This window comes from Falsihalocynthiibacter sp. CO-5D18 (assembly GCF_041205445.1).
Taxonomy (GTDB): Bacteria; Pseudomonadota; Alphaproteobacteria; order Rhodobacterales; family Rhodobacteraceae; genus Falsihalocynthiibacter; species Falsihalocynthiibacter arcticus.
Genome location: NZ_JBGFCF010000009.1, coordinates 115,343 through 173,013 on the forward strand (window position 1 = coordinate 115,343; position 57,671 = coordinate 173,013).

Consider the following 57,671-nt stretch of genomic DNA (forward strand, 5'->3'; position numbering starts at 1 on the left):
TCGGCAAGCCGAGTTGATCAAGGCGCTCGCCCGTCAACGCAAGGCAAATCAATCCGCGCCCATGGGTCGCCATGAAATTGATCACATCCGGCGTCGCCATCTGGGCTGGAACAACCAAATCCCCTTCGTTTTCGCGATCCTCGTGATCCACAAGAATAAACATCCGTCCATTACGAGCGTCTTCGAGAATCTCTTCAATTGTGGAAACGGCGTCAGAGTAGTGGTTTGAAGAATCTGTCATTTACAGTCCTGTGATTTGGGGAGCTACGGAGGTGCACCTGATAAAATAATTCGGCGGGAAGGTCACGCATCGGCACACGTTCATGTCGAAAATTCCTGAAGTCTGGCCACATAACGGGCCATGGTATCGATCTCAAGATTGACCATATCGCCAACTTTCGCGGCACCCCAAGTCGTTACGTCCTTGGTATGTGGAATGATGTTCACGCCAAAAAAACAGCCATCAACATCATTCACAGTCAGGGAAGTGCCGTTCAACGTGACCGACCCTTTTTGGGCAATAAACTTGGCAAAGGCTTCGGGAGCGAGGAAGGTAAACCGCGTGCTGTCCCCCTCGTCTTTCATCGTGATGATTTCAGCCACGCTATCCACGTGTCCCGACACAATGTGCCCCCCGAGTTCATCGCCAATCTTAAGGGCGCGTTCAAGGTTTATACGGCGGCCAACATGCCAATCGTTCCCCTGCGTACCAATGTTGGTTTTGGCAATAGATTCCGCCGAGATTTCAACATCGAACCAATTTTCTGGGCTTTGGCCAAGGGCGATCACCGTCAAGCAAACACCATTGCAGGCAATCGACGCGCCAATATCAATTCCCGACACATCGTAAGATGTTCCAATACGGGCCCGCAGGTCGCCACGCTGTTCGGCTTCCAAAACCGTGCCAACATCCGTAATTATACCTGTAAACATCACGCATCCCTTCAAGAATTCTTATGTTTGGAGTAGCCGCTCAGGCCGGTCGGTGCAAGACCGACGCTGCGATGGTTTCAAGGAGATTTTCGCCACTTTAACGGTTTGGCATTGAATTTGCCATATTCCTGCCCCACGAACTTGGTATAAAAACTATGAAATCGGAATTTTTCGTCCTTTGAGCGGAGATTTCGCCGCCTCAAGACCAAAAGCGAGACAGAGAACTCAATGAGCCAACTCCCCCCAGAAAAGCGGCGTTTTTTGTTTCTGCAAGGACCACACGGGCCGTTTTTTCATCGTTTAGGCAAAATGATGCGCCTCGCGGGGGCCGAGGTCTGGCGCGTGGGTTTCAACCAAGGGGATCGGGCATTTTGGCGCAACGCCGAGAGTTATATCCCTTTTCAAGAACCCCAATCCGCGTGGCCCAGTTTTTTCCAAGACCTGCTCACCAGCAAAGGCATAACCGACATCGCCCTCTATGGCGACACACGCCCAATACATGCGCAGGCTATTGAAATAGCAAATAAAAATGGCATCACAATACATATTTTCGAGGAGGGTTACCTTCGCCCCTACTGGGTAACCTATGAGCGCGGTGGTGCGAATGGGCACTCCGCTTTGATGGGAATGCAGGTAGCCGATATGCAGGAAATATTAGCCCATTCCGTTTTAGACATTCCTGAAGCGCCCGCCCACTGGGGTGATATGCGGCAACATGTGCTGTATGGAGCGCTGTACCACTGGTTTGTGATGTTCAGAAACGGACCCTACATTAATTTTCGTGCCCATCGGGCCCTTCCTGTTTCTCGAGAGTTTCAGTTATACATCAAACGTCTGCTTCTCATGCCGCTTCACTGGGGAGAACGGGTTCTGGCGACGACGCGGATCAAATGGTCGGGCTTCCCCTACCATGTGGCGCTTCTTCAACTCGAACATGACAGCAGTTTTCAAATGCACAGTCCGTTCGAAAGCATGAGTGATTTTCTAAAAGTCGCCATCGAAGGCTTCGCCAAGGGCGCTCCCCAACACCACCATCTTGTTTTCAAAGCCCACCCGTTGGAAAACGGCCAGCTCCCTCTTCGTAATAGTATTCACGCGTTAGCCAAAGAGAACGGGGTCGAGAACCGCGTCCACTATGTCAGGGGCGGCAAACTCGCCCAGCTTCTCGACAACGCGCGGTCGGCTGTGACCGTGAACTCGACTTCAGCACAACAAGTTCTGTGGCGTGGCTTGCCCCTAAAAACCTTTGGTGTCGCCGTTTTTGACAAACCAGAGTTTGTCTCGACTCAACCGCTTGCAGAATTTTTCTCCGCACCAACACGTCCCGACAACGGCGCATACAGGGACTATCGTCACTTTCTTCTAGAGACCTCACAGGTTGCTGGGGGTTTCTATTCCGCTCGGGGGCGCCGTCAATTATTACGCCAAGTCGTTGACATGATGTTATCCCCCCTAGATCCCTACGAGGCCTTAAAAACGGGGAAAGCGGCTCCAAGGCAACAGTTGCGGCTCGTTAAATAAGTCCGTCTAGCTTTTTCCTCAGATTTCCGTAACTTGGCTTAAAAAAGACTGAGGCAGTTATAATAATCGAGGAGCTCCAGCAGTGAGCATTCTGGCTTCCAAAGGTGTCCGTTCGGTCGCCCTACTTGCGTTTGTTACAGCGCTTGCATCCTGTACGCTTCCGCGTTCCGGCCCTAATACAAACGAAATCTATTCAGGATCGGTTCTAAAGCAAGGGGACGCATTCGTTGTTACCGTTAATGATCGTGTGACGCGGGCGACATCTGTTACGCCTGCCCTCGGGTTTTCGGCAGCGTTTAAAAACGCCGGCCTTTTAGGGTCCGATACCATTCGTTCTGGAGACGTTTTAGGCGTGTCAGTTTGGGAGAACACTGATGTCCCCATTTTAGGCGCGCCACAGGTCGCAACTATTTTGGAAGAAATCCAAGTTGACGGACAAGGATTTATTTTTGTTCCTTACGCGGGGCGTATAAAAGCTGATGGCAATACGCCCGAGCAATTGCGCAATATTATCACGCGCAAGCTTGATCAGCAAACTCCCGACCCTCAAGTTTCCGTGCGTCGTCTTGCCGGCGACGGGTCTACGGTTTCGATTGTTGGCGGGGTTGGTGCACAAGGGGTTTACCCCATTGAGCGCCCCACACGCACACTTTCCGCCATGCTCGCGCGCGCATCCGGAGTGACGATTGAACCAGAGATCGCCCAAATAACAGTAACGCGTAACGGTTTGAAAGACAAAATCTGGCTCCAAGACCTCTATGAAAACCCCGAAATGGATATTGCGCTCCGCGGAGGAGATAAGATCCTCGTTGAAAAGGACAATCGTGCGTTTACTGCCCTTGGTGCTATGGGAACGCAAAGCCGCGTCACCTTTGAATCCCAAACGGTTTCGGCAATCGAAGCCCTCGCACTTGTCGGCGGCCTCAATTCCAACCTTGCCGATCCAAAAGGCATTTTCATATTCCGCAACGAACCCCAAGAAATTTCGAATGTGGTGCTTGGGCGGAATGATCTCCAAGGCGATCAACGGTTTATCTATGTCATTGATTTAACGGCACCCAACGGAATGTTCCAAGCGCGTGATTTCGCAATCCGCGAAAACGATACCGTCTATGTCACCGAAGCGCCTTATGTACGCCTGCAGAAAACACTTGGTGCCATTATCGGCCCGGTTGCTGACCTCGCGGTCCTTAATGGCGCGTTCTAATAAGGGTCGACATGTACGATGAAGAAACCAGCAAAGTTGCCGCGCCCCCCCCGCGGCAACTTTTTGTTTTTAACGGCGGATTTCTTACCCAACCAAGATTGCGACGCATCCTTGCGCTGTCTGGCTATGACGTAAAAATCGGAAAACCCACAGCTGAAGACCTCGTAGGCGTCTGGGGACAAAGCCCGACGTCGGGGCGCGGCGAAATCGTTTCTGCACACACCGACGCCAAAATAGTAAGAGTTGAAGACGCGTTTTTGCGCTCTGTTCTTCCTGGACGTTTAGCAGGTGATCCACCCCTTGGCCTCTGCATCGACCGATCCGGCGTGCATTTTGATCCTTCCACCCCGTCCGACTTGGAAAAAATCCTTGCCCATTCGCCCTTAGACGACACATCCATTCTAAACCGTGCTCGCAACGCGATTGATCGCATAAACGCGCTGAAACTCTCGAAATATAATGGCTTCGCGCTTGATACCTCGCCCCCCGCTCCTGGATATGTCTTGGTCATTGACCAAACCCGCGATGACGCCGCTGTCACCGCCAGCGGGGCCGATTGGACTCGCTTCAAAGAAATGTTGGTTTTTGCACAAACGGAGCACCCGTCCGCAAAAGTCCTGATAAAAACCCATCCAGAAACGACTGGCGGGGCACGGCTGGGCTACTTTTCCGACAAAGACGAGAGCGCACGCGTGTCCCTTTATACAAACGATATCGCACCGCAAACCCTCTTTGAAGGGGCCATCGCTGTCTACACGGTTTCATCTCAAATGGGGTTTGAAGCCATTTTTGCAGGGCACAAACCACGCGTTTTTGGCCAACCCTTTTACGCTGGCTGGGGCCTAACAGACGACGAATATCCAGTGCCACGTCGCGAACGAAAGCTAAGTCGCCCACAGCTTTTTGCGGCGGCCATGATCCTCTACCCAAAATGGTATGATCCCTATAACGACCGCCTCTGCCAACTCGAAGACGTCATAGAAACCCTTGCGATTCAGGCCTGCGCATGGCGTGAGGACAAGGCGGGATATGTTGCTGTAGGCATGCGCCTTTGGAAACGTCCCGCACTTCAACGCGCCTTTGGGAGAGGCAAACCCCTTGAGTTTGTGAGCCCGGAGGCCAAGGCAATTCAACGCGCCTCCGCCCTCAACGCACCCCTGCTTGTTTGGGCAACCCGCGCGAACCCTGCACTTTTAACGGCTGCAAACACCCAACAGGTTCCCGTGGTCCGCGCGGAGGACGGGTTCCTTCGATCACGCGGTTTAGGCGCGGCTTTGGTGCCCGCAATGTCGCTTATTCTTGATGATTTGGGCGTCTACTATGATCCTCGATCTGAATCCAGATTGGAGCAGTATATCACCGCGTCATCGCACCTTTCGGGCGCAAGCCTTGAGCGGGCCCAAAACCTTTTAACAGGAATCCTTCAAGCGGGGTTGAGCAAATACAACCTCTCGGGCGCGCCCCTTCCCGACCTTCCAAAAGGGCACCGGATTCTCGTTGTCGGGCAGGTTGAGGACGACGCCTCAATTCAGTTCGGCTGTCAAAGCACCGCAACGAATCTCGACCTGCTTAAAGAAACCCGCGATCGAAATCCCACGGCCGTACTTCTCTACAAACCCCACCCCGACGTTGAAGCGGGGCTGCGTAAGGGCGCGCTTTTGCCAGAAAAGGCGCTGGAATTTTGCGATGTGATCCTCGCAAAAACGGACCCAACGTCGCTTTTCCCCCATATTCAAGAGGTCTGGACCATGACGTCCCTCCTTGGCTTTGAGGCCTTGTTGCGCAACGTCCCTGTAACCTGTCTTGGCACCCCATTCTATGCAGGCTGGGGTCTCACAAACGATTTGGGCGAGGTCCCTTCACGCCGTTCGGCGCGCCCAACACTTTTAGGCCTCACCCATGCGTGCCTCATCGACGCACCACGATATTTTGATCCCGTCACCGCCCTACCCTGCCCACCAGAAATCATCCTGCAACGCCTCAAAAGCGTGGGTTCTGCTGCTTCTAGACGAGGTGCAAGCCTGAGATTTGTGTCAAAGGTACAAGGAATATTTGCAAGCTTCGCCCCGTTGTGGCGTCGCTAGAGCACGCGCCAATGATGCAGAACATCATCGCCAATTGCGCGGGCTTCAATGAGTTTAAACCGTTGAGCTTTTGACAGCTTGTTAAGTTGCATCGGGGCAATCCCCGCGAGTCCGTCACCGCCGATCACCACACCCGCAGTATAGGTCATCAGATCATCAACGAGCCCCGCATTCAACATTGACGCCGCCAAATGCCCGCCGCCTTCGCAATACACCCGTGTCAAACCTTCGTTGGCCAAAGTCGACATCATCGCGCGCGCCGAGAGTTTTCGATCTACGCCCAACTCCACTTCAACAAGCTTCGCACCAATGCCGATCCAAGCGTCCTTCAGGAAGTTCGACGCACCGGATTGATGGCAAATCCAAAGCGGAATCTCTCCTGCTGTCGCGGCCAGCTTCCTGCCCAGCGGAATATCGAGCAGCGCCGATGCCACCACTCGAATGGGTTGGCGCACGACTCCCAAATCACGCACGTTGAGCATGGGATCGTCCGAACGCGCCGTGCCGCCCCCCACAAGCACCGCATCATGACAGGCACGCATCGCATGCACATGGTGCCGCGCAGCAGCCCCCGTAATCCACTTACTCTCGCCCGTTTGAGTCGCAATGCATCCATCAATACTTGTGGCTAATTTCAGGGTCACAAACGGCAGACCCTGCTCCTTGGCCTTGAAAAAACCGGAGTGAGTTTCGCGCGCCTGGGTTTCCAAAACACCCGTGGTAACCGAAATTCCAGCGGCCTCAAGAAGCGCCTTCGCGCGCCCCGCAACCCGCGGATCCACGTCTTCAATCGCATAGACCACACGCGCAATACCCGCCGTGATGAGAGCGTGTGTGCATGGCCCCGACTTTCCTGTATGCGTGCAGGGCTCTAAGGTCACATAAGCCGTTGCACCTCGCGCATGTACCCCCGCTTGCTCCAAAGCGACCACTTCGGCGTGCGGACGGCCCCCATTGGCCGTAACGCCTTCGGCAATTATTTGATCGGAATGAACAACAACACAGCCCACAGACGGGTTTGGCCATACCTGCCCCAAACCCTGCGCGCCCAGAATAAGGGCGCGACGCATAAACCGTTCGTCTTGAAGCCTAGATTGCACGGGCGCCCCTAAGCTCAGCCGTCATGGTCAGTCTTCCGAGGGGGCTGGAGGACGCAACTCGCTCACAAACTTATCGAAATCATCAGCGGCTTGGAAGTTTTTGTACACACTGGCAAACCTCACATAGGCAACCGTATCAATGCGCGCCAAGGCTTCCATAACGATCTCGCCAATCGTTCCCGACTGAATATCCGTTTCGCCCATGCTTTCAAGACGCCGCACTATCCCCGAGATCATTTGATCCATCCGTTCACGCTCAATCGGGCGCTTCTGTAGAGAAATTCGCACCGAGCGCTCAAGCTTGTCACGGTCAAATTCCTCGCGTCGACCGTTGGACTTAATAACAACCAGATCGCGCAACTGCACCCGTTCATAGGTGGTAAATCGACCACCACAGGCAGGGCAAAAGCGACGTCGCCTAATGGCTACGTGGTCCTCAGCGGGCCGAGAATCTTTGACTTGTGTATCAACGTTTCCGCAAAATGGGCAGCGCATCGCCACTCCCTTGGGTTTAATGAGAAGTTATACACAGGCACTATAGGACAGCCGCGAGCCCTTGGGTAGAGAAGAATTTCAGACACAAGATAGACACACAAACTGTTGCGATTTGGATTCACGCATCCACAAAAAAAGGCGCGCTCCAAACCTGGAACGCGCCTAAAAACCTTGAAGTTAGGCGCCTTAGCGGAGACGACGGTTAAAGTTGGCGGCGCACTGTAGGCGGCCATGCGCTGCAGACCAGTTTTCTCCGACCCGCGTGACAGTCATGGTTAAGCCATTTGATTGCGCCGCAGCAATTTGTTGAAGCTCTGCATCAGGAGAGACTGTGAAGGCGGCCGTTTTCGAATTTTTAGACAGATGCCCATCACCGATAGGGGCGGCAAGGTAAATACGTGCCCCGGTCGCAACACCAAGACTTTGAACCGCATATTCGCCTGCGGCACACCAGTAGTCAGAGCCACCGCGGCTCGCGCGTTGCTGAACTTCAAAACGGCCAGCAACCGCAGGGTCACCATAAACAACCATATTGTTGCTTGCCGTAAAGATATGTGCGCCCGCACGGGTTGGTGTTGAAGCGGACACACCAACTCCACTTGAGCTACCGGAAACACTTGTGTTACAGGCGCTAAGCGCAACAAGAGAAAAAACGGTGGCGGCTTTTAAAAAGGTCATGAGCCAAAATCCTACTACTGGTGATTTGAAATATCACAGTGATAATAAATAATTCGGCCGGAAAGGTCTACACTTTCTATTTCACATTTACGCGTCGAACACGCGCTCTACATTCATACAAATGCAGCCACTCTTCCCCCACGCCCCTACGACAGATGCGCAACTATGTTGCGTACCTGTGGAGCGGTCCGATGTTCGAAAAGGTAAATTCCTTGCCAAGTTCCAAGCCGCAATTGGCCGTTCATGACAGGAATAGACAAGTTCACCGGTAGCATTGCCGCCTTAATATGCGCTGGCATATCGTCTGGTCCCTCGTATGTATGTGTCAAATAGGCCATCCTTGGGTCCGTCGTCGGCGGCACAAGGCGGTGAAAAAAGTTCTGAAATCAGTCTGGACTTCGGGATCTGCGTTCTCCTGTATCAGGAGCGAACAAGACGTATGTTGGATAAAAAGCGTGAGCAATCCATCTCCGGACACCCAATCCGCAACGTCGCGGGTGAACTCGTAAAGACCTTGGCCTGTGGTGGCTTTTGAAAAGGTTGTCTGCATGGCGACTTATTGCATCCCATTGAAGAAGGCCAAAGCAATCGAAGTTACCGCCACCTTCCCTTGTGGACTAAGCGCGATTGCATACAAGGCGAAGTTCCAGAAAAATATCCGTTGTAAAGAAGTTCGGAACGGCTCTTTCGTTGTTTTATGTCGGAAGGCCTTTTGGCCGATTTTCGCGCCAAGCGCACCCCCAAGAATGGCTGTAAGCAAGAGAGTGCTTTCCGAAATCCGCCATCGTTGCCTGATCGCGCAGTATTTATCCCAACCGAACTGCAGGTACGAAAGGATACAAAGCCCACCAAAAAAACACAAAATCCAGAAGTTAATATTATGGGCTGAGATAATTTGATCTAGGAAAGTGGGGTCTGAAAGAGACTGCTGACTTTCTGGAACGGAAATAAACTTCATCGTGATTGGCATGTAGTTAGGGATGATAGAAAAAAGGCGCCCCGAAGGGCGCCCAATTTATTGATCCAAAAAGCTGCGTAATTTGCGGCTGCGGCTTGGATGTTTGAGCTTGCGAAGAGCCTTCGCTTCGATTTGACGAATGCGCTCCCGTGTTACCGAGAACTGCTGCCCGACTTCTTCGAGTGTGTGGTCGGTGTTCATACCGATGCCAAAACGCATTCGCAAAACGCGCTCTTCCCGCGGGGTAAGTGACGCCAAAACACGTGTGGTGGTTTCTTTGAGGTTCTCTTGGATCGCAGAATCCAACGGAAGGACTGCGTTTTTATCCTCAATGAAATCGCCGAGTTGACTGTCTTCTTCGTCCCCAATGGGCGTTTCCAGCGAAATCGGCTCTTTCGCGATCTTCATCACTTTGCGCACTTTCTCAAGCGGCATTTGAAGCTTCGCGGCCAATTCCTCAGGCGTTGGTTCTCGGCCAATTTCGTGCAACATCTGGCGACCCGTGCGAACCAGCTTGTTGATGGTCTCAATCATGTGAACTGGGATACGGATCGTGCGGGCTTGGTCGGCAATCGAGCGTGTGATCGCCTGACGAATCCACCACGTGGCATAGGTCGAGAATTTATACCCCCGACGATACTCAAATTTGTCCACGGCCTTCATCAGGCCGATATTGCCTTCCTGAATGAGGTCAAGGAACTGAAGGCCGCGATTAGTGTATTTTTTGGCGATAGAAATAACGAGCCGAAGGTTGGCCTCGACCATTTCCTTCTTGGCCTGACGCGCTTCTTTTTCGCCCTTTTGAACTTGCTGAACAATGCGGCGGAATTCGGAAATATCAAGGCCCACATATTGGCCAACTTGTGCCATCTCGGAACGAAGTTCAGCGACTTTATCACTGGAGCGTTCGACAAAGCTCTGCCAACCGCGACCGGCTTTTTCGGCCATTTCGTCCAACCAAGATGGATCAAGTTCGCGCCCACGATAGGCGTCAACGAATTCACGGCGGTTAATGCGAGCTTGGTCCGCGAGCTTAACAAGCGAACTGTCGATCGACATAATGCGACGGTTGATTCCATAAAGCTGATCGATCAATGCGTCGATACGGTTGTTATGAAGGTGAAGTTCGTTCACCAACACTACAATTTCGGACCGTAGCTTTTGATAGGCGCCTTCAGATTTAGATGAGAAACTCTCGTCTTCATTCAACGTCGCCGAAATCCGAATATCCTGCATTGCGGAAAGTTTTTCATAGTCGCGCGCGATCAAGTCCAGTGTTTCTAGAACGCGGGGCTTAAGCGCGGCTTCCATCGCAGCAAGCGACATGTTGACTTGTTCGTCCTCATCGTCGTCATCATCCGAAGCAATAGGGTTTCCGTCTGCGTCCAGCTCTTCGGCCTCGTCCTTTTTCTCAGGTCCCGCAGCAGGCGCAGCCCCCGATCCTGGAACAACGGGCACAACTTCGCCGCCGTCCTCTTCCAGCGTATTGCCGAACGTCGTCTCAAGGTCGATGACGTCACGCAGCAGAATGTCTTCGCTCAAAAGCTCGTCGCGCCAGATCGTAATAGCTTGGAAGGTCAACGGACTCTCACAGAGCCCCGCAATCATCGTGTTGCGACCCGCTTCAATACGCTTAGCAATCGCGATCTCGCCTTCGCGGGACAGAAGCTCAACAGAGCCCATTTCGCGCAGGTACATCCGAACGGGATCATCGGTGCGATCCAAGACTTCGGTTGTTGTCGTGGAAAGAGTAACTTCCCGATTGCCCGTCGCCTCGACAACGGCCGTCGCGCCTTTTTCTTCTTCTTCCGACTCTTCGTCTTCGATAATGTTGATGCCCATTTCTGAGAGCATCGACATCACGTCTTCGATTTGGTCAGTAGAAACTTGATCTGGCGGCATGACTTGATTGAGTTGATCGTATGTAATGTAGCCGCGCTCCCGCGCGTCAGCGATCATCTTCTTCACAGCAGCTTGGCTGGTATCCAGGCCCGAATCTGCATCTTGATCGTCTCTTTTACGGTCGTCTAAATCTTTGGCGGCCATTCATAGCTCCTACAAAATCGGCGGGTAGCGAATCGGTTCTTCGCCCCGAATCAACAACGCGAATCATTGATTCGCAACCCGTTTAACCTGTTTTCTTTACTTGTTCCTCACCAAACGCGTTTTAGGTCGTGTCTTTTTGACCAAAATGCCCAGTTGCGGCTAAAATATCGTCTAAAGCGGACCGTTCACTGCGTACCATTTGGGCACCGTTCTCTCCGACATCATATTCAGCGGAATCCTCCCCCTCGCACCTTTCAGCGCGGTTTCTGTTTTCTGCCGCTTGCCCTAAACGCCAAGTGACCCCCTCATCCACAAGGCCATCCATATCCCGCATTGCGTCAGAGACTTCCCTCTTGGCGCCGCGCCGCGCTGTCAATTTGGCCAATTCCTCTGCAACGCAGAGACTCGCAAGGTCAGTTTTTTCCGGCGTACGAATACCCGGTGCAAGCTGCACATGGCGTGGACGCAACAGGTTTTCAAGTGCTTCTGGCCCCACCGATTGAAAAACAGCCTCCTCTGCGTCGCTCTGAGGCGAAATTCGTAGTAAAACATCTCGAATAAGGTTCATTTCCGGGGTCGCAAACTCATAGCGCTCCAACTGACTTTCAAAACGCTCAATCAACGTAGGATTACGCATCAGGGTCGCAAGAATTACACATTCGCGCAAAACATCCGCAACGCTATCTGTCCCCATCGCGAGCAGCGACGTCTTGGTCACCGGTTGAAACATGGGGCCCTGTGGCTTCCATTTCCCAAAGCCGCCTTTTTTGCGTTCAAACGTTTGTTTTTGAAAATTACCTCCGCGATTTTCCTGCGGCGTTGTTCCAAAAAGCTCCCAGCGCATCCGCTTGAGATCTTCGCCATAATGGCCACGCACAGAGGGATCACGGATTTTTTTGATCGCCTCCCTCAGGCTTTTATCCAAACTTGCCTTGCGCTCGGGACTGTCAAACTTTTTACCCTCAGTTTCGCGCCGCCACAGGAGCTGTACCATCGGAATGGCACCGTCCAAAAGCCCTTGCATCGCTCCGTTCCCTTTGGATTTCAGAACGTCATCTGGATCTAACCCGTCGGGCATAATCGCAAATCGCAGGCTTTGCCCAGCTTCCAACAATGGGAGCGCCAAATCGATAACACGCATGGCTGCGTTCAGCCCCGCCTTATCTCCATCCAGCGCGATAATTGGCTCGGGGGCAATTCGCCACATCAAGCGCAACTGGTCCTCAGTAACGGCCGTACCCAGTGGCGCAACACAGGCGTCAAAATCAGCCTCAGCCAAGGCGATTACGTCCATATACCCTTCAGCCACGATCAATGGTTTGCCTTTTCCGGCAGCTTCCCGCGCAGGGCCATGGTTGAAGAGACAGCGTCCCTTATCAAACAGTAATGTTTCTGGCGAATTCAGATACTTGGCGCGCGCATTTGGATCGAGAGACCGTCCGCCCAGCGCAATTGCGCGGCCACGTGCGTCCCGTATTGGAAAAATAATCCGCCCACGAAAACGATCATAGGGCGCGCCGCCATCGTCTGGAACAGCGCAAAGCCCTGCGTCGACAATCAAGTTCTGCGCGACACCTTTGCCGGTAAGATAGCTAAACAAAGCCTGCCGTGAATCGGGTGAAAAACCAATTTCCCACCGATCAAGTGCGGCTTCACGCAACCCACGTTTCTCAAGGTATGACCGTGCGTTTTGGCCCGCGTTTGTTTTGAGCTGGAGGCGAAAAAACTGAACGGCCTGCTCCATCACTTCGATCAGTTCGGCACGATAATCCTGTTTTTCCTGCGCTTTGGGGTCACGCGCGGGCATGGGCATACCGCTTTCACGCGCCAGTATTTCCACTGCCTCCATGAAATCAACATTCTCGGTTTCGCGTATGAAACTTATGGCGTCGCCTTTGGCCTGACACCCGAAACAATAATAGAACCCTTTTCGGTCATCGACATGAAAGGACGCTGATTTTTCTTGGTGAAAGGGGCACGGTGCCCACATGTCGCCTTTGCCTTGGTTGGATTTACGACTGTCCCACATCACTTTTCTGCCCACCACTTGTGAAAGCGATGTGCGTGTGCGCAACTCGTCAAGGAATCCAGTGGGTAAACTCATAGCAGCCAGTATCCCTATCCTGATTGGGAGAGTCTAGCGCCTGATGCGTTTTTCGGTGCTTAAAACGCACCTATTTTAGGGGATCTCCCCCCAAGACCATTCTGGGTTTGGAGGGAAGAAATGGTTAAAGGCCTTTCGCCTGATAACTTGCAGCAACCTTTCCAATGGATACTAAATAGGCAGCCGTTCTCAGATCAGTCACGTCTTCTCTACCGTGCCAGACTTCGCGCATCGATTGATAGGCAGTGCGCATTGTGTCGTCTAGGCCCGATCTCACAAGCTCTAATTCGTCGGCGCCCTTAAGGTATTTCGTCTTGAAATCAGGGGACAGAGTCCACCCGAGTTCTTTGTCTGCGGAAAGCCGCTCGAGTTCATCCACAACCAATTGGTGCCGCCCCTCTTCCTGACGGCGCTGCATGCGGCCAAATCGAATATGGCTCAAGTTCTTCACCCATTCAAAATAGGAAACCGTTACGCCGCCGGCATTGGCATACATATCCGGAATGATTACGCAGCCCATTTCGCGAAGAATTTTGTCGGCACCCGCAGTCACGGGCCCGTTGGCCGCTTCGATAATAAGTGGAGCTTTGATGTTTTTGGCGTTTTTAAGGTTGATAACGCCCTCAAGCGCCGCAGGAATTAGAATATCGCAGTCATGCTCGAGCAGCTTTGCGCCCTGCGCAATATACTTCGCTTCTGGATATCCAGTAACACCCCCATGCGTAACGATCCAATGCCGTACGGCCTCAACATCTAAGCCATCTTCATCCAATAGCGCGCCATCGTGCTCGACTATGCCAATGATTTTGGAACCGTCTTCTTCGGAAAGAAATTTGGCTGCATGGTATCCAACATTTCCAAGTCCCTGCACAATTACGCGCTTGCCATCCAATTTACCCGACAAGCCCGCCGCTGCTTTATCTTCTTCGTGGCGGAAAAACTCCTTCAAAGCGTATTGAACCCCTCGACCGGTTGCCTCAACGCGCCCCGCAATACCACCTGCATTCAAAGGCTTGCCCGTAACACAAGCCCGCGCATTGATATCGGTTGTATTCATGCGTGCATATTGGTCGGCAATCCAAGCCATTTCCCGCTCGCCCGTCCCCATATCCGGAGCGGGGACGTTTTGGCTTGGGTGAATAAGGTCGCGTTTAATCAATTCGTACGCAAATCTACGTGTTATAAGCTCAAGTTCATGGGTGTCATATTCACGTGGGTCAATGCACAGACCGCCTTTTGAGCCACCAAAAGGCGCTTCGACCAACGCGCATTTATATGTCATCAAGGCTGCAAGGGCTTCGACTTCATCCTGCGAGACGCCCATGGAGTAGCGAATACCCCCCTTAACGGGCTCCATATGCTCCGAGTGAACCGACCTATAGCCTGTGAATGTTTGAATTTGCCCCCGCAAGCGCACGCCAAATCTCACAGTGTAGGTCGCGTTACAGACGCGAATTTTTTCCTCCAAGCCCGGCGACAAATCCATCAAAGCAACCGCCCTGTTGAACATAAGGTCAACGGATTCCCGAAAACTCGTTTCTTGCATTTCAGTCATAGATAGCCCTCCCAAAACGCGACAATGCGAATCACCGTGCGTATATAGTTACCGCCAGACTAGGTATTAATGATAAACATGCCACTTCTGTTAACGGTAACACCGAAAGAAATTTAAACCGAACAGGACGAAGGCCGTACACAACTGTGGCATCGCGCAGTTCGCGCCCAAATTCAACAATTTTAACCCTCTCATTAGATTGTCGCCGAACCGTCGACAGTAACGGCTAATTTTTCGTTAAATATCTCCATTTTCTCATAAAAATTACCTTTCCGTCCTATCTGCGCCCTAATTCCGCCACAAGTCTCAATCATAAAACCCGTTGGCGCACTTTGCGTGTCGTGTAAGGGAGTCTGTGTTTTTGGACTCCGGAAAAGGCAAATGATATGTTTGAAAATTGGAAAAATTCTGTGGCTAACGTCAGCCCAACGTTTACCCCAACCCGCTTTGGGAAATCGTTTGGCGCGCGCTTGCGGGGATTGAAATCCTTTGGCCGGAATGAAGACGGGTCGCTGATCGTATTTTCACTTTTCATTTTCCTCGTCATGCTGATGGTCGGTGGTATCGCCGTTGATGTCATCTATCTTGAGACGCAACGTACACGCATGCAATACACCCTCGATCGCGCAATCCTCGCCGCTGCGAGCCTAGACCAGTCACTCGATCCAGAATTCGTTGTCCGCGATTATTTTGAGAAATCCGGTTTAACCGGTTTCGACATTCAGATTGAACATAAGACCATCGAGTCCGCAGGGTTGAGGAACTATCGTTGGGTAAAAGCATCGACTTCCCTCGAAATTGATACCTCCTTTATGCGCCTCGCAGGTGTAGATCATTTGTCGTCGCCTGCCTTCGGTTCTGCCGAAGAAGGCATTACCGATGTTGAAATTTCGCTTGTCGTCGACGTGTCCGGGTCCATGCGGTACACTTCAGAGTCTGGCAATTCAAAACTCTACGAGCTTCAAAAAGCCGCCAAAGAATTCGGATACGCAATGCTCTGCAATCCAAGCGATCCAAACCGCGAGCAGGAATGTACCGTCGAAGACGGGCGCGTTTCCCTATCGATCGTTCCTTACGCAGCACAAGTCGACGTGGGCGCCGATCTATCCGAACAATATGGCGTATTCTCGGACCATACGTTTTCGCGTTGCGTTGATTTCAGCTCCGATGATTTCAAGTCGACGAGCATCAGCATGTCAGGTGATTTGTTACAATCTGCGCATTTTGACTACTGGAATAACTCCTCCAGATCGCCGAGCTATTTTTACTGTGATACAACGGGATCGGGGCGAGATATTCAACCGATGCTGAGCGACTATTCCGACGTAGATACGTTTATCAATAGCCTTTACGCAGACAAGTCCACCTCCATCGACCAAGGGATGAAATGGGGTGTCGGGCTTCTCGATCCTGTGGCGCAACCTGCGATTCAAGCGATAACCGAAAAAGACAACCCAAATATCGATCCTGTCTACTCAGAGCGCCCCTTACCGTTTGGTGATGGAATTAACGTACGGGATTCCTCAAAAGTGATCGTTCTGATGACGGATGGTAAACACGAGGGTCGTCCGCTTATGAATTTACTCAAACGTCGTGGCGCCACGCCTGTTTATCAGGAATTGGTTTCAGGCGAAGACAACCTCTTTATCTATTACGAAGAGCGCGACGAGTTTAAGGAATTAAGCACAGGCGACTGGGTCAGCTCCCCCGGCACCTATGAAGTCACCGGCGAAGAGGAAGAGTGCACTTGGTATCAGAACCGTAGAGGCCGGTGGTATCAGCGATGCGTGATGGTTCCCACCTATTCATACGTCGAAGTCGACATGGACGACGAGAACTCCATAAAACAGGTCACGTGGCCCGAACTGTTCGCCATGAAAACTGAGTCGTGGATTAAGCAATACAGCCCCCTGTATGACTCCCAGACCTCAAGGTTGAATACAGGGATCACTCCTACAATGCAGGACGCGAACCTTTTTGAATCCTGCGACGCCGCAAAAAAGAAAAAGATCCTAATATTCACAATCGGTTTCGAAGTTGAAAATGCCTATCTTGATGTCATGCGCGACTGTGCAAGCACCGAGAACCACTTCTTTGATGTGGACGGGACAAATATTTCTGCGGCATTCGCAGCGATCGCCAGCCAAATCAATCGTCTAAGGCTCACTCAATGATATCGCCCCTCTCCCTCCCCAAGCGGCTTTTGCGTAAATTTGCGCAGAGCGAAGCGGGATCGGCGACCATCGAGTTCGTGATCCTCTTCCCGTTTCTCATAAGCTTTTTGCTTGGATCGGTAGAGATCGGGGTTCTAAAAGTTCGTCACGTCATGCTTGAACGCGCGGTGGATCTTTCGGTCCGCGATTTGCGCCTTGGAACTTGGAACCCGCCAACACACGACGAACTCAAAGAAAAAATCTGCAAACTCGCAGGCATTATTCCAGATTGCATCGACGTGATCTTGATTGAGTTGCGCCCCGTTTCCACAGAGACTTGGGCCCCGCTAGGAACGGCAACCAAATGCCTCGACCGTGGTTCCGAAATCAAGCCGGTCACAGCCTTTAACGGCGGCACTCAAAACGAAATGATGCTGGTTCGTGCATGTGTCATTGTGGACCCGTTTTTCAAATCCTCAGAATTCGCGCTAGATCTTCCAAAACACGACTCAGATGGGGGATATGCTTTGATTTCCGTTTCAGCCTTTGTAAACGAGCCAAATTGATATGAAACACATCTTCAAATCCAAAGAGACGCGCCAAACGCACATTCCATTGCTGCGCCGTTTCATGGTGGGCAATGAAGGCAGCATGACGGTCGAGGCAATCATCATGTTCCCGCTTCTGTGCTGGGCCTATGTGGCGACCTTCGCGTTTTTTGATGCCTTCCAAGCGCGGAGCACAAACCTCAAAGCGACTTTTACCGTCGCCGACATGCTCAGCCGACAAAAGGAAGTTGTGGATGCGCCCTATGTGAATGGCTTGTTGGACATGTTTGAATTCCTGTCCAACTCAGCAGATGACAACACTTGGATGCGCGTCACTTCTGTCGTTTGTACCGAAGAATGTGACAATGACGCGCGCGTTTTGGTCAAGGACTGGTCCTTTGCAACCGGAAACAACTACACCCTCACGGATGTAGATGTCGCAACTTATGGGGACCGCGTTCCCGTTATGCCCGTGCATGATCGTGTGTTGATGATTGAAACCTTTATGAATTATCAACCCGTATTTAACGTTGGCATTCCCCTCTTGGAAATGTCCGAACTTGCCGTCACACGTTCGCGCTTTGCGTCAAAGCTGTGCTGGGAAACGTGCCTTGAATAGCCTTTAAGGCTCTATATTCTCGTCTAGGCCGTGCGTCCGTTGATGCACCATCATCGCGAGAATTTCGGCCATGCTTTTCGTTTGCGACGCTTGAATAACCCCGCCAACCCCTACACGCCGTCCCAAACGCCACCAAATGCCGGGGGACCAAGCGCGCGCCTGCTTCTTGTGCATAAGAACGGTAAAGCCATTGGACGGTTTAAAAGCAAACACGCCACGGTCGATTGACTTCACATTATCCACATCAACGATTTTAATACCGTCCGACGTAACCAGTCCTTCGGCCGTCAAGAATATCGATTGAAGCGTCGCTTTGCGCATCCGTTCCCCAAGATACATAATGAGCAGACCGAACAGGATCAAAAACACCTGCCAAAGGAGCTCTGCTGGGGGCTTCACGAATGAAATATAGAGCAGCAACCCACCCAACATATAAAGAACTGCGAGCCCCATCAAACGTCGTGGCGCCGAGGGCTTTGCTTCTGCAAAAGGAACGTCGGGCGCGTTCTGTGGCTCGTTTTCCGCCGCTACGACTTCTGGTTCATGCGTCTCTTGTGTCATTGTGACCTCCCTAAATGCAGGCGTCGGTGTACCTTGCTTGTCGGCGAAATGATAGCGCGGATACTGGGTAGGGTTTTGAAGCGCGCATTAATGCACAGACGCTGTGCTGAATGTGCTATTTTGCAAAGGCATTGGAGCGACTATCTTCGTATCACACAGTTTGAAAGGACAAGAAAATGTCAATTCGCCCTATTTTGGATACATCCCTCGCCAAGCCAACCATTGAAGGCGCTGGCGTTAAATTGCACCGCGCCTTTGGGTTTGAAAACCCCGATGTGTTGGACCCGTTCCTGTTGTTCGACGATTTTCGCAACGAGAAACCAGAGGATTTTGCCGCAGGCTTCCCGTGGCATCCCCATCGTGGCATCGAAACCATAACCTATGTGTTGTCAGGCTCCGTCGAACACGGTGATAGCCTTGGAAATGTGGGCACTTTGGGCGCAGGCGACGTGCAGTGGATGACCGCTGGCTCTGGGATTATGCACCAAGAGATGCCAAGCGGGAACGCCGCCGGCCAAATGCATGGCTTCCAACTTTGGGCCAACCTTCCGGGTGATCTCAAGATGACCACACCGCGATATCAAGATGTCACAGGCAACGATATTCCCGAAATCATTGATGACGATGGTACACGCGTGAAAGTTATCACGGGGAATTTCTGGGGGAAAAGCGGCCCTGTTGATGGCGTCGCCGCCGATCCGCAATACCTTGATATTTACGTGCCTGCAGGGCTAAAAAAGAGCTTCAAAATCGACACATATCGTCGGGCTTTTGCCTATATTTTCGACGGGTCGGGCCGTTTCGCCGATGCTTCAAAACCGACGGGTGTTCTCCTCGAGAAAGAAGTGCGCGGCGAAGAGGTCAATATTCGCGATATGTCGGGCAACCGGACTTTGGTTCGATTTGGCTCCGGCGATGAAGTAACCGTTCAAGCGGGTGAAAAAGGCATCCGGTTTTTGCTCATCTCAGGTGCGCCGATCCAAGAACCCGTTGCTTGGCACGGACCGATTGTGATGAACACACGGGCAGAGCTTCAACAGGCTTTCGCAGACTTGCGCAACGGAACCTTCATCAAACCTGCGCGTTAAATCAAAGCTTTACGCGCCGACGGCCTTCAGCGCCATCTGCGCGTAAACATCTTCGACCTCAGCGCGCGACATGCGCCCGCCCTCGCGATACCACGTGTTCACCCCCGTGAGCATGGCAATCAAAGCCATCGTCGCAAGCTTGCTGTCGGGTACATCAAAAATACCCTCGGCCTGCCCCGCCTTTACGATATTCTCCAACAGGCTTTCGTATTGGCGCCGCAGCTCCTCAATCTTGGTGAAATTCGCAGGTTCTAGGTTTCTCAACTCCATATAGGCGACAAAAACCGCGTCCGGCCGCTCCATGTGAAATCCGATATGAAACCGCGCAAATTGTTCTAGCCGCGCGCGGGCAGATCCCGCGATTTCAACTATGTCAAATGCGGCCAATAACTCGTCCATGTGGCTTTGCATCAAATCAAAAAGCAGCGTTTGTTTGTCGGGTGTATACAAATACAACGCCCCCGCTTGCACGCCAACTTCACTGGCGATTTTGCGCATAGAAACGGCTGCGAATCCTTGTTGCGCAAACAGCGAAAGAGCCACCTCGCGAATGCGAGGGCCTGTGATATTGGAGTGTGAACCAGTTTTGCGTGCCATATCTTCTTTTAAATGAACAAACGTTCATGATCCAGAGAGAACCCCCATCGGCATCGCCTTCTTGTTCTTTTGCGACCAACGACTATAACCAAAGCTCACCATTCTTAGCTTTTGAGTCTGCCTTGTCGCTTCGTTTACCTTACCTATTCGCAACATTTTTCGCGTTGATGAGTTGCTCCTCTGCGCCCGACATCGGCGCGCAAGTCAGCGAAATTGATCGCGCGGCGAAGTTTCCATCGCTTTTACCCTTATCTTCCTTGATTGCAGCCTATCCAACCGTGGCGGCCCCCTCCACACAACTCGTAGGAACCGCCGCCTTAAAAGCGCGCGCCGCCGCCTTGCGCGGGCCCGTCCTTGACCCGATCTCGCGTCAAAAACTCCTAGCAGCCATTGAAAGACACCGCCCCCTTTAGCATATTTCGTCTAAAGCACCTGCAAAACAAAGCGAATAGCGAGGAAAGTTGCGTTGCAACCGGCGCTAATTCCCGCTAACAGACGCCTAAGAATTCAGACATCGAAAACACCCTGCCCCTAGCACCAAGGACTTTCCTATGACCACGCCACTTCGACTCGGAATTGCTGGACTGGGGACTGTAGGAGTTGGCGTTGTCAAAATCCTACGCCAGAAGGCGAATTTGCTGGCGGATCGCGCCGGTCGCCCCATCGTTATCACCGCCGTTTCCGCACGCTCCCGCGACAAGGATCGTGGCGTTGTGCTGTCAGATTATGCTTGGGAAGATGATCCCGTAGCCTTGGCAAAAAGAGATGATGTCGACGTATTCGTTGAGTTGATGGGCGGTAGTGAAGGCGCGGCAAAGGACGCAATGGAGGCTGCACTTGCCGCAGGCAAAGATGTTGTGACCGCCAACAAAGCCCTGCTTGCTATTCACGGACATGCCCTTGCACTTGCCGCTGAAAAAGCAGACTGCGTCATTCGATTTGAAGCGGCCGTTGCGGGGGGAATTCCCGTCGTTAAGGCCCTCACTGAGGGCTTGGCTGGCAACGAAATTTCCCGTGTGATGGGCGTCATGAACGGCAGCTGCAACTATATCCTTACACGGATGCAGAGCGCCGGCCTCACTTATGAGCAAGTCTTCGAGGAAGCCAGTCAACTTGGTTATCTTGAGGCCGATCCAAACCTTGATGTGGGAGGCGTTGATGCAGGGCACAAGCTTGCGATCCTGTCCGCCATTGCTTTTGGCACCAAGATCGACTTTGCAGGCGTGGAGCTTGAAGGCATCCAGCGCATCACAATTGAAGATATTCATCACGCCGCCGACATGGGATATCGCATCAAACTTTTGGGTGTCGCTCAGCGCACAGGACGCGGCCTAGAGCAGCGCATGTCCCCCTGTTTGGTGCCCGCAGACTCGCCGCTTGGGCAGCTTGAAGGCGGTACCAATATGGTCGTTTTGGAAGGCGATGACGTCGGCCAAATCGTTTTACGCGGCGCAGGTGCTGGCGAAGGTCCAACCGCAAGCGCGGTACTTTCGGATATTATGGACATCGCTCGTGGGACACGTCTTGCGACATTCGGCAAACCCGCCGAGGCGCTGGAAACCGCGCGCAGCGCGGTCTCGGGTACATCCGCCCCCTATTATCTCCGTCTAGAGCTTCTGGACAAACCCGGAGCTTTGGCAAAAATTGCCTCGGCCTTGGGAGAAGCAGGCGTTTCCATCAATCGGATGCGCCAGTATGAGCACAAGGCCCAAACAGCACCCGTATTGATTGTTACCCATAAAACGACCCCCGACGCGTTGGAAAACGCGTTCGTCGGATTTCAAAACTCGTCCGTTTTGGCCTCGGCTCCGGTCGCCATTCGTATCGAAACAGTTTAAAGTTACTGGGCCGGCCCGCCCCTGACTTTGACCGTCCCTTTAGTGAGAGCAAGGAAAACACCATGGCAAATGCCACTGATTTTAATGACCGAATGTTATCGTTGGGCCTTGCCCGCGTCTCCGAAGCTGCCGCGATTGCGAGCGCGAACCTGATTGGACGCGGAGACGAGAAGGCCGCCGACCAAGCCGCCGTAAACGCAATGCGCGACCAATTGAACATGCTAGATATCAACGGCGTGGTTGTGATCGGCGAAGGCGAACGCGACGAAGCTCCTATGCTTTATATCGGCGAAAAAGTTGGCACGGGCACTGGCCCCGCCGTCGATATTGCACTTGATCCGCTTGAGGGAACAACCCTTACAGCAAAAGACATGCCAAACGCGCTAACCGTGATCGCAATGGGCCCACGCGGCTCCATGCTGCACGCACCAGACGTTTACATGGACAAATTGGCTATCGGCCCTGGATTCGCCATAGATACAGTAACCCTCAGCATGTCGCCGTCAGAGCGCGTTGCAGCTCTTGCAAAGGCCAAAGGGTGCAACGCCAAAGATATCACGGTTTGCGTTTTGGAACGCCCGCGCCACGAAGCCATGATCGCGGAGTTGCGCGAAACAGGCGCGGCAATCCGTTTAATCACCGATGGCGACGTCGCTGGTGTGATCCACTGTGCCGAAGCCGCGATCACGGGTATCGACATGTATATGGGTTCTGGCGGCGCACCAGAAGGTGTTCTGGCTGCGGCGGCTCTGAAATGTATGGGCGGCCAGATTTACGGACGCCTCATGTTCCGCAATGACGATGAGCGTGGCCGTGCCACTAAGATCGGCATCACCGATTTTGATCGCATTTACACCCGCGATGATCTGGTGACACAGGACGTGATTTTTGCAGCAACTGGCGTGACCGATGGCTCCGTTGTTTCGGGGATCAAACGCGAAATTGGCTTTCTTACAACGGAAACAATCTTGATGCGCTCAAAAACCGGTTCCGTGCGGCGCATGTTGTATCGCAACCCAACAAAATAATGACGATTGCCGCGCGCCTTACAGGGTGTGCGGCTCTAATTGCTCTGAATTGTACGGGTGCATGTCGTAAATATGGCTGATAAGATACCCAAAACAAACGGGGGCCATATGCAAGATTTTCTCAACGTTTCCAAATCTCTAAATGGACGCCGCTGGTGTGGCCCCACAGGCGATGAAGATCGCGCGGCGTTGGCATTGGAACAACAGACCCAACTCCCCCCTGCCCTGTGCCGCATTCTGGCAAAACGGGGCGTCGCAGCGGCTGACGTTGATAGCTTCCTCGCTCCAGCCCTGCGAGACCTCCTTCCTGATCCGCGCAGCTTGCTGGACATGGAAAAGGCTGCGACCCGTTTTCTCAAAGCGGTAAACACCAAAGAACGCATCGCCATTTTCGCAGATTACGACGTGGACGGCGCCACATCTGCGACGCTTTTGATCGACTGGTTGCGCCAAATGGGGTGCCAAGCGACCCTCTATATTCCCGACCGCATTGACGAAGGCTATGGCCCAAACGACGAAGCCATGGCCGCACTCGCCGCCGAGCATGACCTCATCATTTGCGTTGATTGTGGCACCGTTTCCCACGGGCCGGTGGCCGCCGCTAAGGGGGCCGAAGTTGTCATCCTTGACCACCACCTCGGTGCGGAAACCCTGCCCGACGCCCACGCGGTTGTGAATCCAAACCGCCAAGATGAAAGCGGCGACCTCGCGCATCTTTGCGCCGCCGCCGTTGTGTTTCTGATGTTGGTAGAGGCCAACCGACAACTCCGTGAAGCGCAGGCAAAAGGCCCAGACCTCATGGCGATGCTCGACCTCGTGGCCTTGGGCACAGTGGCCGATGTAGCCCCGCTGATTGGGGTGAACCGTGCGTTGGTGCGCCAAGGCCTCAAAGTGATGGCCAACCGCGCCCGCATCGGCCTTGTGGCCCTCGCAGACGTCGCGCGCATGGACACGGCCCCCAATAGTTACAGCCTTGGATTTCTCCTCGGCCCCCGCATCAACGCGGGTGGACGGATCGGCAAAGCCGACCTTGGCGCGCGTCTCCTCGCCACAACGGACCCGAGCGAAGCCCAAGCGCTTGCGGAACGTTTGGACCAGCTTAACTCAGAGCGCCGCGAGATCGAAGAAGGCGTGCGTGCCGCCGCTATGGAACAGGCTGAAAACCGTGGCTTGGACGCGCCCTTGGTCTGGGCCGCGGGCCAAGGCTGGCATCCCGGAGTCGTTGGAATTGTCGCGAGCCGCCTCAAAGAAAAAACCAACCGCCCTGCTATCGTAATCGGCCTTGATAATGGTGAAGGAAAAGGATCTGGGCGATCGATTTCTGGCGTCGATTTAGGAGCCGCAATTCAAAAACTTGCATCCGAAGGCCTACTCATTAAAGGCGGCGGCCACAAAATGGCGGCCGGATTGTCGATAGAAGAAGATAAACTCGAACCAGCGATGGCACGCCTGAGCGAACTCTTGGCCAAACAAGGTGCAGGGGAGGCAGGCCCGGCCGATTTGCGACTGGATGGAATGCTGATGCCCGGCGCGGTAACGGTTGAACTCATTGAACAGATTGAGACTGCAGGCCCGTTCGGCGCCTCCGCGCCCGCCCCCCGCTTCGCATTTTCAGACCAACAGATTTTCTTCACAAAACGAGTCGGCGAAAGTCACCTCAAGATCACATTCGGCGACGGAATCGGGCCCCGAATAGAAGCCATTTGTTTTGGAGCCTTCGACTCAGATCTCGGTCCTGCCTTGGAGAATCACGGCGGGGCCCGTTTTCACCTCGCTGGACGGCTCGAAATCAACACTTGGGCCGGCAGACAGAAACCGCAGATGCGCCTCGAAGATGCAAGCCGCGCCTCAGAAGCCTAGTGTTTAAAGGCCTCAAAAGCTTGTTCATTTCACTTTTTTAAGTTTCGAAGTTTTTTTCGCAATTTTAGCAAATTTACCCTTGCACCAACCACGCACAAACCCTAAAACCCGTCTCACACAAGGTATGGTCCATTCGTCTATCGGTTAGGACGCTAGGTTTTCAACCTGGAAAGAGGGGTTCAACTCCCCTATGGACTACCACCTTTGTGTATTTCATCGCATCAGTGGTTTTATTTTTGGATTTCAAGTAATTGAAATCTGCGGATAAACTATTTGCGGTACAAAACACCCCTCCCGTGAGAATAGATATAATTCTAAGCAATGTGTTCTGTGAGGCTCACCAGAATTAACGCGCCCTTCAGTCTTTAAATGGCAAACCATAGGCTCGGAATGGAGTTTCTATGGATAGAGTTGCTATTTTTCTAATGTGCGTATTGGGGCTACTTGCTGCACCTGCAGCGGTTGTCCTCTCTGCCCCGGTGACCGAAGGGCAAGTCATGCTGGTTGTTGCACCACCGTGGCAGAACGCACAAGATATTATTCTACGCGCAAAGGCCGACTCTGTTGGTCCGGAAACCGCTCCATTTGCAGCCTTCGCAGCCAGCGATACGCCTGGCCTAGAAGCGCGCCTAAAACACGCTGGTGCGTGGGCTGTCCTAGACGGCCAAATAATTTCTCAACTTTGCGGGGCATAAATGACAAATGAAATGAACTCTTTCGCTGAAAGCCAAAACGTCGCTGCAAAATGGATGGCGTACGCTGGTTTCCTTTTCACGGCGGCGAATGTGGCAATAGCTTTTGTTGTTGGATCCAATTGGATGATCGCACTTGGTGCGTCGCTTGCATTTGCGCTCCTTGCACTGCTTTCGCTGCGCGGTTCTCCTGCGTTGGGACGCATTGGCGTGTCGCTCGGCCTTATCGGCCAAGCGATGATCCTGACGGGCATATTTATCGGCCACCCTTGGCAAATTGACAGCCACATGGTCTTTTTTGCTGTCCTAGCAGCCCTCATTGCTCTTTCTGATATCCGCGTCATTCTCATTGCGACCGCTGCGATTATTGTACACCATCTGTCGCTAAGTGTTTTGACGCCAACGCTAATTTATCCCTCCACGGACGTTGTCGCAAATATTGGACGATCTCTCTTCCACGGCCTTGTTGTCGCCATCGAAACCTTCGCCCTCATTATTGCGGTCCGAACACGTCTGGCGCAAAACAAGGACGCAATGGAACGCAATACAGAACTCAGTGCAGAAAAGGCGAAGGCAGAACAAGCGCTTGTCCATGCAAATGAAAGTGCGGCGGCCGCAGAGGCAGCGCACGCCGAGGCACAAGAAGCCCTTGCTAAAGCGGAAGAAGCCATTCGCAATTCGGCTGAACAATCCGAAAAGGCGCGTCAGATAGAAGCAGAAACGCGTGCGACGGAAGCTGAGCAAAGGCAGGCTCAACTAGAACAAGAGCGCATGCAATCCGAAGTTGTTGAAGCATTGCGTGGCGGGCTACAGCGCCTGTCATCTGGCGATCTAACTGCGTCAATTGATATCGTATTCCAGCCTGAATACGAGCAGTTACGTCAGGATTTCAATGAGGCTGTCAGGACTTTGGGCGAGGCAATGATGAACGTTTTAGCCAACGCGTCTCAAATCCAGGGTTCGACAAATGATATTGGCCGAGCCGCGGAAGACCTTGCGCAAAGAACTGAGCGACAGGCCGCAACCCTTGCAGAAACAGCCGCAGGTCTAGATGGATTAACTCAATCTGTTCGGATTGCCGCAGAAGGCGCTAAGCATGCCAATACCCTTGTTTCCAGCACGGTGGAAAACGCTACTCAACGAGGATTTGTCGTAAAAGACGCTGTGGCAGCCATGGGCGAAATCGAAGAGTCTGCAAAACAGATTTCCAAAGTGATCAAAGTAATCGACGATATTGCCTTCCAAACGAACTTGCTGGCCCTTAACGCAGGAGTCGAGGCGGCACGCGCGGGCGACGCTGGGAGGGGGTTTGCGGTGGTTGCAACAGAGGTCCGCGATCTCGCTCAGCGCAGTGCGGCTTCGGCACGCGAAATTAACGAACTGATTTCCGCTAGCTCGCGTCAAATTGAACGGGGCGTTTCTCTTGTTGGAGAAACCGGAAACGTTTTAGAAGCTATCGTAACTTCGGTTTCAGAAATATCAGGACAGGTTTCAGCGATCGCTTCATCAGCCCAAGCCCAATCTGACGGACTGGTTGAAATCAACTTGGCGGTTAGTCAACTTGACCAAGTGACTCAGCAGAATGCAGCAATGTTTGAAGAAACTACCGCTGCAACCGTAGATATGCAGAGCCAAGTGAATGAGCTTTCTAGAACAACATCCGCTTTCATCACAAGGGACGGTTTAGGAAACACAAACCGGCCAACATCTTCTGCCAGAGTGTCAACGGGAACATAAACTTGCCACTGAATAATCCTACGGCTTTAGCCAGAGCCTCTCGAGTTTAAGCCGTCTAGCACAGGTTTGGCAACCGACTGCTGCGCGGCGATAAAGAAGTCAGGCGCTCAGCAAAGGCTTTGGGGTTCAGTTTCCACGTGCCGAATGTAGCCAGCTTGCATTGTAGTCACGCGCAGTCAGTGTTTACAATACTCGTAGGAGCGAGTCGCGGTGCATAGTCTCGTGGACAAGGCACCGAATTGAAACTTTCTTCAAATCTACCTGTTTTGCTCGATAAGACAACGCGTTGATGCCAAGTTTGCGAATAATGTGTGGCAAGCGCGTCCTCTATTTTTAGACGCGTAGAGCGCAATATCGGCATCATTAAGCATGCCTTCAGCATTAGGCATTTCGTAGTTGCTCGAGATCGTCGAGCCCAAGCTGCATGAAATTTCGCACATTTGGTCTTTGTATGGAATGGGTTCCTCCAATCGAGAAATAAGGCGATTGGCAATATCTTCCAACCGTTCCTCTCTCGCGAGCCCCTTAAACAGAATGACAAATTCATCGCCACCAACCCGGGCAACAACATCGTCATCACGTGTCTCTTCGTTCAAAACCTCAGCCACACGCAAGAGAACCCGGTCACCGGCAGCATGGCCCATATTGTCGTTTACAGCTTTAAAAAAATCCAGATCCATGTTCATCAGCGTAAACGGCTTGCCACTTTTCAAATACCGCGCAAGATAGTGGTCCATGGCGCGCCTATTCTTTAAGCCAGTAAGCGTATCCGTAGCAGCCAATTCTTCGGCTTCATTTTTCTCCCCCTGTAAACGTTCGTTCAATGCAGAGATCTCGGACATCGCGAGTCCCTTCGCCTCTACGAGATAGAGCATTTCGACGGCCAAATCGGTTGCTGCGAAATCCGCGCTGGTCAATTCAAAGGCTTGAACCGCATCCACAACAGAGATACCGAACGATAAGTTGACGAGAAGATTTTCACTTCCTTCGACTGGAACTGCCAACCCCACCAATTGGATTTTTCGGTGACCGCGCCCCCTCAGATAAAGCTTCTGACCAAGCAGACATCTAAACTTTTCCATTGTCCGGATTGCGCGCGGTCGTGCCAACTCAAACACTTCTAAAAACCGTTTCCCCTCAAGCGTTTCTTCGGAAAAAAGCTTAGCGAGCGTGTCACCTACGTGTAATATATGCCCCGTATGTGAAATCAACGCGTGCATCGGCATAAGGTGAGAGCATTGTTCAAAATCTAGTTTCATTGTTCTATCTTTCACCTAACTAACCCTATCTGCCAAAGTGAACGCGCGCCCTTCTGCAAACGCGCTTTCAAGCACATCGATCGATATGGTTTCAACACCATGCTGGCCACCTTGATGCTCCAAAAGGACAAGGGAGCCGTAATCATCGGCCATTGCGCGCAAAAGCCCAACCATAACGTGGCCAAAATTCGGCCCAAATGCCTGCATGTTCGAACTGCAATTCAAACTATATTTTCCGGGCGCATGCTCTCTTAATTCAAGATGAGGTAACTCTAAATCCGAGACCGCCAATCGCGCGCGATCATGCAAATCATCGAGGGAGTGTAGAAACTCTTGAAATGTCGTCCCGCCAAATCGCAATAGCCTTCTCAGCGCCTCGACATTCTTGTGTGAAACCAAATAAGTTCCCAAATCTTCCAGAATTTCCTCGCGATTCCGTCGCAATTCCGCTGATAAACTATCCAGTAGAACAAAAGTGCTTTCGTCCGTGTAGGAAAGCATGGTTTCAAAATTGTCGGATTCAAATTCCGCTCGCACAATGACATTGCTCCAGACCTGAGGTCCATAAATGTCGCGTGTAAAACACTGAATAGAACGGTTGATCAATCCGTGCATATGCCACCCCCCTTGATTGGTTGTCCAACCGTAAGGGGCGCTTCTTAAGAAACAGCCAAGACTATCCCTAACCGATAAAATTTTCAGAAGATTTCAGAACCCCTGTCGTCGCGAAATCAACTCGCGATCGACACACGCTCCTCCTGTTTGGTTTGAGCTTCAAGCCACGCAGGTAAATGCCCGATATGTGGCATTACGACGTCTGCAAAAGGCGCAAGATCCCTTTCCGTAGCGACGCCAGTCAGTACCGCAGCAGTCTTCATTCCGGCCGCACGGCCCGCGCTTAAGTCGTGCCGACTGTCGCCAACCATGACCACGCTGGACGGGTCCAACCCTGTTTTTTGACAGAACCCAAGGCACATGCCCGGCGCAGGTTTTGCCCCATAACCGCTATCAAATCCAACGACATACTCAAAATGCTCTTCGATTTTTGCCGCCCGCAAATGGGCCAAAGCCGGTACTTCGGCATCATTCGTCGCAACCCCGAGTACGAGCCCACGCGCCAATAACCCTCGCAATAAAGGGCCCAATGGCGCGGCTTCGATCATTTCAGCCGTTGCCGTCGAATGATTTATCGATTGAAGAAGGCCTTCTCGACTCGCCCCTGGCAGATGCGGAAGTAGGTCGCTGATGATATCGTCTGGCGTGCCCGCAATAACGCGTGAATCTGCCTTAAAACGGCATTTGTCGATATCAAATCCTAGAGCATCCGCCAAAACGCGTTGCTTTGCCGCGTTTCCTGCGGCCAATTCCTCCAGAAATCGGAGGGTCCATCGTCCCCAGGACGTATGGAAATCGAACAGAGTCCCGTCCTTATCGAATAGGATACCTTTAATGTCGGCCATATCTCCTCCCAAAGAGCGTCTAAAACTTAAGACCTACCGCCTCGTAGTGTCGCGGCATTCTGGTCCTATGACAACCGCCTCATTGCATTTCTTCGAAATACCATCGCTTGACACAGTTCAATTTAATTGACATCGTCAACTATGTTGTCAGAAAAACCTTACCTTCTTCACGCATCTATTGGGTATCAACTAAGCAAAACGGCGCGCCTTCAGGAACGTGGTTTTGAGACTGAGTTGAAATCCCTCGGCCTGACGCGGATTTCGTGGTGCATTCTGCTTGCGGTCAATGCCGAATCCCTACGCAATCCTTCGGCTATTGCCGATTTTGTTGGGATTGATCGCACGGCCACCTCGCGTGCCCTTACCAAAATGGCGCGCGATGGTCTTGTTGAGCGCCATGAAGAGCAGTCAGATGGTCGCCGTGCCTCGGTTCAGGCCACCAAACTTGGACGTATACGCTTAGAAAAGGCAACACAATCTGCGCGCAAAAACGCCGCGCATTTTGAAGCTAAACTGTCTGGGATGGAGCAGGAAGCTCTGCGCAGTCTGTTACTTAAACTTCAGTCTGGCGAGGGCTCCCCCCTCCCGAATCTATAGGCCTTCCCAATGAGCAAACCTTTTTCTTATGCCAACCGCCCGTTCCATCTTGGCGGCTTCCCCATGGAAAAACTGGCACGAGACGCGCGGCCAATCGATGCAAGCCGTCTTGCGCCGCAAACGGGTTTGTCTTTTGTCGATGCTCCGAAACACTCAATCATTTCCGCGATGCAAGACTATCAAGCGATGCTGGACGCCACCCGCGAAGGGATGGTCAAAAAAGAGATTGCCGAAATCCCAAGTGACCCGTCCGAACGCTCCAGCCACCTAAAATCCTTCGGATACTTTTGTGATTCAGAGATGGTGTCCGCCGGTGCAATTCCTAAGGGCGCTTGGTTGGACACGCCTATCAAAAATCCAGATGTTGCCCGCCTGACCGCCAAAATTGAAACGATGCAACCCAAGAGTATGGCCGCAGGTGTCGATGTTATCATGGCCGGTCTGCGTGAGTCTTTGCGCGTCCCTCCCGCAGAATGCACCCACCACACCCACGCGCTTGTGTTCCTCTATGCCCTGCCACGCGCACCACATAAAGGCGAGCAAGGCACTGATTGGATTCAAGGCGCTGAAGCGCAACGCAGCTGCTTACGTGCGGCGGAAACCGCTGTCACCCTTGCGAGCTACATTCGCAGTTTGGGCCATGACGCCCGCGCACATACCGAAGCCGCAACGGACGTCCATTTGCGCCACCTCGCGCTTTGTGCGGGGCTTATTGACAAGGACGGCAACAATCCCTTCCTCGGCAAAGATTTCGCGCTTGCTGTTGTTACCACAACTTTAGAGCTGGCCGGCGACCTGCCCCTTGCAGCCTCCGCAAAGCCCCCCGCGAGTTACACCACAGGATTGGGTCGCCATGCCCAATCGGCCTCTCGCCGCGATCCCTACAGAAAACGTGATTTTGCCATGGGTCCGCACCCCTTCGAAACCCTCAAACGGGTGGATAACCCAACAACCTATATCGACACGCCAAATGTTGCCCGCGTTCCAAAACGCGCCAATCTTTTTGTCCGCGCCCTATTTGGCGACATGGGGAAAAAGGTCCAAGAGGCCGCGAAAAACGGCAATTACGTGCGAAAATCTGCCTCCGCCTTTGCGTTTCGCCCGTCCCTTGGCGCGTTTTTGCTGCTTCAAGATGGCGAAGCAGCGCCGGAACGCGATCCCTCAACCCTTGATCCCGCCCAAAACGCCGCCAATATCAAGGCCGCGCTGTACTTCCTTGGCGTCGACGCTGTGGGCCTTTCCGCCTGCCCTGACTTTGCCTATTACAGCCATGATGTGACGGGTACGCCGATCACGCCTTACCATAAAAACGCGATCTCTATGATCGTCGATCAGGGCCACGAGACTATGGAGGGCGCGACGGGCGATGACTGGATCGCCTGCGCCCAAAGCATGCGGGCTTACCTACGGTTTTCATTGCTTGGCGGCGTGTTGGCGGGGCATTTGCGGCGGCTCGGCTATACCGCGCGCGTGCATTCCGTCATGGACGACGAGGTCCTGCATCCCCCTCTCCTTCTTTTGTCCGGCTTGGGAGAGGTGTCGCGTATCGGCGAAGTCATCCTTAATCCGTTCCTCGGCCCGCGCCTGAAATCCGGCATCGTCACGACGGATATGCCCATGACCCATGACAAACCCATCGATTTCGGGCTACAAAAATTCTGTGAGGCCTGCAATAAATGCGCCCGCGAATGTCCGTCTGGCGCCATCACGGCGGGCCCGAAGGCCATGTTCAACGGCTATGAAATATGGAAAAGCGACAGCCAAAAATGCACGACATATCGTGTTACCAACGAGAAGGGCGCGATGTGCGGGCGCTGTATGAAAACCTGCCCTTGGAACCTCGAAGGCCTCTTCGCCGAGGCTCCGTTTCGCTGGGCAGCGATGAATTTCCCGGCAACCGCAAAAGCCCTCGCAAAGCTGGATGATTTGGTTGGAAACGGCGAAGTCGTCGCGGGCAAGAAATGGTGGTGGGACCTTGAGATGCGCGACGATGCGGCCTATCGCGCTCCACTGAACCCCGTGAGTATCCGCCCGTTACAAAAGAACCTTGCTCTAAAATTCGCGGACCAAACCTTGGCCGTTTATCCGGCTCCTCTGGCGCCGCCGCCCTATGCTTGGCCGTTCCCAATGGATCGCGAAGCGGGCATCTCGGCCTATGAAAACATGATTTCCGCTGAGGAGCATAAAAAACGCCGCGCGGCGGGCCTGCCAACAGAACATATTTACAGCGCCGATCACGGTGACACGCCGGTTATGCAATTGGTGGTCTCCAAAGTCGAGAAAATGGGTGATCTGGTCACCAAATACGAGTTCTCAGATCCCGATGGACATCCCCTCCCTGCAGCCACGGCTGGTGGGCATATCGATGTTGTTGTCGCGCCGGAGTTCTTTCGGCAATATTCCCTTTCAGGCGATCCCGCAGACCGGTCACAATATCAAATCGCAGTGCTGCGTGAGGACAATGGGCGCGGTGGCTCAAAACTGATGCACCGCATTTTCACGCAAGGACGCCGTGTCTTTGTTTCCAAACCCATCAACCATTTTCCCCTGACCGAAGACGCTCCAATGAGCTATCTTATGGGCGGCGGAATTGGGGTCACTCCGATGATCGCCATGGCCCACCGCCTACACGCGATTGGTCAAAAATTCGCGCTTCATTACAGCTGCTCATCGCGCACCAATGCTGGCTTTATTGCAGACCTCGCGGGCTATCCTTGGACAAAAAACGTCCATTTTCACTTCTCCGACGAAGGAACCCGTGCGGATTTGAGCAAGGTTCTGGCATTCATGGAGGGGGCCCATGTCTACACATGCGGCCCCGAGAACTATATGAGCAGCGTTATAGACGCGGCAGAAGTTAACGGATTCCCCGACGACACGCGCCATCTTGAGTATTTTGCCGTCCCTGAAACGCCCGATTACGTTAACACTCCCTTCACACTTCGGCTCAAAGACGGTCGTGAACTCCCTGTATCGGCGGAAAGCAGCGCATCGGATATTTTGCTCGCTGCGGGCATTCACGTGGACATCAAATGCTCCGACGGCCTCTGTGGCGTGTGTAAATGCGGCGTCATTTCGGGCGAAGTCGAGCACAGAGACTTTGTGCTCTCAAAGGCCGAGAAATCGAGCAGTATCATCCTTTGCCAATCTCGAGCCGCAATCGAAAACGGCGTTATCGAAATTGATCTTTGATCCATGCCCTGCCTAGAAACGGATAGGAAATCACTTCCTATCCGCATAGAAACAAAAGATTAAGTCCAACTCCTATCCCGACCACCGGGGAGCGCTTGGCGCGCTTGCATCAGGGTTTCATTTGGCATGGAAAGCGCCCCGCAGGCGCGCATGACCCATGCATCATCCATCATGAGAAAGTCTAAAACCGAGCCCAAAAATATGGGATCTTGGGCGCTTGTTTTGATGCTTTCAATGTTCGCCCCAGAGGACCCAAGAAACACATCCCAAAGGTCATCTTCACTCGCGAGCCAGCCAAGTGTTTGGATTGCAACTGTGTGCGCTGATTTCTCGTCCATCTTTTATCTCTTTCGGAAAGGAATTTTTAACCAATCTAAACAAAGAATAGGACATTCAACAGTAATTTGAGTTAAATCTGTGAGGAAACATGGCCGGACGGATCCTTATAGCGGACAACGTTGCGACAAATAGAATTGTCCTGAAGGTAAAACTATCTTCGGCATTTTATGACGTGATCCAAGCGGCCAGCGGCCAACAAGCACTTGAAGCGGCGCGATCTGAGCATCCGGACCTGATCATCCTCGACGCGCAAATGCCCGAAATGGACGGAATCTCAGTATGTGAAGCGCTGCGCGCGGACCCGATTACCGAACATATACCCGTTATTATGATCACCTCATCGTCTGATACGACCTCCAAATTACGCGCCCTCAAAGCAGGGGCAGACGATATCCTCTTTAAGCCTCTCGACGAACTCACTCTTTTGGCACGCGTCCGCAGTTTACTCCGTGCTTGTGGCACAGCGGATGAATTGCGCTTGCGTGCGTCAACTTGCAGGGAGTTGGGTTTTGCAGAAGCGCAGGCGAGTTTCGAAATGCCCGGAAACGTCGCTTTAATTGCGGCGCACAAAGAAACCGCCCTTCGATGGCGCTCCCTGCTTGAGTCCAAAGTCAGTGACCGGATCACTATTCTCTCGCGGAACGAAGCTTTACAGTCGCTCTATAATGGTCCAATGCCGGACATGTTTATCATCGCAGGCGACCTTGATCATCCTGACGAAGGACTGCGACTTTTGTCCGAACTCAAGAGTCGAACGGAAACGCGCTATACCCCTGTTTTAATGGTGTTAAAACAACCGTCTCACTCGCAAGCGGTTGTCGCGCTTGATCTGGGCGCGAGCGACCTGATCAGTGACGATTTCGACCCTGAGGAGCTCGCTCTTCGAGTCAAAACCCAAATCAAACGCAAACGACAGTCGGACCGCCTGCGCGAAACAGTTCAGGATGGCTTGCGGATGGCGGTGATCGATCCCCTTACGGGCCTTTATAACCGCCGTTATGCCCTGCCCCATTTGGGACATATCGTTGAGCGCGCCTACCAAACGAAACGAAGCTTCGCAGTCATGATCCTAGATTTGGACCGCTTTAAAAGCGTAAACGATAGCTTTGGCCATGCCGCGGGCGACGAGGTCCTCATCGAAGTTGCAAAACGCATACGTGAAAATTTACGAGGTGTTGATCTTTTGGCTCGTATTGGAGGCGAGGAGTTCCTGATCGCAATGCCCGACACGTCCTTAAGTGTGGCGCGGATTGCCGCCGAACGCTTGCGACATGCCGTGGAACAGACTGAAATCACAATCGGGGCCGTCCCAAAATCATTGAGCGTAACTTTAAGCATTGGCGTCGCAATGGGGGATGGAAAAAGTCACAACTTGACTGAACTCCTTGCCCGAGCTGATCGTGCCTTGTTTACGGCAAAGTCCGACGGGCGCAATCAGGTGACGGTTAATTTAAGCGCAGCTTGATTACTTCTGCTCGGGGGAGGTTTTTTTAGGTCTGGAGCGATGTTTCTTTACTTCCCGTTCCAACCTTTCGACATAGGTAGAACGTTCTTGCGGGGTCATCGTTTCAAGGGCATCTAAGTACGCATTTGTACCCTCCATGCGCCGCGTTTTGCTCTGCATTTCCATCGCATTCAAAGCATCTACAACCTTTGCGCGCTCGAACGGTTCCTGCTGCAAAGACGCTAAAAATGCGGCAAACGCCCTCCGGCTTTCCCGCCAGTCATTTTTACGCCGCACCTCCATGTTTTCTTTGAGGTTTTCCCTGATTTTTTGGCGTTGAACGTCCTCTAATGCTTGCGTAAAGGCACCGACCGAAAAGGAGGAGGGCAAAGGCTGGCGATGCTTGTCTGCCGTGAGAATAAACCCAATTGCGCCACCAATAATTAGAAAATTAAGCGCCAGTGAGCCGATAAGAATTCCACGCGTCAAGCGGGAGGTTTGGGAGGGGGGCGGGTTTTTGATCATGATCTATCCTTCCGTCAAAACGCTGTCAAAGCTAGGGAGGTAGTCCGAATAATCAAAACTGTTGCCCAAGACTGAATCGGTCAAAGTATCAAGGCCTTGCGGAGGGCTAACCCCGATCCAAACACCCGCGATGGTCGCCGTTGCCAGTCCCGCAAACGTTGGCCAACCGCCAAGAACCGCATTGAGTGTTCGCCAAAAACCAACAGATGTCTTTGGTGCCTTGTTTGCTGAACCAAGCTGATTTTGCACAAGAGTCGCATCCGCCAAAACGTTCGCCAAAAATTCTGCGGACGGCTCTGAAGTATCCTTTTTCTCGGCCTCAAAAAAGCTATCAAGGTCGAACGGATCGGTTCTATGATCACTCATCTGTATATCCCAACTCGTTGCGTTTTCCCGCCAACATGGTCGTAAGCGAACGTTTGCCCCGTGCCGTCAAGCTTTCGACGGCCTCGGTGGTAATTTCAAGTATTTCCGCAATCTCTGGGTTTGAAAGCCCATCAATGTGCCGTAAAATAACGGCTTCACGTTGCCGCTCAGGCAGGGCACCAAGCGCTTGTCTCAACGCGGCGGCCCGACCCTCATTTAGCATAACCTCAACCGCAGATGGAGAGTCGTCCAATGGTTCTGCAATTTCATCTAGCCCCACACCGCGTTTTTTACGCAATCGGTCCGTGCATAAATTTCGAACCACGCGATACAGCCAAGTTGAGACTTGCGCCTCGCCCTGCCGCCAATCTGGAGCAATTTTCCACAGGCGCAGCATGGCTTCTTGTGTAACATCTTCGGCTTCCGCCCGATCCCCAAGCATACGTGCGGCAAATCCCAACGCACGGGGCGTCAATCGCAACGTCAAAGCCTGCGCCGCCCCCCGATCACCGTTGGCGAACAGCACCAAAAGGGCGTCATCGGCAACATCTGAAAGAGCATCTAGCGGCATGGACATTCTCAGGGCGTAACTCGTTTCAAATCATCTGGCAACTGATTGGTCGCCCGAAGGACCGTAACCCTTCGGACAGTCTTAACGCGCCCTAATTTGAGCTTTTGTCTTTTTTACCATGACCACCTTTTTTGCCATGGCCACCTTTGCGGGCATCCATCTCTTCTTTGCTCACGGCACCATCGCCGTCCGTGTCGAGACGTTCAAACATTTTGTCCGCATCTTTTGGCGCCATTTCGATCGCACTCAATGCGCCATCAGCATCCGTATCCATTCTTTCCATCATCTTCTCGAGACGCTTTTCAGCACGTTCCATCCGGCCTTCTTCAGAATGGCTACTTAGCTCTTCTACGGAAAGTTTGCCGTCACCATTTGTGTCCACAGCGGCGAAACGTGTTGCTTGATGGACCTGCATTTCTTCGGCCGTGATTTTACCATCGGAGTTCAAATCAACTTCTTCGAAGTTAAAGCGCGGACCATTATGGCGTCCTTTGCCGCCTTTTTCATCCGCGAAGGCCCCTGTGCTCAACGCGGCTGCGCCGATAGAAACTGCTGTCAAACCTGCGATCAATGTAGTGCGTTTCATTTTTATTTATCCTTTGTTGTTCAAACCTCACAAGCAGTGCTTTCTGCCTATGTTCTGAGTAATAAACGCGCCACCCAAAGCTTTCCGTCGCAATTGGACGAAAAATTTGCGACATCCCGACGCAATTCCAATTTACCCCTGTGAAAAAAGGGCTTTCGCCGTTACCTAAGTTTACGCGACGAATAGGATCGAGTGATGAGCATGCCCCAAACCCAAATTGAACGCCCCCTTAAACAAGCCTTAAAACGTGGATGGCGCCGCCGCTGCCCTAACTGCGGGTCCGGCCCGATGCTTGTGAGCTACCTAAAAGTGCGCCCGCATTGTTCGGTTTGCAGTGAGGAATTGCATCATCAACGCGCAGACGACGGCCCAGCCTATCTCACGATCCTCGTGGTCGGGCACCTTATGGCCCCAACACTCTTGATGGTTTTTGTCCGCTATCAGCCCGATCCCCTTCTCTTAGCGACGGCTTTTACGGTTGGCTGTGTCGGGCTTTCGCTCTATCTTCTGCCTAGATTCAAGGGCGCATTTGTGGCGCTACAATGGGCAAAGCGGATGCACGGATTTGGAATAGTCCCTCCGGTGCGTAAGTCCGCCCCCTAGGAGGTAATTTGGATAAATCAGCCCTTCGCAACGCGGCAACAACGATTTTGCACCGCGACATCGACGGCGTTCCGCATGTTCTTATGGGGCAGCGCGGCGAAAATGCGGCCTTTATGCCCAATAAATACGTGTTCCCCGGGGGCGCGGTTGACCAAGGCGATCACGACATTCCGTTGTGCGCCTCGGTTGGTGAGAAATGCTTGGAGCGCTTGCAAGAAGGCAGTCCTCGCAACCTATCCCACGCTCTTTTGGTCGCTGGAATTCGGGAACTTTGGGAAGAAACTGGACTGATCCTTGGTCGCGAAGGCCAATGGGCTGGCGATATCCCTCCTGATTGGGCAGATTTTGCTGCGCGCGGATTTATCCCGTCCGCGGAAGGTCTGTCCTTTGTTTTTCGCGCCATTACGCCCCCCGGACGCCCCCGCAGATTTGACGCGCGCTTTTTCCTCGTCGACGCACATCATGTTCATGGCGATCCAAGCGATTTTTCGGCGGCTTCGGACGAGCTTTCCCATCTGCATTGGATTGCAATTTCCAACGCCAAGGAGCTTGACCTTCCCTTTATTACCGAAGTTGTCCTCGCCGAAGTTTCCCAAGTTCTTCGCGACGGATTACCGCCAAAATCAGTGCCCTTTTTCAAGAATAACGACGAAGAAAACCTGTTCCTGCGGCTCAACTCCTAAGCGAAAACCACAAGAAGCAAGATAGATCCTGTCAGGAAGAGCATCGCAATACGTTCCCGCGCGGTCGTCTTTTCGTGAAAAAACAACGTGCTTGCAAGGAAGCTAAACAGCAATTCGACCTGCCCCAAAGCCTTCACATAGGCCGCGTTTTGCAGCGTAAAAGCTGTGAACCACCCCAGTGATCCGATCATAGATGTGATGCCAACAAGGCCTGCAACCCGCCAGCTGGCAACCACACGTGTCATTTCTCCACGTTCCCGCATCAAAAGCCAAATCCCCATCGCAACCGTTTGACTGGCCGTCACAATCGCCAAAGTAAAGCACGCCCGCGCAAAAAATGGCACGTCTAGCCCAAGCGACAATGACGCGCCCCGATACCCCGTAGCGGAGATTGCAAAGAGGACGCCCGACAACAATCCAAGCCCCGCTGCCCGATTGAAAAGTCTTGCTTTCCAGCCAGTTGCGCCCATTCCCCGATTGTCGGCAAGGAGTACGACCCCCACAAAGCCAACTAAAATTGCTCCCAAACCCCACGCCGAAATTTTTTCTCCAAGGACGACAAAACTCAACAGTGCCGTTTGCAGGACTTCGGTTTTCTTGAAGGTAATGCCGACGGCAAAACTACGGTGGGAAAACAATGCGACCACACACATTGTTGCCAAGATTTGCGCGAGTCCACCAGACAGAGCCATGACCCAAAATCGCGCATTCACTTGCGGAATGGGTGTCCCACTGAAATGCAGGTAGGCCGCAAGCAAAAGCGCCACCAATGGCGCGGAATAAAGGAACCGCGCGAAGGTTGCGCCTCCGGTAGAAAGCTGGGTCGACTTGAGGTGCTTTTGCAGCATGAACCGCAAGTTCTGTGCAAATGCAGCAGCAATCGTGATGGGAATCCAAAGTTCCACGGGCAATTCCTTTAGGAATAATTGGCGCTTTAAGCGAGAATGATTCGAGGGTCCAAGCCAAGCGTTTTTAAAAACTCAGAGAGTTGAGCAAGTAGCTCTAGCGGACTTAATGGGCCTTCCAGAACACCCACTTTCTCGGTCGTAAATCCCGCGCTCAAAGGACGAATAACCAGCATGTATTTTGCGCGAGTTGCACTGGCTTGAATATCGGCCGAAGTCAGCGTCTCGGAGGACGACGCAATCAAGGCACTGGGCTGCGAATGCGCCTGAACGATGTGATATATCTGGCGTTTTAAGTCTAATCTGTCAGGCGCAGATTCTTGAATCCAGACAGCCCCTTGTACGACCTCAGAGAGCCCCTTGTGGAAGCTTAGCGCTGTATCTTGAACCTTCTCAAACGCTAAAATCTCCGCTTGGGCCTGCTGAAAAAGACGACGCATTTTTTCTTCCGCCTGCAGGTCAGGATCAAAAACCCGAACGCGCCACCCCGCCCGCAGAAAGAGCAACGCCCAATTCCGCCCCACGGTCCCGCAGCCAATTATGGCTACGGTTTTTTCCTCGTCGCGACTCATCTAATACGGCATCGGATGGCTGCGGTAAGCCTGATTGATGTCGGCCAATACCTCTGCACTTAAGGTAAGTGAATCCGCTTTAAGCGAGTTTTCCAACTGCTCAACCGAGGTTGCGCCGAAGATTGGCGACGTCAGGAAGGGTCGTGTCATTGTCCATGCAATCGCCATTTGTACAGGGTCGATCCCATGCTTTTTTGCAATCGCATGATACGCATCAATGGCGGGCCATACGCGCGGGGTCACGCGTCCGCCAAGTGTCTCCTCAAGCGTGCGGCGCGACCGCTCAGGGAACACTGTTCCACCTTCATATTTACCGGTCAAAAGGCTCGCTGCCAACGGGGAGTAAGCCAGCAAGGTGACATCCTCGTTACAGGAAAGCTCTGAAAAATCGGTGTCAAACACACGGCACAGCAAGGAGTATTCGTTCTGCACTGTTTGGACGCGTGGCGCGCCAAGTTCGTCGGCAAGGCGCAACCACTGGGACGTGCCCCATGCGCTTTCGTTTGAAAGCCCAAACTCGCGGATTTTGCCTTCTTTCTGAAGGGCGGCCAACGTCTGGAGGATGTCGGCCATGTGATCCATGGTTTTCGCGCGATCCTGAGAAGACGGGTCAAATTCCCAATACTGGCGGAAGTGATAGGACCCGCGATTGGGCCAATGGATTTGATAAAGGTCGACGTAATCGGTTTTGAGGCGCGCAAGAGAGCCTTCGAGCGCGGCGCGCATTGTTTCGCCCGTAAGGGGCTGCCCTTCGCGCACAAACCGTTCGTTAAACCCGCTGACTTTCGTCGCGACCACCCAATCGGCGCGGCGCGCTTGGTTCTTGGCAATCCAGTTTCCAACGATAGTCTCTGTGTTGCCGACGGTCTCTTTCGCAACTGGCGTCACCGGATACATTTCGGCGGTGTCCATGAAGTTGATGCCGCGTTCGGCAGCGAAATCAATCTGAGCATGCCCCTCGGCTTCGGTGTTTCGGCTTCCCCAAGTCATTGTTCCCAAACAAAGTTGTGTGACTTCGAGAGAGCTGCGGCCCAATTTGATTTTTTTCATAACCCGATCCTTTTTATAGTGCCGCCAACTTAGGGGTAGACGCGCCTATGGCAAGGGGAAAATAGATTGAGAACAAAGTGGGAACGTGTTACTTTTGGACCATGTCCAGCCCCCTTATCACCCGCGCGCGGCCGAGTCCGAGTCGCGACATCACTTTTCTAAAGGAACTCACTCTGGCGCCCTCCCGCGCCCATGAGTTCTGTGGAAACGCCCGTCACAGCCTTGCCTTGATGGTCGCTCAAGAAACACAGGGGCCTATTTTCTGGATTCATCCCGGCTGGATTCCCGACCAGCTCAATCCCGATGGCGTCTGTCGGTTCATTGATCCGTCGCGCCTGATTTTCGTGACGCCAAATCGGGCCGAGGATTTACTTTGGAGTGTGGAAGAAGTTCTGCGGGCGGGGATCGTGCCGCTTGTGGTCGCCGATATTCCGGGATTTCCCAGCCTCACCTCGGTGCGTCGCCTACATCTCGCGGCGGAAACCGGTACGCGGGAAGGCCGCGAAAGGCCCATTGCCCTTTTGCTAACGCCAGCAGATGGCGGGGCGCAGGGATGCGAAACGCGCTGGCATATGGCGCAGGATTACAAGGCCGACGCTCCCGCATGGCACCTAGAACGGCGCCGCTCCCGCTCCCTCGCGCCAAAAGCGTGGCACATCACCCCAGATCAGGAGCGTTTTCACCTTACCCCTGCTCTTCTCAAAGCGGACTCCACACAAAACCCAGAGCAGCGCGCCCAAGCCAAGGCCGTTAAGTAAAGAGAAAATCACCTTGGTACCCGCGGCCGGGCTCGAACCGGCACGGCCTTTCGGCCCAGAGATTTTAAGTCTCTTGTGTCTACCATTCCACCACGCAGGCCAAGGTGTGGCGACCATAGCGATTGGGGGAAAAAGGTAAAGGCCACACAGACGAAATTCGGCAAAAAACCGGGATCAAAAAACCGCGTTAATTTCGCTGCTCCATTGCCCGCCCTCTTTCACCGTTTCCATGGCAACATGGGTGCTGGTGTGGGCAACAAAGGGGAGTGCCGAAATATCCTCGCCCAAAACTTTTCGAAAGTCCTGCATGTTTTGGGTCCGTACCTTCAAGAGATAGTCGAACTGACTCGCAAGCATGTGGCATTCTTCAATTTCAGACACTTTCTGGGCAGCCAAGTTGAACATCTTCAGCGCAGATTCACGCGTATCCGTCAGGCGCACCTCGACAAACGCCACGTGATCGCGCCCAAGTCGAATAGGATCAATGATCGCCTGATAGCCCGTAATATAGCCCTCGACCTCAAGGCGTTTAAGACGCACCTGCGTCGGGGTCTTGGATAAACCGATCTCTCGCGCCAAGTCTGTCACGCTCAAGCGACCGTTGCGCGACAAGAGCCGAAGGATCAACGAGTCAAAACTATCCAGATCGCCTAAAATTACCGCCAAAATAAGTCTCCTAGCCTATTAAATCTCGAATTACAGGAAAAAGTACCTTATTTTCTCAGCTACACCAAGGAAATTGTCAGTCACCTCAAGTCTAGAAGAAAGGCTTCTATATGGAAACAATCTCAGACCTTCGCTCACAAATCACTCAAGCCACTTATATGGATCAAGAACAAGCCATTTCCCGTCTTCGGGACATCGCCGACCTTGACGCATCGGTGCGCGCGCAAATCAGTGAAGAAGCCGCAGCCCTCGTTGTGGCCATCCGCGAAGGCTCCAAGCCGAGCATTATCGAGAACTTCCTTTCGGAATATGGTCTTTCCACCGAAGAAGGTGTGGCGCTGATGTGCCTCGCTGAAGCCCTGCTACGTGTCCCTGACGCGCCAACCATGGACGCGCTGATTGAAGACAAAATCGCGCCGTCCGATTGGGGCAAACACCTTGGCCAAGCGGCGTCGTCCCTTGTGAACGCCTCAACATGGGCACTGCTTTTCACAGGGCGCGTTCTTGAAACCAACACTCCCGGCATCGGCGGTGTGTTGCGCAGCGCAGTTAAGCGTCTGGGCGAACCCGTGATCCGTTCCGCAGTCAAACGCGCAGTCCAGGAAATGGCGCGGCAATTCGTACTGGGGGAAACCATCGAAGGCGCCCTCAAGCGTGGTTCTGGCATGATGGCCAAAGGCTACAGCTATTCCTTCGACATGCTCGGCGAGGCGGCCCTTACTGAGGACGACGCCCTTAAGCATTTCGACGACTACGCTACCGCCATTCGCACCATCGGACACCAGGAATCCCCACAAGCTGGGGCTGGCATATCGGTCAAACTTTCGGCCCTCTATGCGCGCTATGAACCCGCGCAAAAAGCCAAGGTTATGGAAATTCTCCTGCCCCGCGTCAAAGAGCTGGTGCTCATGGCAAAAGAGCGCAACATGGGCTTTAATATCGACGCCGAAGAGGCCGCGCGCCTCGACATTCTACTCGATATCACTGAGGCCCTGATCTCCGATCCCGACCTCGGCGATTGGACGGGCTTTGGCTTTGTCGTTCAAGCCTATGGGCAGCGGGCAAGCTATGTCATCGATTGGCTCGCAGCCCTCTCGAATACCCATAACCGCCCGATCATGGTCCGCCTCGTCAAAGGTGCCTATTGGGACACCGAGATCAAACACGCTCAAGAGCTTGGCCTCACAGGCTACGCCGTTTTCACAACAAAACCCGCGACCGATATCTCCTACATCGCTTGTGCGCGCCGCCTTTTCGCAGCGGGCGACACGATCTTTCCACAATTCGCAACCCACAACGCACATACGATTGTCGCCATTCGCACCATCGCCCCCAAAGGCGCGCGGTACGAGTTTCAGCGTCTGCATGGCATGGGTGAATCCGTCCACGAAAGAGTCCGCGAAACCTATGGCGATGCCTGTCGGATTTACGCCCCCGTCGGCACCCACAAAGACCTGCTGGCCTATCTGGTGCGTCGTCTTCTTGAGAACGGTGCAAACAGTTCCTTCGTCAACCAAATCGTTGACAGTTCTGTGCCTGCAAGCGAAGTCGCAGCAGACCCGTTTTCCCTCGAAACCACCAGCACCCTCCCAACAGGCGACGCGCTCTTTCAGCCCGAAAGACGCAACTCTGCGGGTATTGATTTCGACTATCCACCCGATCTTGCAAAAACCCTCGCGGCACGCGCGCCCTTTATGAAGTCAAGCTTCACCGCCGCCCCCACAAATGCCACCGATCTCACCACTGGCGAGGACGTGCAGAATCCCAACGATTTTTCGGACATCGTCGGAACGGTACACCACGCCTCCCCTGAACAAATTGAGGATGCATTCGCGCAAGCAAAACCTTGGGAGGCATTGCACCCCGAGCGCATTCTTGTGCTCAATCGTGCAGCGGATCTCTTTGAGGAAGAAGTCGGACAGGTCTTTGCGATCCTCGCACGCGAGGCCGGCAAAACGCTCCCCGACTGCCTTGCTGAACTGCGTGAAGCCGTTGATTTCATTCGGTACTATGCAGTTCAAGCCCAAGCCAGCCCGCAACCGGCTGTTGGGATTTTCGCCTGTGTTTCCCCTTGGAATTTCCCGCTGGCGATCTTTACGGGCCAAATCGTGGCAGCGCTCTCGACGGGGAATGCCGTGCTGGCCAAACCTGCCGAAAGCACACCACTGATTGCGGCTTTGGCGGTCTCGCTGTTTCACAAAGCAGGCGTACCAAAGACAGCGCTACAACTCCTACCCGGCACTGGCGCGACCGTTGGCCAAGCCCTAACTTCCGATCCGCGCGTCGATGGCGTTTGCTTTACGGGGTCAACGGGAACGGCCCACAGAATCCGCAAGAATATTGCCAACAATCTCTCGACCGGCGCTCCCTTGGTTGCCGAGACGGGCGGCATAAACGCGATGATCGTCGACAGCACGGCCCTTATGGAACAGGCCGTTTCGGATGTGATCGCGAGCGCGTTTCAATCCGCGGGCCAACGCTGTTCTGCGCTGCGCTGCGTCTATGTGCAGTCAGACGTTGCACATGAATTTGAAACCATGATCGCGGGGGCAATGGAATTGTTGAATATCGGCGACCCTGCTGATATTTCAACCGATATTGGCCCTGTTATCAGTGAGGTAGCGCGCAAGAGCATTCAAGACTACATCGACGAAGCCCGTACAAATGGGCGTGTTATGAAGGAACTTGCACGCCCTGAAAACGGTCATTTCGTCGGGCCAACTCTGCTTAAAACGCCTGGTGGCTTGAAGGACATGCCGCGCGAAGTTTTTGGCCCCGTCTTGCATTACACCACGTTCAACAGCGAAGATTTTGAACGCGTTTTGGCCGATGTGAACGCCAGTGGATACGGGCTTACCTTCGGTCTCCACAGCCGGATCGATGCCCGCGTTGAAGTCGTCAAAGCCACGCTCAACGTCGGCAACCTCTATGTGAATCGCAACCAGATTGGGGCTATCGTTGGAAGCCAACCCTTTGGCGGGGAAGGATTATCCGGCACAGGCCCCAAGGCGGGCGGGCCCTATTATCTTGCGCGATTTACGCGGCCAAATGCACCCGACGACCAAGAGCCCAGAGAGCCCTATGTCGACGAGCCGACCCCCTATGGCACAGGCGAAATCTTCCCGCTGCCGGAACGTCTTCTTCCGGGACCAACGGGCGAAGCAAACACCCTTTGGACCTCTCCCAGAGCGCCCCTTTTGTGCCTTGGACCAAGCGTCGCGGCGCAAAATGCCCAAGCAGCCGCCGTTCAGGCGCTTGGGGGTGCGGCGATTGTTGGACGTCTCGCGCCTCAGCAACTCACTGATTTAGAAGGGATTTCTGGCGCAATCTATTGGGGAGATCACAGCGATCCAGAAGCGCGTGCTTATGTACAAGCGCTTTCGGAGCGTGAAGGGCCGATCCTGCCGTTCATCACCTCGCATCCTGACATCGCGCATGCTTTGCATGAACGTCATCTGTGCGTTGACACCACAGCGGCGGGCGGAAATGCGGCCCTTTTGGCAGAGGGAGGCCTCTAGCGCTTGACCAAAACTCGCGAATAGGCAAGCTACCCAAATGCTTCCTATTCGCGACCACAACCCATCGACCCGCAAACCGTATGTGACCCATGCGCTCATTTTTCTGAATGTCGCAATTTTCGTCAGCTACTACATGAAATTGGGCGTCCCATCCGAGATAAATCCGTTCCTCGCCCACTGGGCGTTGGTGCCACAGTGGGTTATGAATGGTGAAGGGCTTTATACGCCTTTGACAGCAATGTTCCTGCATGGCGGCATTATGCACCTTGCAGGTAACATGTTGTTTTTATACATTTTTGGCGACAATCTCGAAGATCAGCTTGGACATATTGGGTTCCTTGTCTTTTACTTTATTGGCGGGGTCGCCGCCGGATTTGGGCATGCGATTTCGGACCCGAATTCCCTCACTCCGATGATCGGCGCTTCGGGGGCGATTGCCGCAGTGATGGGCGGGTATTTACTGTTATTCCCGCGCGCCAAAGTGGATGTATTCTTCTTTTTCCTTGTGTTTTTCAGAATTTTCGCGCTGCCCGCGTGGATTGTTTTGGGGGTTTGGTTTGGCATTCAGGCCGTTAACAGCGCGATTATGACCGCTGATAGCAGTGGCGTTGCCTATTGGGCGCATTCTGGCGGGTTCGTTGCGGGGGCGCTTATGATGATCCCGTTTTGGCTCAGCCAAGGCGGCACCGGATTTTGGAGACGCACCCATGGTCACGCCCCCAATCCCGAAGCGAAATACCCTGTGTCGCGGAGTTCGATTCCAAGCGTGCGACGGCGCAAATAAAAAGGGAACCGAAAGGCCCCCTTTTTTAAAATTTTTAAACACCGCAGAGGGACTTTTTTAAAGTTTTTAAACCTTTTTGAAGCCCGTTTTAGCCGCGAATGACCTTGGCAAAGCGTTCGAACATCGGCTCGTTGGCACAGATGACCGAGCCGCTTTCAATAATGTTGTCGCCCTTGGCGAGAGGTTCCACGAGGGCACCCGCTTCGCGCGCGAGCACGAGGCCAGCGGCCATGTCCCACGGCTTGAGGCGACGCTCCCAGAAGCCATCATAGCGACCAGCAGCCACATAAGCGAGATCGAGGGAAGCCGCGCCCCAGCGACGTACACCAGCACAGGCCGGAAGGATGCGCGCAAGATCTTGAAGCGTGTCTGGCAAATCGCCGCGACCAGCAAAAGGTAGACCCGTTGCGTAAATCGTTTCGATCATATGTGTGCGACCAGAGGCGCGAATGCGACCTTCGTTCATCCAAGCGCCTTGGCCTTTTTCGGCAAAGAAGGTTTCGTCCTTGCAGGGGTCAAAAACCACGCCCGCAACGATTTCGCCTTTGTGCTCCAAAGCAACCGAAACGGCCCAATGCGGCAAGCCGTGGAGGAAGTTTGTGGTGCCATCAAGCGGATCGACAATCCAACGGCGTGTGGGGTCTGTTCCGGGGATTTCTGCACTCTCTTCGGCCAACCAACCGTAGGTCGGGCGCGCTTCCATCAAGTCTTCTTTGAGAATTTCTTCGGCGGTAATATCGGCTTTGGAGACGAAGTCTCCCGCACCCTTTACCGAAACCTGAAGGTTTTCTACTTCGCGGAAGTCTTTTGCCAGGCTGCGACCAGCCCGACGGGCGGCTTTCACCATGATATTAAGATTCGCACTGCCGATCATGAGGGTACTCCATTGATAAGATCGCGCATATACGCGGCGACAGCCGATTTGCCAAGCCAAAAGGCGCTATTAGATTAAACAGTCGCCCTTAAGCGTTGGAGCTTCACGGGTTCGGTGCGCGCCAAACGAATAAAATGCGCCATAAAAGGTTTTTGGATGTCGTCGGTGCGCACGGCGGCATAGAGGCGTTTTGTGGCCCCCTTTTTGCCTAACGGGCGCGTGACATAATCGGAGTTGTAGCGCACTTCGCGCACGACCCAATCGGGCAACACGGCTACCCCGCGATTAGAGGCGACGAGCAAAAGGATGACGGCCGTCAGTTCGACCTGACGAATGGCGGCGGGTTCGATTTTGGCGGGTGTGAGGAACTCGGTGAACACATCCAGACGGGTACGATCGACGGGATAGGTTATGAGGGTCTCGCCGCGCAAATCCTCGGGTTCGATGAATTCTTTTTTGGCCAGCGGATGACTTGCGGCCGCGACAAAGACAGGCTCATAGTCAAAAAGCGGTGAGAATTGAATGCCTTCCAGCGTTTCGGGGTCTGAGGAGACGACCAGATCAACGCCCTCTTTTTGCAAGGCAGGCAGAGCATCAAAGGCCAAGCCGGGGCGGATATCGACATCGACATCGGGCCAAGCCTTGCGAAACTCTTCGAGCACGGGAAAGAGCCACTCAAAACAGGCGTGGCATTCAATTGCGATATGCAAGCGGCCAGACTTGCCAGAGATCAGCCCTGCGAATTCGGCCTCAAGGGCGGCGACTTCGGGGAGGACCTTCTCGGCCAACCGTAGAAGTTTCATCCCAGCGGGGGAGAGTTTCATCGGTTTGGTGCGACGAATGAAAAGCTCCACCCCCGCCTGATCCTCAAGCCCCTTTACTTGGTGCGAAAGCGCCGATTGTGTGGTATTGAGGAGATCAGCCGCGCGGGCCAAACCGCCAGCCTCGTGAATGGCTTTGATCGTTCGCAGGTGCCGGAATTCCAGATGCATTATGCATGAGCCTCATATTAATCTTGAGAATTATGAATTTGTCTCACATTGCGAGATGTGAGACAAGGGTTCAAGCCAAAAGGACGGATACAAAATGACAACGACACAGACGCCGCGCATTTCTTTCGAGTTTTTCCCACCGCAATCCTTGGAGGCCTCTTTTCGGCTTTGGGATACGGTGCGCGCCTTGGCCCCTCTTGAGCCCAGCTTTTCATCGGTGACTTATGGCGCGGGGGGCACGACACGTGACTTGACCCATGAAGCTGTCGCCACGATCCACAAAAATTACGGCCTGAATGTTGCGGCGCACCTTACCTGTGTGGACGCAACCCGCGAAGAAACCATGCAGATTGCGCAATCTTATTCCGACGCTGGTGTGACGGAAATTGTGGCGCTGCGCGGCGATGCGCCCAAAGGGGCGGAGTCGTTTACGGCGCATCCAGACGGATTTTTGGATGCTTGTGAGTTGATCGAAGCCCTCGCGGATACGGGGAAATTCAAGCTGCGTGTTGGCGCCTATCCTGAACCGCACCCCGATTCGCCCTCATCGCAGGCCGATGTTGATTGGCTAAAACGCAAGATTGATGCAGGGGCGCATTCGGCGATCACCCAGTTCTTTTTTGAAGCGGATACGTTTTTTCGCTTCCGCGATGCCTGTGTAAAAGCGGGTATTGATGCGCCGATTATTCCGGGCATTTTGCCGATCCAAAGCTGGAAAGGCGCACAACGCTTTGCGGCACGTTGTGGCACCTCGGTTCCGACTTGGGTTGCGGAAGCGTTTGAGAAGGCGGAGCGCGATGATCGGAGCGAACTTTTGGCGACGAGCCTGTGTACAGAGCTATGTTCGGACCTGCTTGACGGCGGTGTTGAGGACTTGCATTTCTATACGCTCAACCGTCCAGAACGCACGCGTGATGTGTGTCATGCGCTGGGAATTACACCGTCGAAAGTCTTGCAAAACGTCGCATAACTTTAGCTGGCGGGTTCACTTTGTAGCCGCTCGAGCGAAGATTTTTGCGGGTGATCGCGGGGCACCGACGGATGAATGCTCTCGGAGGGGTCACGTCCGACTTTGCGTTTCCAACGGGACACAAACATCGGCCCCCAGCGGTACTGCGTTGTGACCGAAGGCGCGGTTACATCGCAGGGGTATTGCGCGCGCCATCCGTTTGGGAGCGTCAGGCCGAGCGCCTCGGCTTGCTCTAACATCCAGACGAGGGGAATGTTGGAGAGCGGTCGGGCAGCCTCAAACCCGCCCAATTGCCCACCGATATCGGCATGGTGTCCGCGAAACCACATTTGCTCCACATGACCTGTCCACGAGGGCGAACTTTCCCACATGACGGGCGCAAAGGTCTGGCGCGTTTCGTCAAGCGCCAAAGCCTGAAACCCATTGCGCACGGAGGTTCCAAGGTGGGGGCTGTGAAAGGCGTGACGGTGATCGGTGAGGCGCCAGAGGAAGGGTATTGGCAGGCCGAGCGCTTTGACCGTTTCCCAAACGCCGACCATTTCAATCTCGATACGCGGGTGGCAAAATGCTGCGCGAAAGGCGTGGATTGAGTCAGTGTCGGCGGGGCCTTGATACAGGCGATAGGCTTGGCGAATGTTGCGTTCGGTGGCGTGGTGCGGTTTGAGCAAGCCGACTTGTTCTATCATCCCCGCCAAGGAGCGCACGGTAAACGCGCCGCGTGAATATCCAAACAGGTAGATGCGATCCTCGGTGTGATAGCGGCTGGCCAGAAAACCATAAGTGCGGCGGATTTGGCGATTAATGCCGCGCCCTTCGATGACGTCCCGTGTGCTGCGCCAATCGGGCCATTGGATACCGGATTCATACCGCAGGTTTGGGCGATCTCGGGCAGGAAGGCTGCACAGAAGTTTATAGAGCAGACCGGCGTTGGAGCGCAGCCCGTCGTCGAGGCTTGAGAGCGTTCCATCAAGGATAATCACATGATTTTGAGCACCGCGATGCGGCGTTAACGGCGGTTGCTCGACCTCCTTTTTGAGGCGAAGCCAACGCAGTAAGTGATCACGCAGCCTTGTCATGAGCCTCCTGCAGGAGGGCCCAAACGCGCGACGGAGTGAAGGGCATATCGGCCTGTTTTACACCACGTGCATGCAGTGCGTCCTGCACCGCATTGGCGACGGCAGCCATGCTTCCGACGGTGCCCGCCTCGCCGCAGCCCTTCATACCCATCGGGTTGGCCGTGGAGGGGGTTGGCTCGGTGGTGAAGTCCACGAAGGGCATATCATCGGCGCGGGGCATGCCGTAATCCATGAAACTCGCACTCAGGAGTTGGCCTTCGGCGTCGTAAACGACATGTTCCGAGATCACTTGACCCAGCCCTTGGGCCACGCCGCCGTGAACTTGGCCTGCGACCAACATCGGGCTGATGAGATTGCCGAAATCATCGGTCACCGTATAACGCACCACGCTTGTTTTGCCGGTTTCAGGATCGATCTCGACCTCGGCGACATGGGCGCCGTTTGGATACGAGCGCCCCGGTATTTCGGCGCGGGCTTCGAACGTCAGTAAATCAGTGCGACCGTCGACCCGCGCCATCTCGGCCACCTCAAGCATGGTCGGGGCAAGGTTGGAGGCGTCGGCGCGGAACTGGTTATCGTCAAAGGAGATTTGCGCAGCGTCGACGCCCATTTTCTCGGCCAAATAGGGGGTGAATTGCGCCACGATTTTGGCCACGGCCGCGAGGGTCACGTGGGTTTGTACTGTGACCGAGCGCGAACCGCCCGTGCCGCCGCCCTTGGCTATGCGGTCGCTGTCGCCTTGAACCACTTCGATAAGCTCCATCGGGATACCCGATTGATCCGACAGGAAGGTGGCGTAGACGGTTTCGTGCCCTTGGCCGTTGCTTTGGGTGCCGACGTAGATTTTGGCGGTGCCGTCCTCAACGAACTCAACTTTTACCGCCTCCGAAGGGTCGCCAAGGATGCTTTCGATGTAGAAACACAGGCCAAGGCCGCGCAACTTGCCGCTAGCTTCGCTTTTGGCACGGCGATCTGCGAAACCTGCCACGTCACATTCGGATTCAACCCGCGTGAGGACGCGGTCAAAATCGCCAACGTCATAGAGTTCACCCGTGGCGCTCGTGTAGGGGAAGGCGTCTTTGGGGATGAAGTTTTTGCGGCGCAATTCCCATGGATCAACGCCCAATTCGCGGGCGGCTTGGTCCATTGTACGTTCCAGCGCGAAAATGGCTTCGGGGCGGCCTGCGCCGCGATAGGCGTCGGTTTGGGTGGTGTTGGTATAGATGCCCTTCACGGCGTGGAATGTAGTGGTGCAATCGTATGTTCCCATCAAAACCTTGGAAAAAAGCTCGGTTTGAATGGGCTGTCCGAATTGCGAATTATAGGCACCGAGGTTGTTGACCGTGGTGACGCGGTAGGCTTGGATTTTGTGGTTTTCATCGAAGGCCAATTCGCAGGTCGAGATCAAGTCGCGGCCAGCGTTATCCGACAACATGCTTTCGGAACGGTCGCCCATCCAGCGCACGACACGGCCCAAGGATTTGGCGGCGGCGGCAACCAGAAAGTTTTCCGGATAGGCCATGGCTTTCATGCCAAAACCACCGCCGACGTCGGGGTTGGTGATGCGGATATCTTCGGGGTCCATCTTAAAGGCGTGCGCGATTTGATCTTTGTGCTCCCAGACGCCCTGTGCATTGATGGCGACGTGCAAACGGGTGCCGTCCCACTCGGCATAAGCGCCGCGCGGCTCCATTGAATTGACGATAATGCGGTTATCGACGACCTTGGCTGTGATGTGATGCGCGGCGGCGTCAAACGCGGATTGGGTGGCGGCCTCATCGCCCATCGACCAATCAAAGGCAATGTTATCAGGGGCTTCGGGGTGGATGAGCGCGTCACTTGGGATGGGGTCTGCGGAGACGGGAAGATCAGTATAGTCAAATTCGATCAGTTCAGCGGCGTCGCGGGCCAAGGCCAGCGTATCGGCGACGATGAAGGCGATGGCCTCGCCGACAAACCGCACACGACCCAGGGCCAAAATCGGCCGCAGGGGCGCGGCCCCTTTGGAGCCGTCGCGATTTTTCACGGTCGCGCCCTTCATGCCGATATTCATGCCCATTGCATCTAGATCGGCGGCAGTTAAAACCGCGTGAACGCCCTCCGCCTCCAAGGCCTCACTCACATCCAAATTCACGATGTCCGCGTGGGCCACCGACGAGCGGAACACATATCCGTAAAGAGCATTCGCCGGAACGATATCGTCCACATAGCGTCCCTGCCCCGTTAGGAACCGAACATCTTCGGTTCGTAACACAGACTGACTTTTTCCAAACTTTTCCATAGTGCCTCCACGCGTTTTGGGTATCTTTAGCGCCCATGTTCCAAGTGTCCAGAGCGATGGCCTAAATCCATGGATAAAGTGGCACCCTGCGCGGGAAAACGCGGATATTGCACAATAATTGGCGTTCATCCTTGACAGATCATGCGATACATATCGTAACAATCGGTAGAACAAACGACATATAGGACAGGCGCTATGGACCCTCTTGATCGCAACATTTTGGCACAATTATCCAGCGATGCGCGCCTGTCTGTGGCGGTATTGGCACGCAATCTTGGGGTAGCGCGCTCGACCATTCAGGCGCGAATTGCGCGGCTTGAAAAGCAAAACATCATCGCGGGATATACGTTGCGGATTGGGGCCTTAACACAAGAATCGCGGATTCATACAACGGTTTTGTTGACGGTTGAGCCCAATGCGCACTTGATCGTGTTGGCGGGTTTGCGCACCATTCCGGAGGTGGAGCGCGTCTCGACCACAAGCGGGCGGTTCGACCTTTTGCTGCAAGTTGTCTGTTCCACACCGCCCGCCCTCAACGATGTTCTCGACCAAATCGGCGAAATCAGCGGTGTGCAAAGGAGTGAGAGTTTGATCCACTTGGCCACAAAACTTGACCGCACGACATAATTTGTAAAGCGCGCCCTTCCCCTTGGGCTGTGCATTCTATAAGGCATTCGGGACAGATTTTTTGCGCGGACACCGTGGCAAACCAATGGACTTAGCAAGATTGAGGGCCAAAAATGGCGATGGAAAAAACATTCGACGCGCGTGAAGCCGAAGCACGTATTTACGCGAAATGGGAAGACGAAGGCGCGTTCAAAGCGGGGGCAAATGCCAGCCGCGAAGAAACCTTTGCGATCATGATCCCACCACCGAATGTCACGGGCAATTTGCACGTGGGTCACGCCTTTAACAACACGCTTCAGGATATCCTCACGCGGCAAAAACGCATGCAGGGGTATGACACTTTGTGGCAGCCAGGCACCGACCACGCGGGCATTGCGACACAGATGATTGTGGAGCGCAAGCTGGCCGCTGAGAGCCTTCCGACCCGCGCCGAGATGGGGCGCGAAGCCTTTTTGGAGAAGGTTTGGGAGTGGAAAGAGGAGTCCGGTGGCAACATCAAGAACCAGCTTAAGCGCCTTGGATCAACCTGTGATTGGTCGCGTGAAGCCTTTACGATGGACCCAAACTTCCACGATGCCGTGATCAAGACCTTCGTGAAAATGTACAACGATGATCTGATTTATCGTGGCAAGCGCCTTGTGAATTGGGACCCCCATTTTGAGACCGCGATTTCGGATCTTGAGGTGGAGAATATCGAAGTTGACGGCCATATGTGGCACTTCAAATACCCGCTCGCGGGGGGGCAAACATATGAATACGTTGAAAAAGACGAAGACGGCGTTGAGACATTGCGCGAGACCCGCGACTATATCGCGATTGCGACAACCCGCCCTGAAACCATGCTGGGCGATGGTGCGGTTGCAGTGCATCCGGACGACGCGCGCTATGCGCCAATCGTTGGCATGCTCTGTGAAATTCCCGTTGGCCCCAAAGAGAGCCGCCGTTTAATCCCGATCATTACCGATGAATATCCCGAGATGGATTTCGGCTCGGGCGCGGTAAAAATCACCGGAGCCCACGACTTTAACGACTATCAGGTTGCCAAGCGTGGCGGCATTCCGATGTATAACCTGATGGATACAAAGGCCGCCATGCGCGCGGATGGGCGCCCGTATGTTGAGGAAGCCGCCACCGCACAAGCCATTGCAAACGGGGACTTGGAATTCGACGAGGCGATGATCGCCGCGATGAATTTGGTGCCCGAAGCCTATCGCGGATTGGATCGTTTTGAGGCGCGCAAAGCGGTGATTGCAGATATTACGGCCGAGGGTTTGGCTGTGATGACGACCGAGGTGCGCAAGGACGACGAGGGCGAGGAGTTCACGGTTTTCGTGCCCTACGTCGAAAGCAAAAAGATCATGCAGCCGTTTGGGGACCGCTCCAAAGTGGTTATTGAGCCAATGCTGACGGATCAGTGGTTTGTGGATACGGCGAAAATCGTCGGCCCCGCGCTGGAAGCTGTACGCGAAGGTCGTGTGAATATCATGCCCGAGTCTGGCGAGAAAGTATTCTATCACTGGCTGGAAAACATCGAGCCTTGGTGTATTTCACGCCAACTTTGGTGGGGCCATCAGGTGCCTGTTTGGTACGATGAGGACGGTGCATTTTACTGTGCGCCGACCGAAGCCGAGGCCCAAGCACAGGCAGGCGACAAGGTTCTGACCCGTGACCCCGATGTTTTGGACACATGGTTCTCGTCTGGCCTTTGGCCCATGGGGACGCTTGGTTGGCCTGAGCAGACGCCGGAATTGGCGAAATATTACCCGTCGGATGTGTTGATCACGGGGCAGGATATCCTGTTTTTCTGGGTTGCGCGGATGATGATGATGTCGCAAGCCGTTGAAAAAAAGGACCCTTTCCACACGGTTTACCTCCACCAACTCGTGCGTGACGAGAAGGGCGAGAAGATGTCGAAAACCCGCGGCAATGTGATTGACCCGCTGGAAATCGTGGACGTTTACGGCGCGGATGCGCTTCGCTTTACCATGGCGCAAATGGCGGCGATGGGCGGGGTTTTGAAACTGTCTGAGGACCGGATTAAAGGCTATCGCAACTTTGGTACAAAGCTGTGGAATGCGGCGCGCTTTGCCGAGATGAACGAATGCGTTCCCTCGCCAGATTTCGACACAAGCAGCGTTAAGCAGACGGCGAATAAGTGGATCATCGGCGAAGCGGCAAAAGCACGAATTGACGTGGACGCAGCGCTTGAGGCCTATCGTTTCAACGACGCGGCCAACACGCTATATGCGTTTGTCTGGGGCAAGGTTTGCGATTGGTACGTTGAGTTTGCCAAGCCGCTATTCTATTCCGAAGACGATAAAATCATTGCAGAAACACGCGCGACAATGGCGTGGGTAATTGATCAATGCCTCATCCTTTTGCATCCGATCATGCCCTTCATAACTGAAGAACTTTGGTCCTCGATTGCGGCACGTCCCAAGATGTTGATCCACACGGATTGGCCGACGTATGGCGAAGACATCATGGACAAGGACGCGGATGGCGAGATGAATTGGGTCATCGGATTGATCGAAGCGATCCGCTCTATTCGCGCCGAAATGCGAGTGCCTGCGGGGGCGAAATTGCCCATGTTGCAAATGCAACTCGACACAAAACAGCAAGACGCCCTTGCACGCAACGAAGCGATTGTGTGCAAATTGGCCCGTATCGAGAGCATCACGCCGGTTTCCGAACTGCCCAAAGGCTGTGTGACGATCGCCGTGACAGGCGGTACCTTCGCGCTTCCGATCGCCGATATCATTGATTTGGATGCAGAAAAATCGCGTCTTGAGAAAGCGGCAGAGAAGCAGAAGAAGGAATATGGCGGTTTAAAAGGGCGGTTGAGCAACCCGAAATTCGTGGCCTCGGCCCCTGAAGAAGTGGTTGCGGAAAGTCGTGTGCGGATGGCGGAACTTGAGGCAGAAGCCGAAAAACTCGCCGCTGCATTGCAAAGACTTGCCGATCTTGTTTAACTCTGGTTGGGCCGTGTAAATTCGGCCCAACGCTGCATTTTATGGGATTTTCGCCAATGAAAACACCACGACAAACGCGCCTTGCTCAAACGCTTCCGGCCTCGGTGCCCTTCGTTGGGCCTGAAACCCAAGAACGCAAACGCGGCAAGGTTTTTGCAGCGCGGCTTGGCGCGAATGAGAGCGTTTTTGGCCCCTCACCCCGCGCCATTGCGGCGATGCAAAAAGCGGCCAAAGACGTCTGGATGTATGGCGACCCTGAAAGCTATGATTTAACCCACGCGCTGGCGAAAAAGCACGGTGTCGCGCCGGAAAATATTCTTGTCGGCGAAGGTATCGACGGGATTTTGGGCTATACGGTGCGCCTATTTTTGGAGCCGGGTGAAACGGTGGTGACCTCGGCGGGGGCCTATCCGACCCTCAATTATCACGTCGCGGGGTTTGGCGGAAATATCGTCACCGTGCCGTTTACCGGCGACCACGAAGACCCCAAAGCCCTTGTTGCGAAAGCCCATGAAGTGGGGGCGAAAATCGTCTATTTGGCCAATCCTGACAACCCGATGGGAACGTGGCATTACGGCCCGATGATTGACGACATGATC

Annotated in this window: 52 protein-coding genes, 2 tRNA genes and 1 pseudogene (2 of these 55 running past the window's edge); 26 read left to right on the plus strand and 29 right to left on the minus strand. The window is 53.7% G+C overall.

Annotated features, from left to right (window positions below):
• Together ribB and AB9F27_RS13290 are read right to left on the minus strand one after the other, a co-directional pair.
• Nucleotides 1-241 carry the 5' portion of a 3,4-dihydroxy-2-butanone-4-phosphate synthase gene (gene ribB / locus AB9F27_RS13285; protein WP_335585731.1) on the minus strand. Its footprint begins 869 nt before the window's first position, so the window shows 241 of its 1,110 coding nt (coding positions 1-241); its start codon is at nt 239-241; its stop codon lies off the left edge, out of view.
• Between the two features lie 80 nt (nt 242-321).
• On the minus strand, nt 322-933 hold the full coding sequence (locus AB9F27_RS13290; RefSeq protein WP_335585732.1) for a riboflavin synthase: 612 nt from the start codon (nt 931-933) through the stop codon (nt 322-324).
• Between the two features lie 228 nt (nt 934-1,161).
• Here AB9F27_RS13290 and AB9F27_RS13295 point away from each other — a divergent pair, with 228 nt between their 5' ends.
• From AB9F27_RS13295 to AB9F27_RS13305, 3 genes are all read left to right on the plus strand, one after another.
• A complete protein-coding gene (locus AB9F27_RS13295; protein ID WP_369757834.1) occupies nt 1,162-2,454 on the plus strand; it encodes a capsule biosynthesis protein in 1,293 nt (430 codons plus the stop codon).
• Between the two features lie 82 nt (nt 2,455-2,536).
• A complete protein-coding gene (locus tag AB9F27_RS13300; protein WP_335584734.1) occupies nt 2,537-3,661 on the plus strand; it encodes a polysaccharide biosynthesis/export family protein in 1,125 nt (374 codons plus the stop codon).
• A gap of 11 nt (nt 3,662-3,672) precedes the next feature.
• On the plus strand, nt 3,673-5,745 hold the full coding sequence (locus AB9F27_RS13305) for a capsular polysaccharide biosynthesis protein (RefSeq protein ID WP_335584733.1): 2,073 nt from the start codon (nt 3,673-3,675) through the stop codon (nt 5,743-5,745).
• On the opposite strand, the gene ribD is transcribed toward AB9F27_RS13305, so the two are convergent.
• The 8 genes and pseudogenes from ribD to AB9F27_RS13345 all read right to left on the minus strand — a co-directional run bounded on the left by ribD (nt 5,742) and on the right by AB9F27_RS13345 (nt 14,681).
• On the minus strand, nt 5,742-6,845 hold the full coding sequence (gene ribD / locus AB9F27_RS13310) for a bifunctional diaminohydroxyphosphoribosylaminopyrimidine deaminase/5-amino-6-(5-phosphoribosylamino)uracil reductase RibD (protein ID WP_335584732.1): 1,104 nt from the start codon (nt 6,843-6,845) through the stop codon (nt 5,742-5,744). The genes AB9F27_RS13305 and ribD overlap by 4 nt on opposite strands.
• A 27-nt stretch (nt 6,846-6,872) precedes the next feature.
• Nucleotides 6,873-7,340, minus strand: coding sequence for a transcriptional regulator NrdR (gene nrdR / locus AB9F27_RS13315; RefSeq protein WP_039001072.1), 468 nt, complete (start codon nt 7,338-7,340; stop codon nt 6,873-6,875).
• A gap of 186 nt (nt 7,341-7,526) precedes the next feature.
• Nucleotides 7,527-8,018 (minus strand): hypothetical protein, encoded by a 492-nt coding sequence (locus AB9F27_RS13320; protein ID WP_335584731.1) that lies wholly within the window; start codon nt 8,016-8,018, stop codon nt 7,527-7,529.
• Nucleotides 8,019-8,164: 146 nt separating this feature from the next.
• Nucleotides 8,165-8,496: pseudogene (locus tag AB9F27_RS13325) on the minus strand (secondary thiamine-phosphate synthase enzyme YjbQ).
• A gap of 78 nt (nt 8,497-8,574) precedes the next feature.
• Complete coding sequence (locus AB9F27_RS13330) at nt 8,575-8,976, minus strand: DUF1294 domain-containing protein (protein WP_335584730.1); 402 nt, start codon at nt 8,974-8,976, stop codon at nt 8,575-8,577.
• 57 nt (nt 8,977-9,033) lie between these two features.
• A complete protein-coding gene (rpoD, locus tag AB9F27_RS13335; protein WP_335584729.1) occupies nt 9,034-11,022 on the minus strand; it encodes an RNA polymerase sigma factor RpoD in 1,989 nt (662 codons plus the stop codon).
• Between the two features lie 121 nt (nt 11,023-11,143).
• Nucleotides 11,144-13,126, minus strand: a complete 1,983-nt coding sequence (gene dnaG / locus AB9F27_RS13340) for a DNA primase (RefSeq protein WP_369757835.1) — start codon at nt 13,124-13,126, stop codon at nt 11,144-11,146.
• Between the two features lie 124 nt (nt 13,127-13,250).
• On the minus strand, nt 13,251-14,681 hold the full coding sequence (locus AB9F27_RS13345) for a Glu/Leu/Phe/Val dehydrogenase (RefSeq protein WP_335584727.1): 1,431 nt from the start codon (nt 14,679-14,681) through the stop codon (nt 13,251-13,253).
• A gap of 386 nt (nt 14,682-15,067) precedes the next feature.
• Here AB9F27_RS13345 and AB9F27_RS13350 point away from each other — a divergent pair, with 386 nt between their 5' ends.
• From AB9F27_RS13350 to AB9F27_RS13360, 3 genes are read left to right on the plus strand one after another with little or no spacing between them, the layout of a single operon-like run.
• Nucleotides 15,068-16,855, plus strand: a complete 1,788-nt coding sequence (locus tag AB9F27_RS13350; RefSeq protein ID WP_369755916.1) for a TadE/TadG family type IV pilus assembly protein — start codon at nt 15,068-15,070, stop codon at nt 16,853-16,855.
• Entirely contained in the window at nt 16,852-17,400 is a 549-nt protein-coding gene (locus tag AB9F27_RS13355) for a TadE/TadG family type IV pilus assembly protein (protein ID WP_039001079.1), read from the plus strand. The genes AB9F27_RS13350 and AB9F27_RS13355 overlap by 4 nt, the downstream gene beginning before the upstream one ends.
• Nucleotide 17,401: 1 nt before the next feature.
• A complete protein-coding gene (locus AB9F27_RS13360) occupies nt 17,402-18,001 on the plus strand; it encodes a hypothetical protein (protein WP_335584725.1) in 600 nt (199 codons plus the stop codon).
• Nucleotides 18,002-18,004: 3 nt separating this feature from the next.
• Here the strand turns inward: AB9F27_RS13360 and AB9F27_RS13365 are convergent, their stop codons facing one another.
• A complete protein-coding gene (locus AB9F27_RS13365) occupies nt 18,005-18,562 on the minus strand; it encodes a hypothetical protein (RefSeq protein ID WP_335584724.1) in 558 nt (185 codons plus the stop codon).
• 176 nt (nt 18,563-18,738) lie between these two features.
• Here AB9F27_RS13365 and AB9F27_RS13370 point away from each other — a divergent pair, with 176 nt between their 5' ends.
• Nucleotides 18,739-19,650 (plus strand): pirin family protein, encoded by a 912-nt coding sequence (locus tag AB9F27_RS13370; protein ID WP_369757836.1) that lies wholly within the window; start codon nt 18,739-18,741, stop codon nt 19,648-19,650.
• A gap of 9 nt (nt 19,651-19,659) precedes the next feature.
• Here the strand turns inward: AB9F27_RS13370 and AB9F27_RS13375 are convergent, their stop codons facing one another.
• Nucleotides 19,660-20,247, minus strand: a complete 588-nt coding sequence (locus tag AB9F27_RS13375; RefSeq protein ID WP_335584723.1) for a TetR/AcrR family transcriptional regulator — start codon at nt 20,245-20,247, stop codon at nt 19,660-19,662.
• A 122-nt stretch (nt 20,248-20,369) separates the two neighbouring features.
• Here AB9F27_RS13375 and AB9F27_RS13380 point away from each other — a divergent pair, with 122 nt between their 5' ends.
• The 7 genes from AB9F27_RS13380 (at nt 20,370) to AB9F27_RS13410 (ending at nt 27,402) form a co-directional block, all read left to right on the plus strand.
• Nucleotides 20,370-20,660 (plus strand): hypothetical protein, encoded by a 291-nt coding sequence (locus tag AB9F27_RS13380; protein WP_335584722.1) that lies wholly within the window; start codon nt 20,370-20,372, stop codon nt 20,658-20,660.
• Nucleotides 20,661-20,798: 138 nt separating this feature from the next.
• On the plus strand, nt 20,799-22,085 hold the full coding sequence (locus AB9F27_RS13385) for a homoserine dehydrogenase (protein ID WP_335584721.1): 1,287 nt from the start codon (nt 20,799-20,801) through the stop codon (nt 22,083-22,085).
• A 62-nt stretch (nt 22,086-22,147) separates the two neighbouring features.
• Complete coding sequence (glpX, locus tag AB9F27_RS13390; RefSeq protein ID WP_335584720.1) at nt 22,148-23,113, plus strand: class II fructose-bisphosphatase; 966 nt, start codon at nt 22,148-22,150, stop codon at nt 23,111-23,113.
• A gap of 108 nt (nt 23,114-23,221) precedes the next feature.
• Nucleotides 23,222-24,973 carry a single-stranded-DNA-specific exonuclease RecJ gene (gene recJ / locus AB9F27_RS13395; RefSeq protein WP_335584719.1) on the plus strand — a complete coding sequence of 584 codons (1,752 nt, stop codon included), beginning with the start codon at nt 23,222-23,224 and terminating at the stop codon, nt 24,971-24,973.
• Nucleotides 24,974-25,099: 126 nt separating this feature from the next.
• Nucleotides 25,100-25,174 (plus strand) — tRNA-Glu (locus AB9F27_RS13400).
• A gap of 200 nt (nt 25,175-25,374) precedes the next feature.
• A complete protein-coding gene (locus AB9F27_RS13405) occupies nt 25,375-25,668 on the plus strand; it encodes a hypothetical protein (RefSeq protein WP_335584718.1) in 294 nt (97 codons plus the stop codon).
• A gap of 12 nt (nt 25,669-25,680) precedes the next feature.
• Complete coding sequence (locus AB9F27_RS13410) at nt 25,681-27,402, plus strand: methyl-accepting chemotaxis protein (RefSeq protein ID WP_236940059.1); 1,722 nt, start codon at nt 25,681-25,683, stop codon at nt 27,400-27,402.
• Nucleotides 27,403-27,659: 257 nt separating this feature from the next.
• Here AB9F27_RS13410 and AB9F27_RS13415 read toward each other — a convergent pair whose 3' ends face one another.
• The 3 genes from AB9F27_RS13415 to AB9F27_RS13425 form a co-directional block, all read right to left on the minus strand.
• A complete protein-coding gene (locus AB9F27_RS13415; protein ID WP_335584717.1) occupies nt 27,660-28,661 on the minus strand; it encodes a diguanylate cyclase domain-containing protein in 1,002 nt (333 codons plus the stop codon).
• A 15-nt stretch (nt 28,662-28,676) separates the two neighbouring features.
• Complete coding sequence (locus tag AB9F27_RS13420; RefSeq protein ID WP_039004653.1) at nt 28,677-29,276, minus strand: heme NO-binding domain-containing protein; 600 nt, start codon at nt 29,274-29,276, stop codon at nt 28,677-28,679.
• Nucleotides 29,277-29,392: 116 nt separating this feature from the next.
• The gene (locus AB9F27_RS13425; protein ID WP_335584716.1) at nt 29,393-30,121 is read right to left on the minus strand and encodes an HAD family hydrolase; all 729 of its coding nucleotides are present in this window, start codon (nt 30,119-30,121) and stop codon (nt 29,393-29,395) included.
• A gap of 141 nt (nt 30,122-30,262) precedes the next feature.
• On the opposite strand from AB9F27_RS13425, the gene AB9F27_RS13430 reads away from it, so the two are divergent.
• On the plus strand, nt 30,263-30,718 hold the full coding sequence (locus AB9F27_RS13430; RefSeq protein WP_335584715.1) for a MarR family transcriptional regulator: 456 nt from the start codon (nt 30,263-30,265) through the stop codon (nt 30,716-30,718).
• Nucleotides 30,719-30,727: 9 nt separating this feature from the next.
• Complete coding sequence (locus tag AB9F27_RS13435) at nt 30,728-33,910, plus strand: reductive dehalogenase (protein ID WP_335584714.1); 3,183 nt, start codon at nt 30,728-30,730, stop codon at nt 33,908-33,910.
• A gap of 59 nt (nt 33,911-33,969) precedes the next feature.
• Here AB9F27_RS13435 and AB9F27_RS13440 read toward each other — a convergent pair whose 3' ends face one another.
• Nucleotides 33,970-34,248, minus strand: coding sequence for a DUF3572 domain-containing protein (locus tag AB9F27_RS13440; RefSeq protein ID WP_082802246.1), 279 nt, complete (start codon nt 34,246-34,248; stop codon nt 33,970-33,972).
• An 89-nt stretch (nt 34,249-34,337) separates the two neighbouring features.
• Here AB9F27_RS13440 and AB9F27_RS13445 point away from each other — a divergent pair, with 89 nt between their 5' ends.
• Nucleotides 34,338-35,714 (plus strand): diguanylate cyclase, encoded by a 1,377-nt coding sequence (locus AB9F27_RS13445; protein ID WP_335584713.1) that lies wholly within the window; start codon nt 34,338-34,340, stop codon nt 35,712-35,714.
• Here the strand turns inward: AB9F27_RS13445 and AB9F27_RS13450 are convergent, their stop codons facing one another.
• From AB9F27_RS13450 to AB9F27_RS13465, 4 genes are all read right to left on the minus strand, one after another.
• Nucleotides 35,715-36,218 (minus strand): periplasmic heavy metal sensor, encoded by a 504-nt coding sequence (locus AB9F27_RS13450; protein ID WP_335584712.1) that lies wholly within the window; start codon nt 36,216-36,218, stop codon nt 35,715-35,717.
• Nucleotides 36,219-36,221: 3 nt separating this feature from the next.
• Nucleotides 36,222-36,584, minus strand: coding sequence for a hypothetical protein (locus AB9F27_RS13455; RefSeq protein ID WP_335584711.1), 363 nt, complete (start codon nt 36,582-36,584; stop codon nt 36,222-36,224).
• Nucleotides 36,577-37,161: an RNA polymerase sigma factor gene (locus AB9F27_RS13460; protein ID WP_335584710.1), complete on the minus strand. Its 585-nt coding sequence runs from the start codon at nt 37,159-37,161 to the stop codon at nt 36,577-36,579. Before AB9F27_RS13460 ends, AB9F27_RS13455 begins: the two co-directional genes overlap by 8 nt.
• A gap of 85 nt (nt 37,162-37,246) precedes the next feature.
• A complete protein-coding gene (locus tag AB9F27_RS13465) occupies nt 37,247-37,741 on the minus strand; it encodes an EF-hand domain-containing protein (RefSeq protein WP_335584709.1) in 495 nt (164 codons plus the stop codon).
• Between the two features lie 195 nt (nt 37,742-37,936).
• Between AB9F27_RS13465 and AB9F27_RS13470 the strand changes: the two genes are divergently transcribed.
• Both AB9F27_RS13470 and AB9F27_RS13475 read left to right on the plus strand, forming a co-directional pair.
• Nucleotides 37,937-38,344, plus strand: a complete 408-nt coding sequence (locus AB9F27_RS13470; protein ID WP_335584708.1) for a DUF983 domain-containing protein — start codon at nt 37,937-37,939, stop codon at nt 38,342-38,344.
• Between the two features lie 8 nt (nt 38,345-38,352).
• Complete coding sequence (locus tag AB9F27_RS13475; RefSeq protein ID WP_335584707.1) at nt 38,353-39,027, plus strand: NUDIX hydrolase; 675 nt, start codon at nt 38,353-38,355, stop codon at nt 39,025-39,027.
• Here AB9F27_RS13475 and AB9F27_RS13480 read toward each other — a convergent pair.
• Genes AB9F27_RS13480 through AB9F27_RS13490 form a run of 3 tightly spaced genes read right to left on the minus strand, consistent with a single transcriptional unit; the run spans nt 39,024 to nt 41,554 of the window.
• Nucleotides 39,024-39,932, minus strand: coding sequence for a DMT family transporter (locus tag AB9F27_RS13480; protein ID WP_335584706.1), 909 nt, complete (start codon nt 39,930-39,932; stop codon nt 39,024-39,026). The genes AB9F27_RS13475 and AB9F27_RS13480 overlap by 4 nt on opposite strands.
• 29 nt (nt 39,933-39,961) lie before the next feature.
• Nucleotides 39,962-40,504, minus strand: a complete 543-nt coding sequence (locus tag AB9F27_RS13485; RefSeq protein WP_335584705.1) for a 3-hydroxyacyl-CoA dehydrogenase NAD-binding domain-containing protein — start codon at nt 40,502-40,504, stop codon at nt 39,962-39,964.
• Nucleotides 40,505-41,554, minus strand: a complete 1,050-nt coding sequence (locus tag AB9F27_RS13490) for an aldo/keto reductase (protein WP_369757837.1) — start codon at nt 41,552-41,554, stop codon at nt 40,505-40,507.
• Between the two features lie 101 nt (nt 41,555-41,655).
• On the opposite strand from AB9F27_RS13490, the gene AB9F27_RS13495 reads away from it, so the two are divergent.
• Entirely contained in the window at nt 41,656-42,312 is a 657-nt protein-coding gene (locus AB9F27_RS13495; protein ID WP_335584703.1) for a hypothetical protein, read from the plus strand.
• 14 nt (nt 42,313-42,326) lie between these two features.
• Here AB9F27_RS13495 and AB9F27_RS13500 read toward each other — a convergent pair.
• Both AB9F27_RS13500 and AB9F27_RS13505 read right to left on the minus strand, forming a co-directional pair.
• A tRNA-Leu gene (locus AB9F27_RS13500) sits at nt 42,327-42,412 on the minus strand.
• Between the two features lie 74 nt (nt 42,413-42,486).
• Nucleotides 42,487-42,978, minus strand: coding sequence for an Lrp/AsnC ligand binding domain-containing protein (locus tag AB9F27_RS13505; RefSeq protein WP_082802245.1), 492 nt, complete (start codon nt 42,976-42,978; stop codon nt 42,487-42,489).
• Between the two features lie 110 nt (nt 42,979-43,088).
• On the opposite strand from AB9F27_RS13505, the gene putA reads away from it, so the two are divergent.
• Nucleotides 43,089-46,496, plus strand: coding sequence for a bifunctional proline dehydrogenase/L-glutamate gamma-semialdehyde dehydrogenase PutA (putA, locus tag AB9F27_RS13510; RefSeq protein ID WP_335584702.1), 3,408 nt, complete (start codon nt 43,089-43,091; stop codon nt 46,494-46,496).
• 37 nt (nt 46,497-46,533) lie between these two features.
• A complete protein-coding gene (locus AB9F27_RS13515) occupies nt 46,534-47,280 on the plus strand; it encodes a rhomboid family intramembrane serine protease (RefSeq protein ID WP_335584701.1) in 747 nt (248 codons plus the stop codon).
• A gap of 88 nt (nt 47,281-47,368) precedes the next feature.
• On the opposite strand, the gene AB9F27_RS13520 is transcribed toward AB9F27_RS13515, so the two are convergent.
• Nucleotides 47,369-48,154, minus strand: coding sequence for an inositol monophosphatase family protein (locus AB9F27_RS13520; protein ID WP_039004632.1), 786 nt, complete (start codon nt 48,152-48,154; stop codon nt 47,369-47,371).
• A 74-nt stretch (nt 48,155-48,228) separates the two neighbouring features.
• A complete protein-coding gene (locus AB9F27_RS13525) occupies nt 48,229-49,146 on the minus strand; it encodes a LysR family transcriptional regulator (RefSeq protein ID WP_039004631.1) in 918 nt (305 codons plus the stop codon).
• A 94-nt stretch (nt 49,147-49,240) separates the two neighbouring features.
• Between AB9F27_RS13525 and metF the strand changes: the two genes are divergently transcribed.
• A complete protein-coding gene (metF, locus tag AB9F27_RS13530) occupies nt 49,241-50,116 on the plus strand; it encodes a methylenetetrahydrofolate reductase [NAD(P)H] (protein ID WP_335584700.1) in 876 nt (291 codons plus the stop codon).
• 2 nt (nt 50,117-50,118) lie between these two features.
• Here the strand turns inward: metF and AB9F27_RS13535 are convergent, their stop codons facing one another.
• Together AB9F27_RS13535 and AB9F27_RS13540 are read right to left on the minus strand one after the other, a co-directional pair.
• Nucleotides 50,119-51,192 carry a DUF2235 domain-containing protein gene (locus tag AB9F27_RS13535; protein ID WP_335584699.1) on the minus strand — a complete coding sequence of 358 codons (1,074 nt, stop codon included), beginning with the start codon at nt 51,190-51,192 and terminating at the stop codon, nt 50,119-50,121.
• Nucleotides 51,176-53,473, minus strand: a complete 2,298-nt coding sequence (locus AB9F27_RS13540; RefSeq protein WP_369757838.1) for a xanthine dehydrogenase family protein molybdopterin-binding subunit — start codon at nt 53,471-53,473, stop codon at nt 51,176-51,178. The genes AB9F27_RS13535 and AB9F27_RS13540 overlap by 17 nt, the downstream gene beginning before the upstream one ends.
• Before the next feature lie 195 nt (nt 53,474-53,668).
• Between AB9F27_RS13540 and AB9F27_RS13545 the strand changes: the two genes are divergently transcribed.
• From AB9F27_RS13545 to AB9F27_RS13555, 3 genes are all read left to right on the plus strand, one after another.
• Nucleotides 53,669-54,100: an Lrp/AsnC family transcriptional regulator gene (locus tag AB9F27_RS13545; protein ID WP_335584697.1), complete on the plus strand. Its 432-nt coding sequence runs from the start codon at nt 53,669-53,671 to the stop codon at nt 54,098-54,100.
• Between the two features lie 113 nt (nt 54,101-54,213).
• Complete coding sequence (locus AB9F27_RS13550) at nt 54,214-57,072, plus strand: valine--tRNA ligase (protein ID WP_335584696.1); 2,859 nt, start codon at nt 54,214-54,216, stop codon at nt 57,070-57,072.
• A gap of 56 nt (nt 57,073-57,128) precedes the next feature.
• A protein-coding gene (locus tag AB9F27_RS13555; protein WP_335584695.1) for a pyridoxal phosphate-dependent aminotransferase crosses the window boundary here: on the plus strand, nt 57,129-57,671 show its 5' portion. 564 nt of this gene lie beyond the right edge of the window; only the first 543 of its 1,107 coding nucleotides appear in the window; the start codon lies at nt 57,129-57,131; the stop codon falls past the right edge of the window.

Bases quoted from the DNA above. Each gene is read 5' to 3' on its own strand.
- AB9F27_RS13295 (WP_369757834.1), top strand. From the start codon at position 1,162: ATGAGCCAACTCCCCCCAGAAAAGCGGCGTTTTTTGTTTCTGCAAGGA.
- AB9F27_RS13450 (WP_335584712.1), bottom strand. From the start codon at position 36,218: ATGATCAAAAACCCGCCCCCCTCCCAAACCTCCCGCTTGACGCGTGGA.
- AB9F27_RS13515 (WP_335584701.1), top strand. From the start codon at position 46,534: ATGCTTCCTATTCGCGACCACAACCCATCGACCCGCAAACCGTATGTG.
- AB9F27_RS13465 (WP_335584709.1), bottom strand. From the start codon at position 37,741: ATGAAACGCACTACATTGATCGCAGGTTTGACAGCAGTTTCTATCGGC.
- AB9F27_RS13415 (WP_335584717.1), bottom strand. From the start codon at position 28,661: ATGAAACTAGATTTTGAACAATGCTCTCACCTTATGCCGATGCACGCG.
- glpX (WP_335584720.1), top strand. From the start codon at position 22,148: ATGGCAAATGCCACTGATTTTAATGACCGAATGTTATCGTTGGGCCTT.
- AB9F27_RS13550 (WP_335584696.1), top strand. From the start codon at position 54,214: ATGGCGATGGAAAAAACATTCGACGCGCGTGAAGCCGAAGCACGTATT.
- AB9F27_RS13535 (WP_335584699.1), bottom strand. From the start codon at position 51,192: ATGACAAGGCTGCGTGATCACTTACTGCGTTGGCTTCGCCTCAAAAAG.
- rpoD (WP_335584729.1), bottom strand. From the start codon at position 11,022: ATGGCCGCCAAAGATTTAGACGACCGTAAAAGAGACGATCAAGATGCA.
- AB9F27_RS13375 (WP_335584723.1), bottom strand. From the start codon at position 20,247: ATGGCACGCAAAACTGGTTCACACTCCAATATCACAGGCCCTCGCATT.
- AB9F27_RS13320 (WP_335584731.1), bottom strand. From the start codon at position 8,018: ATGACCTTTTTAAAAGCCGCCACCGTTTTTTCTCTTGTTGCGCTTAGC.
- AB9F27_RS13355 (WP_039001079.1), top strand. From the start codon at position 16,852: ATGATATCGCCCCTCTCCCTCCCCAAGCGGCTTTTGCGTAAATTTGCG.
- AB9F27_RS13540 (WP_369757838.1), bottom strand. From the start codon at position 53,473: ATGGAAAAGTTTGGAAAAAGTCAGTCTGTGTTACGAACCGAAGATGTT.
- AB9F27_RS13305 (WP_335584733.1), top strand. From the start codon at position 3,673: ATGTACGATGAAGAAACCAGCAAAGTTGCCGCGCCCCCCCCGCGGCAA.
- AB9F27_RS13430 (WP_335584715.1), top strand. From the start codon at position 30,263: ATGTTGTCAGAAAAACCTTACCTTCTTCACGCATCTATTGGGTATCAA.
- AB9F27_RS13330 (WP_335584730.1), bottom strand. From the start codon at position 8,976: ATGAAGTTTATTTCCGTTCCAGAAAGTCAGCAGTCTCTTTCAGACCCC.
- AB9F27_RS13545 (WP_335584697.1), top strand. From the start codon at position 53,669: ATGGACCCTCTTGATCGCAACATTTTGGCACAATTATCCAGCGATGCG.
- putA (WP_335584702.1), top strand. From the start codon at position 43,089: ATGGAAACAATCTCAGACCTTCGCTCACAAATCACTCAAGCCACTTAT.
- recJ (WP_335584719.1), top strand. From the start codon at position 23,222: ATGCAAGATTTTCTCAACGTTTCCAAATCTCTAAATGGACGCCGCTGG.
- AB9F27_RS13410 (WP_236940059.1), top strand. From the start codon at position 25,681: ATGAACTCTTTCGCTGAAAGCCAAAACGTCGCTGCAAAATGGATGGCG.
- AB9F27_RS13435 (WP_335584714.1), top strand. From the start codon at position 30,728: ATGAGCAAACCTTTTTCTTATGCCAACCGCCCGTTCCATCTTGGCGGC.
- AB9F27_RS13490 (WP_369757837.1), bottom strand. From the start codon at position 41,554: ATGAAAAAAATCAAATTGGGCCGCAGCTCTCTCGAAGTCACACAACTT.
- AB9F27_RS13470 (WP_335584708.1), top strand. From the start codon at position 37,937: ATGAGCATGCCCCAAACCCAAATTGAACGCCCCCTTAAACAAGCCTTA.
- AB9F27_RS13345 (WP_335584727.1), bottom strand. From the start codon at position 14,681: ATGACTGAAATGCAAGAAACGAGTTTTCGGGAATCCGTTGACCTTATG.
- AB9F27_RS13495 (WP_335584703.1), top strand. From the start codon at position 41,656: ATGTCCAGCCCCCTTATCACCCGCGCGCGGCCGAGTCCGAGTCGCGAC.
- nrdR (WP_039001072.1), bottom strand. From the start codon at position 7,340: ATGCGCTGCCCATTTTGCGGAAACGTTGATACACAAGTCAAAGATTCT.
- AB9F27_RS13455 (WP_335584711.1), bottom strand. From the start codon at position 36,584: ATGAGTGATCATAGAACCGATCCGTTCGACCTTGATAGCTTTTTTGAG.
- dnaG (WP_369757835.1), bottom strand. From the start codon at position 13,126: ATGAGTTTACCCACTGGATTCCTTGACGAGTTGCGCACACGCACATCG.
- AB9F27_RS13365 (WP_335584724.1), bottom strand. From the start codon at position 18,562: ATGACACAAGAGACGCATGAACCAGAAGTCGTAGCGGCGGAAAACGAG.
- AB9F27_RS13440 (WP_082802246.1), bottom strand. From the start codon at position 34,248: ATGGACGAGAAATCAGCGCACACAGTTGCAATCCAAACACTTGGCTGG.
- AB9F27_RS13290 (WP_335585732.1), bottom strand. From the start codon at position 933: ATGTTTACAGGTATAATTACGGATGTTGGCACGGTTTTGGAAGCCGAA.
- AB9F27_RS13425 (WP_335584716.1), bottom strand. From the start codon at position 30,121: ATGGCCGACATTAAAGGTATCCTATTCGATAAGGACGGGACTCTGTTC.
- AB9F27_RS13445 (WP_335584713.1), top strand. From the start codon at position 34,338: ATGGCCGGACGGATCCTTATAGCGGACAACGTTGCGACAAATAGAATT.
- AB9F27_RS13520 (WP_039004632.1), bottom strand. From the start codon at position 48,154: ATGATCGGCAGTGCGAATCTTAATATCATGGTGAAAGCCGCCCGTCGG.
- metF (WP_335584700.1), top strand. From the start codon at position 49,241: ATGACAACGACACAGACGCCGCGCATTTCTTTCGAGTTTTTCCCACCG.
- AB9F27_RS13420 (WP_039004653.1), bottom strand. From the start codon at position 29,276: ATGCACGGATTGATCAACCGTTCTATTCAGTGTTTTACACGCGACATT.
- AB9F27_RS13370 (WP_369757836.1), top strand. From the start codon at position 18,739: ATGTCAATTCGCCCTATTTTGGATACATCCCTCGCCAAGCCAACCATT.
- AB9F27_RS13360 (WP_335584725.1), top strand. From the start codon at position 17,402: ATGAAACACATCTTCAAATCCAAAGAGACGCGCCAAACGCACATTCCA.
- AB9F27_RS13485 (WP_335584705.1), bottom strand. From the start codon at position 40,504: ATGAGTCGCGACGAGGAAAAAACCGTAGCCATAATTGGCTGCGGGACC.
- AB9F27_RS13525 (WP_039004631.1), bottom strand. From the start codon at position 49,146: ATGCATCTGGAATTCCGGCACCTGCGAACGATCAAAGCCATTCACGAG.
- AB9F27_RS13350 (WP_369755916.1), top strand. From the start codon at position 15,068: ATGTTTGAAAATTGGAAAAATTCTGTGGCTAACGTCAGCCCAACGTTT.
- AB9F27_RS13460 (WP_335584710.1), bottom strand. From the start codon at position 37,161: ATGTCCATGCCGCTAGATGCTCTTTCAGATGTTGCCGATGACGCCCTT.
- AB9F27_RS13385 (WP_335584721.1), top strand. From the start codon at position 20,799: ATGACCACGCCACTTCGACTCGGAATTGCTGGACTGGGGACTGTAGGA.
- AB9F27_RS13405 (WP_335584718.1), top strand. From the start codon at position 25,375: ATGGATAGAGTTGCTATTTTTCTAATGTGCGTATTGGGGCTACTTGCT.